Source organism: Corynebacterium sp. NML180780 (assembly GCF_007786415.1).
Classification (GTDB): Bacteria; Actinomycetota; Actinomycetes; order Mycobacteriales; family Mycobacteriaceae; genus Corynebacterium; species Corynebacterium gottingense.
This window is the reverse complement of record NZ_VNKN01000003.1, coordinates 113,516-170,736: the sequence shown is the minus strand read 5'-3', so window position 1 is coordinate 170,736 and position 57,221 is coordinate 113,516. Positions and strand designations below refer to the sequence as shown.

General features: G+C 66.9%; 50 protein-coding genes (2 of these 50 running past the window's edge). 28 read left to right on the top strand and 22 right to left on the bottom strand.

Annotated features, from left to right (window positions below; translation table 11 throughout):
- The 4 genes from FPP74_RS03015 to FPP74_RS03000 all read left to right on the top strand — a co-directional run.
- A protein-coding gene (locus FPP74_RS03015) for a glucosyl-3-phosphoglycerate synthase (protein ID WP_255456043.1) crosses the window boundary here: on the top strand, positions 1-408 show its 3' portion. Its footprint begins 348 nt before the window's first position; the window shows 408 of its 756 coding nt (coding positions 349-756); its start codon lies off the left edge, out of view; its stop codon occupies positions 406-408.
- Between the two features lie 10 nt (positions 409-418).
- Positions 419-838 (top strand): cell division protein DivIVA, encoded by a 420-nt coding sequence (locus tag FPP74_RS12150; RefSeq protein WP_186439367.1) that lies wholly within the window; start codon positions 419-421, stop codon positions 836-838.
- Between the two features lie 94 nt (positions 839-932).
- Positions 933-1,103, top strand: a complete 171-nt coding sequence (locus FPP74_RS03005; protein ID WP_095275850.1) for a DUF3117 domain-containing protein — start codon at positions 933-935, stop codon at positions 1,101-1,103.
- A 65-nt stretch (positions 1,104-1,168) separates the two neighbouring features.
- A complete protein-coding gene (locus FPP74_RS03000; RefSeq protein WP_144717110.1) occupies positions 1,169-2,065 on the top strand; it encodes a methyltransferase domain-containing protein in 897 nt (298 codons plus the stop codon).
- Positions 2,066-2,079: 14 nt separating this feature from the next.
- On the opposite strand, the gene FPP74_RS02995 is transcribed toward FPP74_RS03000, so the two are convergent.
- On the bottom strand, positions 2,080-3,510 hold the full coding sequence (locus FPP74_RS02995; RefSeq protein ID WP_144717109.1) for a GH32 C-terminal domain-containing protein: 1,431 nt from the start codon (positions 3,508-3,510) through the stop codon (positions 2,080-2,082).
- 17 nt (positions 3,511-3,527) lie between these two features.
- The gene (glgA, locus tag FPP74_RS02990) at positions 3,528-4,682 is read right to left on the bottom strand and encodes a glycogen synthase (protein WP_222428210.1); all 1,155 of its coding nucleotides are present in this window, start codon (positions 4,680-4,682) and stop codon (positions 3,528-3,530) included.
- A 132-nt stretch (positions 4,683-4,814) separates the two neighbouring features.
- Here glgA and glgC point away from each other — a divergent pair, with 132 nt between their 5' ends.
- Positions 4,815-6,032: a glucose-1-phosphate adenylyltransferase gene (gene glgC, locus FPP74_RS02985; protein WP_369825006.1), complete on the top strand. Its 1,218-nt coding sequence runs from the start codon at positions 4,815-4,817 to the stop codon at positions 6,030-6,032.
- Here the strand turns inward: glgC and FPP74_RS02980 are convergent.
- Positions 6,029-6,706 (bottom strand): O-methyltransferase, encoded by a 678-nt coding sequence (locus FPP74_RS02980; RefSeq protein WP_186439366.1) that lies wholly within the window; start codon positions 6,704-6,706, stop codon positions 6,029-6,031. The two genes, glgC and FPP74_RS02980, sit on opposite strands and share 4 nt — an antisense overlap.
- Positions 6,707-6,815: 109 nt before the next feature.
- On the opposite strand from FPP74_RS02980, the gene sigE reads away from it, so the two are divergent.
- From sigE to tatB, 3 genes are all read left to right on the top strand, one after another.
- Complete coding sequence (gene sigE / locus FPP74_RS02975; protein WP_144717108.1) at positions 6,816-7,430, top strand: RNA polymerase sigma factor SigE; 615 nt, start codon at positions 6,816-6,818, stop codon at positions 7,428-7,430.
- Between the two features lie 141 nt (positions 7,431-7,571).
- The gene (locus tag FPP74_RS12480; protein ID WP_144717107.1) at positions 7,572-7,955 is read left to right on the top strand and encodes an anti-sigma factor; all 384 of its coding nucleotides are present in this window, start codon (positions 7,572-7,574) and stop codon (positions 7,953-7,955) included.
- A gap of 12 nt (positions 7,956-7,967) precedes the next feature.
- On the top strand, positions 7,968-8,432 hold the full coding sequence (tatB, locus tag FPP74_RS02965; RefSeq protein ID WP_095275863.1) for a Sec-independent protein translocase protein TatB: 465 nt from the start codon (positions 7,968-7,970) through the stop codon (positions 8,430-8,432).
- A 19-nt stretch (positions 8,433-8,451) separates the two neighbouring features.
- On the opposite strand, the gene FPP74_RS02960 is transcribed toward tatB, so the two are convergent.
- The gene (locus tag FPP74_RS02960) at positions 8,452-9,588 is read right to left on the bottom strand and encodes an Mrp/NBP35 family ATP-binding protein (RefSeq protein WP_144717106.1); all 1,137 of its coding nucleotides are present in this window, start codon (positions 9,586-9,588) and stop codon (positions 8,452-8,454) included.
- Positions 9,589-9,667: 79 nt separating this feature from the next.
- On the opposite strand from FPP74_RS02960, the gene FPP74_RS02955 reads away from it, so the two are divergent.
- Entirely contained in the window at positions 9,668-10,240 is a 573-nt protein-coding gene (locus FPP74_RS02955) for a general stress protein (protein WP_205691174.1), read from the top strand.
- 51 nt (positions 10,241-10,291) lie between these two features.
- Positions 10,292-11,077 carry a hypothetical protein gene (locus FPP74_RS02950; RefSeq protein ID WP_095553135.1) on the top strand — a complete coding sequence of 262 codons (786 nt, stop codon included), beginning with the start codon at positions 10,292-10,294 and terminating at the stop codon, positions 11,075-11,077.
- Between the two features lie 91 nt (positions 11,078-11,168).
- On the opposite strand, the gene FPP74_RS02945 is transcribed toward FPP74_RS02950, so the two are convergent.
- From FPP74_RS02945 to FPP74_RS02935, 3 genes are all read right to left on the bottom strand, one after another.
- Entirely contained in the window at positions 11,169-14,948 is a 3,780-nt protein-coding gene (locus FPP74_RS02945) for a multifunctional oxoglutarate decarboxylase/oxoglutarate dehydrogenase thiamine pyrophosphate-binding subunit/dihydrolipoyllysine-residue succinyltransferase subunit (protein ID WP_144717105.1), read from the bottom strand.
- 115 nt (positions 14,949-15,063) lie between these two features.
- Positions 15,064-18,780, bottom strand: a complete 3,717-nt coding sequence (locus FPP74_RS02940) for an ABC transporter ATP-binding protein (protein ID WP_144717104.1) — start codon at positions 18,778-18,780, stop codon at positions 15,064-15,066.
- A gap of 4 nt (positions 18,781-18,784) precedes the next feature.
- Positions 18,785-19,702, bottom strand: coding sequence for a hypothetical protein (locus FPP74_RS02935; RefSeq protein ID WP_095535106.1), 918 nt, complete (start codon positions 19,700-19,702; stop codon positions 18,785-18,787).
- Between the two features lie 202 nt (positions 19,703-19,904).
- Here FPP74_RS02935 and FPP74_RS02930 point away from each other — a divergent pair, with 202 nt between their 5' ends.
- Together FPP74_RS02930 and FPP74_RS12145 are read left to right on the top strand one after the other, a co-directional pair.
- Complete coding sequence (locus FPP74_RS02930; RefSeq protein WP_095535105.1) at positions 19,905-21,476, top strand: carboxylesterase/lipase family protein; 1,572 nt, start codon at positions 19,905-19,907, stop codon at positions 21,474-21,476.
- A gap of 146 nt (positions 21,477-21,622) precedes the next feature.
- A complete protein-coding gene (locus FPP74_RS12145; RefSeq protein ID WP_095275881.1) occupies positions 21,623-22,429 on the top strand; it encodes a hypothetical protein in 807 nt (268 codons plus the stop codon).
- A gap of 10 nt (positions 22,430-22,439) precedes the next feature.
- On the opposite strand, the gene FPP74_RS02920 is transcribed toward FPP74_RS12145, so the two are convergent.
- Positions 22,440-22,958 (bottom strand): hypothetical protein, encoded by a 519-nt coding sequence (locus FPP74_RS02920; protein WP_144717103.1) that lies wholly within the window; start codon positions 22,956-22,958, stop codon positions 22,440-22,442.
- Positions 22,959-23,075: 117 nt separating this feature from the next.
- Between FPP74_RS02920 and FPP74_RS02915 the strand changes: the two genes are divergently transcribed.
- The 5 genes from FPP74_RS02915 to FPP74_RS02895 all read left to right on the top strand — a co-directional run bounded on the left by FPP74_RS02915 (position 23,076) and on the right by FPP74_RS02895 (position 28,034).
- Positions 23,076-24,290 (top strand): MFS transporter, encoded by a 1,215-nt coding sequence (locus FPP74_RS02915; protein WP_144717102.1) that lies wholly within the window; start codon positions 23,076-23,078, stop codon positions 24,288-24,290.
- 1 nt (position 24,291) lies between these two features.
- Complete coding sequence (locus tag FPP74_RS02910) at positions 24,292-25,287, top strand: nucleoside hydrolase (RefSeq protein ID WP_144717101.1); 996 nt, start codon at positions 24,292-24,294, stop codon at positions 25,285-25,287.
- Positions 25,288-25,457: 170 nt separating this feature from the next.
- Complete coding sequence (locus FPP74_RS02905; RefSeq protein WP_095537063.1) at positions 25,458-26,234, top strand: glycosyl transferase family 9; 777 nt, start codon at positions 25,458-25,460, stop codon at positions 26,232-26,234.
- Entirely contained in the window at positions 26,227-26,907 is a 681-nt protein-coding gene (locus tag FPP74_RS02900) for an energy-coupling factor transporter transmembrane component T (protein WP_255456042.1), read from the top strand. Before FPP74_RS02905 ends, FPP74_RS02900 begins: the two co-directional genes overlap by 8 nt.
- Positions 26,898-28,034 carry an ATP-binding cassette domain-containing protein gene (locus FPP74_RS02895; RefSeq protein WP_144717100.1) on the top strand — a complete coding sequence of 379 codons (1,137 nt, stop codon included), beginning with the start codon at positions 26,898-26,900 and terminating at the stop codon, positions 28,032-28,034. The genes FPP74_RS02900 and FPP74_RS02895 overlap by 10 nt, the downstream gene beginning before the upstream one ends.
- A gap of 493 nt (positions 28,035-28,527) precedes the next feature.
- On the opposite strand, the gene FPP74_RS02890 is transcribed toward FPP74_RS02895, so the two are convergent.
- The 5 genes from FPP74_RS02890 to FPP74_RS02870 form a co-directional block, all read right to left on the bottom strand.
- A complete protein-coding gene (locus FPP74_RS02890) occupies positions 28,528-29,781 on the bottom strand; it encodes an ATP-binding protein (protein WP_122086358.1) in 1,254 nt (417 codons plus the stop codon).
- Between the two features lie 477 nt (positions 29,782-30,258).
- Positions 30,259-31,251: an L-lactate dehydrogenase gene (locus FPP74_RS02885; protein ID WP_240510656.1), complete on the bottom strand. Its 993-nt coding sequence runs from the start codon at positions 31,249-31,251 to the stop codon at positions 30,259-30,261.
- 168 nt (positions 31,252-31,419) lie between these two features.
- Entirely contained in the window at positions 31,420-32,823 is a 1,404-nt protein-coding gene (locus tag FPP74_RS02880; RefSeq protein WP_144717099.1) for an amino acid permease, read from the bottom strand.
- Positions 32,824-32,914: 91 nt separating this feature from the next.
- Positions 32,915-33,814, bottom strand: a complete 900-nt coding sequence (locus tag FPP74_RS02875; protein ID WP_144717098.1) for a trypsin-like serine protease — start codon at positions 33,812-33,814, stop codon at positions 32,915-32,917.
- Between the two features lie 2 nt (positions 33,815-33,816).
- Positions 33,817-34,758: a DUF418 domain-containing protein gene (locus FPP74_RS02870; RefSeq protein ID WP_144717097.1), complete on the bottom strand. Its 942-nt coding sequence runs from the start codon at positions 34,756-34,758 to the stop codon at positions 33,817-33,819.
- Between the two features lie 81 nt (positions 34,759-34,839).
- On the opposite strand from FPP74_RS02870, the gene FPP74_RS02865 reads away from it, so the two are divergent.
- Together FPP74_RS02865 and FPP74_RS02860 are read left to right on the top strand one after the other, a co-directional pair.
- Positions 34,840-35,508 carry a response regulator transcription factor gene (locus FPP74_RS02865; RefSeq protein WP_095536984.1) on the top strand — a complete coding sequence of 223 codons (669 nt, stop codon included), beginning with the start codon at positions 34,840-34,842 and terminating at the stop codon, positions 35,506-35,508.
- Positions 35,505-36,575 (top strand): HAMP domain-containing sensor histidine kinase, encoded by a 1,071-nt coding sequence (locus FPP74_RS02860; RefSeq protein ID WP_144717096.1) that lies wholly within the window; start codon positions 35,505-35,507, stop codon positions 36,573-36,575. The genes FPP74_RS02865 and FPP74_RS02860 overlap by 4 nt, the downstream gene beginning before the upstream one ends.
- Here FPP74_RS02860 and FPP74_RS02855 read toward each other — a convergent pair.
- From FPP74_RS02855 to FPP74_RS02835, 5 genes are read right to left on the bottom strand one after another with little or no spacing between them, the layout of a single operon-like run.
- Complete coding sequence (locus tag FPP74_RS02855; protein WP_144717095.1) at positions 36,572-37,621, bottom strand: hypothetical protein; 1,050 nt, start codon at positions 37,619-37,621, stop codon at positions 36,572-36,574. The two genes, FPP74_RS02860 and FPP74_RS02855, sit on opposite strands and share 4 nt — an antisense overlap.
- A 57-nt stretch (positions 37,622-37,678) precedes the next feature.
- Entirely contained in the window at positions 37,679-37,909 is a 231-nt protein-coding gene (locus FPP74_RS02850) for a hypothetical protein (protein WP_144717094.1), read from the bottom strand.
- Between the two features lie 16 nt (positions 37,910-37,925).
- Positions 37,926-38,576 carry a hypothetical protein gene (locus tag FPP74_RS02845; RefSeq protein WP_144717093.1) on the bottom strand — a complete coding sequence of 217 codons (651 nt, stop codon included), beginning with the start codon at positions 38,574-38,576 and terminating at the stop codon, positions 37,926-37,928.
- A gap of 42 nt (positions 38,577-38,618) precedes the next feature.
- Positions 38,619-39,290: a hypothetical protein gene (locus FPP74_RS02840; RefSeq protein WP_133063998.1), complete on the bottom strand. Its 672-nt coding sequence runs from the start codon at positions 39,288-39,290 to the stop codon at positions 38,619-38,621.
- 54 nt (positions 39,291-39,344) lie between these two features.
- Positions 39,345-40,700: a CitMHS family transporter gene (locus FPP74_RS02835; RefSeq protein WP_144717092.1), complete on the bottom strand. Its 1,356-nt coding sequence runs from the start codon at positions 40,698-40,700 to the stop codon at positions 39,345-39,347.
- A 152-nt stretch (positions 40,701-40,852) separates the two neighbouring features.
- Between FPP74_RS02835 and FPP74_RS02830 the strand changes: the two genes are divergently transcribed.
- From FPP74_RS02830 to FPP74_RS02820, 3 genes are all read left to right on the top strand, one after another.
- Positions 40,853-42,901: a DEAD/DEAH box helicase gene (locus tag FPP74_RS02830; RefSeq protein ID WP_144717091.1), complete on the top strand. Its 2,049-nt coding sequence runs from the start codon at positions 40,853-40,855 to the stop codon at positions 42,899-42,901.
- Positions 42,902-43,103: 202 nt separating this feature from the next.
- Positions 43,104-43,916 (top strand): hypothetical protein, encoded by an 813-nt coding sequence (locus tag FPP74_RS02825; protein ID WP_095548410.1) that lies wholly within the window; start codon positions 43,104-43,106, stop codon positions 43,914-43,916.
- Between the two features lie 58 nt (positions 43,917-43,974).
- Positions 43,975-44,892 carry a trypsin-like serine protease gene (locus tag FPP74_RS02820; protein WP_144717090.1) on the top strand — a complete coding sequence of 306 codons (918 nt, stop codon included), beginning with the start codon at positions 43,975-43,977 and terminating at the stop codon, positions 44,890-44,892.
- A 61-nt stretch (positions 44,893-44,953) separates the two neighbouring features.
- Here FPP74_RS02820 and FPP74_RS02815 read toward each other — a convergent pair whose 3' ends face one another.
- Genes FPP74_RS02815 through putP form a run of 3 tightly spaced genes read right to left on the bottom strand, consistent with a single transcriptional unit; the run spans position 44,954 to position 47,747 of the window.
- Positions 44,954-45,436 carry a DUF2269 domain-containing protein gene (locus FPP74_RS02815; RefSeq protein ID WP_144717089.1) on the bottom strand — a complete coding sequence of 161 codons (483 nt, stop codon included), beginning with the start codon at positions 45,434-45,436 and terminating at the stop codon, positions 44,954-44,956.
- 33 nt (positions 45,437-45,469) lie between these two features.
- A complete protein-coding gene (locus tag FPP74_RS02810; protein WP_144717088.1) occupies positions 45,470-46,129 on the bottom strand; it encodes a DUF1524 domain-containing protein in 660 nt (219 codons plus the stop codon).
- Positions 46,130-46,178: 49 nt separating this feature from the next.
- Positions 46,179-47,747, bottom strand: a complete 1,569-nt coding sequence (gene putP / locus FPP74_RS02805; RefSeq protein WP_144717087.1) for a sodium/proline symporter PutP — start codon at positions 47,745-47,747, stop codon at positions 46,179-46,181.
- 149 nt (positions 47,748-47,896) lie between these two features.
- On the opposite strand from putP, the gene FPP74_RS02800 reads away from it, so the two are divergent.
- From FPP74_RS02800 to FPP74_RS02775, 6 genes are all read left to right on the top strand, one after another.
- Positions 47,897-51,010, top strand: coding sequence for a DEAD/DEAH box helicase (locus FPP74_RS02800; protein ID WP_144717086.1), 3,114 nt, complete (start codon positions 47,897-47,899; stop codon positions 51,008-51,010).
- Positions 51,011-51,832: a hypothetical protein gene (locus FPP74_RS02795; RefSeq protein WP_095553112.1), complete on the top strand. Its 822-nt coding sequence runs from the start codon at positions 51,011-51,013 to the stop codon at positions 51,830-51,832. It begins immediately after the preceding gene.
- Positions 51,833-51,916: 84 nt separating this feature from the next.
- Positions 51,917-53,104, top strand: a complete 1,188-nt coding sequence (locus FPP74_RS02790; protein ID WP_144717085.1) for an exonuclease SbcCD subunit D — start codon at positions 51,917-51,919, stop codon at positions 53,102-53,104.
- 4 nt (positions 53,105-53,108) lie between these two features.
- A complete protein-coding gene (locus FPP74_RS02785; RefSeq protein WP_144717084.1) occupies positions 53,109-55,778 on the top strand; it encodes an AAA family ATPase in 2,670 nt (889 codons plus the stop codon).
- 79 nt (positions 55,779-55,857) lie between these two features.
- Complete coding sequence (locus FPP74_RS02780) at positions 55,858-56,382, top strand: MarR family winged helix-turn-helix transcriptional regulator (protein WP_095275937.1); 525 nt, start codon at positions 55,858-55,860, stop codon at positions 56,380-56,382.
- Between the two features lie 106 nt (positions 56,383-56,488).
- Positions 56,489-56,707 (top strand): PspC domain-containing protein, encoded by a 219-nt coding sequence (locus FPP74_RS02775; protein WP_095275938.1) that lies wholly within the window; start codon positions 56,489-56,491, stop codon positions 56,705-56,707.
- Between the two features lie 83 nt (positions 56,708-56,790).
- Here the strand turns inward: FPP74_RS02775 and FPP74_RS02770 are convergent, their stop codons facing one another.
- Positions 56,791-57,221, bottom strand: partial view of a hypothetical protein gene (locus FPP74_RS02770; RefSeq protein WP_255456041.1) — the final stretch only. It continues 433 nt past the right edge of the window; only the last 431 of its 864 coding nucleotides appear in the window; its start codon lies beyond the right edge, outside the window; it ends in the stop codon at positions 56,791-56,793.

The following is a 57,221-nucleotide window of genomic DNA, read 5'->3' as shown; positions in this document are numbered from 1 at the left end:
GCGATCCACCTGGTCAAGGCCGCCTACACCCGCGAGCTCAACGGCGGCCCCGGCGGCGGCCGCGTCACCGAGCTCACGGCGAAGCCGCTGCTGCGCGCGCTGTTCCCCGAGCTCGGCCACATCTCCCAGCCACTCGCCGGAGAGTACGCCATCCGTCGCAGCACCGCGCTGAGCCTGCCATTTGTCGCCGGCTACGGGGTCGAGGTGGGCTTGCTCCTCGACGTCGCGTCCTCCCACACGCCCGCCGCCGTCACCGAAGTGCAGCTCAGCGCGCGGCGACACCGGAACCGTCCGCTGGAGGAGCTCGCGCCGATGGCGGATGTGATCGTGGCGACGATTCTGGATCGGGCCGCGGGGCGCGGCGCGCTGGGCGAGGTACAGCAGCGCGCTGCGTGGGGCGGGAAGTAGAATAGCGCCCATGCTCTCTTGGATTATCCTGATTCTTGTCTTGGCGCTGTTCAGCGTGCTGGGGACGCTGCTGGCGTCGTCGATTTTTGGGCGCGGTGAGACGCAGCCGCCGATGCCCGATACGGAAAATGTGAAGGCGGCGAATCGCCGCGCGGTTGAGGACGGCAACTTTGACGACATTCAGCTTGAGGTCGTCCACCGCGGGTACCGGATGGACCAGGTCGATGCACTCATCGCGCAGCTGACCGGCCAGGACACCGCGGAGTGGCGCGACGACGAGACCGCTGAGGCTCGTCCGGCGCAGCCCCGTAACCCGCAGAAGGTGGACTCGCACTCGCTCACCGAGGGCGTGAGCGCGGCGGAGTTTGAGGCGCCCGCGACGCTGGAGCCGGCACCGAAAGCTGGGGAAAATCCGTACGGAAAGGCATAGTTAGCTACCGAAATGCTGCTGGGACCGGATGGTTGGGCCCATACAGGCGTATCATTGACTCCATACGTCATTGAGTTCAAAGGAGAGAATACGCATGGCAGCAATGAAGCCGCGCACTGGTAGCGGCCCGATGGAAGCTGTAGAAGAGAGCCGAAAGATTGTGATGCGCATTCCATCCGACGGCGGCGGGCGGCTCGTTGTGGAGATGAGCAAGGAAGAGGCAGCCGAGCTGGGCCAGCTGCTTATCGACGCCGCGGGGCAGTAACCCACGCCGTCACCGCATTCACCCTGCACCGCTTGGCCCGGCCGGCGGTGCGGTAAGCTTTCCACATGCTCAAAGACATCGTGGACGTGCTTGCAGACCCGGCAGATCTTTCCCCGTTGCGGGGCGAGGACAACTTTTCGCGCCTCGTCTCCGAGACGGGGCATTCTTATGACGTGGCCAAGCAGGGCTACGTTACGCTGGCCAGCGGAAAGGGCCTGAACCACGAGGGCGACTCGATCGAGATGATCCACGCCCGCGAAGCCTTCCTCTCGCAGGGGCACTTCGCGCCGTTCGTCGAGGCCGTGACGCAGCAGGTGCAGGACGTGCTGGAGCACAGCGCGCCCGAGCCGGGCGACCCGTCAGCGGAGGAGGCCCACGGCGTGGCCGAACCTGCCGTGCTGGAGGTGGGGGCCGGCACCGGCTACTACCTGGCGCACACGCTGGACAGTGTCGGCGGCGCGCGCGGCATTGGGCTGGATATTTCTGTGCCCGCCGCGAAGCACCTGGCAAAGTCCCACCCGCGCGTCGGCGCCGTGGTGGCCGACGTGTGGAGCCAGCTGCCGGTTCGCGACGGCAGCGTTCACGCCATCATGGATGTCTTCGCGCCCCGCAACCCGGCGGAATTTGCCCGCGTTCTTGCGCCCGGCGGTGAGGTCGTTGCGCTTATCGCGCACCAGGGCCATCTGGACGAGCTGCGCGACCCGCTGGGCATCCTCGGCGTTGAGGCGGGCAAACTCGAGCGCATGGTGGAGCAGGCCAAGGGCCACCTGGAGCTGGCTGCGGAGCCGCAGCTCATCGAGTACACGATGCGCCTGGAGCGCGACGCGATTGCCGCGCAGGTAGGGATGAGCCCGTCGGCGCGCCACGTGGCGCCGGACGTGCTGCAGGAGCGTCTCGCGGCGCTGCCGGAGCACATGGACGTGACGGCGCGCGGCCAGCTAGTCCGGCTGCGCAAGGCGTAGGCCGGAGCGGGCGCCTACCGGGCGCTGGGGAACCCCCGGCGCCACTCGTTGTAGATCTCGGCGTCGCCCGCCGCGCGGGAGCGGATTCCGCTGTAGCCGGTGGAGGACCAGATGCGGGATGCGGTGACGACGCTGCCGCCGCCCGCATAGACCTCGAGGGTGGAGCCGTCGACGATGACGGTGATGTTGTCCTCATCGTCGTCGTGGATCTCCGCGACAGCGGGGTTGCCGTCGAGACGGTCGACGTTGAGGGTCTCCCCGTTGTGGGTGATCACAGCCACCGGCTCGCCGTTGCCGTCCAGCACCTCGGCCTCCACGGACGAGCCCGCGGGGATGTCGCACAGCGCCGTCCACATCAGTGCGTGGCGCGACGACTGCACCGCCTCCGGCAGCCCGCCGGCGGGGACCTGGTAGAGCTGCCCGTGCTGCAGGGTCGCGCGGCGCGGCAGCGTCAGCGTGTTCGCCCAGCCCTCGGACTCCCAGTTCGGTTCCTTCGTGGGGTCGCCGTGGCGGCCGGAGTCCGTCATGAAACCGAACAGGTAGGTCCGCTCGTAGCGGTCCTCGGCGTTCGACGGCTCCAGGGTATAGGCGGAGTTACGGGGACGGGTGAAGTCGTGGCCGTAATCCAGCGGCTTCGCCTGGGAGGTCACGGTGAAGACGCTGCCCTTGAGCACGCCGACGAGGTACACGGTGCGGTCCTTGCCGTCGATCTCGGCGGTGAGGAAGAGGACGTCGTAGATCTCGCCGTCCACTTCGTCGCGCAGGCGGGAGATGCGCGGGGCGACGAGCGGCTTGGTTACATCGAGGCCGGGGTCGCCGTCGAAGGTCAGCGCGCCGTCGACAAGCCAGCTCTGGCCGTCGTGCGAGGAAAGGACGACGGGCACAGGTGCCTCGAGCGAGCCGGTGACCGCGAGCATGAGCCAGCCGTCGTGGCCGCGCTCGCGGTTGTCGTCTTCCTCCCAGTCAGGGACGACGCAGGGGGAGCGGAAGTTGGTGTAGACCTGGCCGTCGACCTCCGTGTCCTGGACCACCGCACCGAGGCGCTTGACGCCGACGGAGGGGAGCAGTTCGCCGGTTTCGGACTCCTCCAGCTCCTCGCAGAGCGCGGCCAGGTCGTCGGCGTGCGCGCGCTGCACGGTGTCGCCCGCAGAGGTGTTGGAGGTGAAGTATAGGTCCGCGCCGTCATCGGTGGCGACAACCGCACCGGCGCGGACGTTGAGCTCACCGCCGATGGCGACGAGGGCGTCGTTGCACTCGAGCCAGCTGAACGGGTCCTGCTCGCTCATGTCGTGCCCCCACGCGCTCGGGGCGTCTGGGGTGAGCTTGTACTGGTAGAACATGTGCCACACGCGCTCGCCGCGCTCGCCGGCGCGAATGACACCTGCGGGGCCCTCGAGGATGCCGCGCTCGGCGGTCACGTGCAGTTCGGGTCTGTAAACGCTCATACTTAGTTCTGTTTCCTCTACAGCAGCTTCTTGTATACGTCCACGGTTTCCTGCGCGATAGTAGACCAGGAGAACGTGTCGCGGGCGCGCGCCAGGCCCACGGCACCCATGCGCTTCGCCGTCTCCGGGTCCCCGGCCAGCGCGTTGACTGCCTCGGCGAGGGCGTGCTCAAAGGCCTCCGGATCGTGCTCGTCGTAATCAACGAGGGTGCCGGTCTCGCCGTCAACCACGACCTCCGGGATGCCGCCGACTCGCGACGCCACCACGGCGGTCTCGCACGCCATGGCCTCCAGGTTGACGATGCCCAGCGGCTCGTAGATCGACGGGCAGACGAACACGTCCGACGAAGCGTAGACCTCGCGGATCTTCTCCGGCGGCAGCATGTCCTGCACCCAGAAGATGCCGTCGCGCTGCGCGCGCAGCTTCTCGACGAGCCCCTGCGTCTCCGCCGCAATCTCCGGGGTGTCCGGGGCGCCGGCGCAGAGGATCAGTTGCACATCCTCGTCGAACTGCTGCGCCGCCTTGAGCAGGTGGGGCACACCCTTCTGGCGGGTGATTCGGCCGACGAACGAGACGACCGGCTTCGCCGGGTCCACCCCGAGCTCCTCTAGAATCGTCGCCTGGCCGGGGTACCAGTTATCGGTGTCGATCCCGTTGAGCACCACGTGGACCTTGTCCGGCTCAATGCGCGGGTACGCCCGCAGGATCGCGTCCTTCATGCCGGAGGACACCGCGATGACCGCGTCGGCATACTCCATGGCATTCCGCTCGCTCCAGGAGGAGACGTTGTAGCCTCCGCCGAGCTGCTCGCGCTTCCACGGGCGGTCCGGCTCCAGCGAGTGCGCGGTGACCACGTGCGGGATTTCGTGGAGCTGGGATGCCAGGTGGCCGCCCAGGCCCGCGTACCAGGTGTGGGAGTGCACCAGGTCCAGCCCGCTCGCCGCGTTGGCCATGCGCAGGCCAGTGGACAGCGTCTTGATCGCGCCGTTCGCGTCGGCGAGCTCCGGGTCTACGCCGTGGACGTAGACGTTGTCCATCTCGCGCGGCTTCCCCATGCAGTGCACGTCGACGTCGATAAGCTCGCGCATAAAGCGCGTCAGCTCAGTGACGTGCACGCCGGCACCACCGTAGATCTCCGGTGGGTACTCTCTGGTCATCATTCCGACTCTCATGAGCCCCAACAGTAGTGAGGAATGCGCGGCGCTGCAGGAACCCGAACGGGAGGTGTGGTGTGTACCCCTAAAGTGGTGAAAATGTGTACATAGCCACTGCGGGAGACGTTGCTTTTCAATACTCTGGTGGGCGTGAAAAGCCAGCCAAGAGTCCTCGCCATCGTCCTCGCGGGCGGCGAAGGGAAGCGACTGTTCCCCCTGACCGCCGACCGCGCCAAGCCTGCAGTCCCGTTTGGCGGTAACTACCGCCTCATCGACTTCGTCCTGTCCAACCTGGTCAACGCGGGGTACATGCGCATCGCCGTGTTGACGCAGTACAAGTCCCACTCGCTCGACCGCCACGTCGCCACCGCGTGGAACGTGTCCGGCCCAACCCCGCAGTACATCGCGTCCGTGCCCGCGCAGCAGCGCCGCGGCAAGCGCTGGTACAACGGCTCGGCGGACGCGATCGTGCAGTCGCTCAACCTCATTTATGACGACAAACCGGACTACGTCCTCGTCTTCGGCGCGGACCACGTCTACCGCATGGACCCGTCGCAGATGGTGGAAAACCACATCGCCTCGGGTAAGTCAGCCACCGTCGCCGGCATCCGCGTGCCGCGTGCGGAGGCCACCGCGTTCGGCTGCATTCAGTCCGACGAAAACGGCACGATCACGGAGTTCCTGGAAAAGCCGGCCAACCCGCCGGGCACCCCGGATGACCCGAACGTGACGTTCGCGTCCATGGGCAACTACGTCTTTTCCACCGAGGCGCTCGTGCAGGCCTTGCTGGAGGATGAGCAGAACGAGGACTCCGCCCACGACATGGGCGGGGACATCATCCCGTACTTTGTGAACCAGGGCGAGGCGAACGTCTACGACTTCTCCGAGAACCACGTGCCGGGCGCGACCGAGCGCGACAAGGGGTACTGGCGCGACGTCGGCACCATCGACTCGTTCTACGAGGCGCACATGGACCTGATCTCCTCGCACCCGATCTTCAACCTCTACAACAACGCGTGGCCGATCCACTCCACCGAGGACGGCAACCTCCCGCCCGCCAAGTTCGTCATGGGCGGCATCGCACAGGAGTCCATCGTGGCCTCCGGTTCCATCATCTCCGGCGCGACGGTGCGCAATTCCGTCCTGTCCACGGACGTGCGCGTGGAAGAGGGCGCGACCGTGGAGGGGTCCGTGCTCATGCCGGGCGTGCGCGTGGGCAAGGGGGCAGTGGTGCGCCACTGCATTCTGGACAAAAACGTCTACGTGTCCGATGGTGAGATCATCGGCGTGGACCCGCAGCGCGATCGCGAGCGCTACAAGGTCTCCGACAACGGCGTGGTCGCCGTTGGCAAGAACGAAGTGATCTAGCGCTTCGTCACAAGCGTTAGGCCCCCGTCGAGGGGCAGACGCGTGACGACGCCACCGTGCTCCGCTGCGAACGTCTCCGCGTAGTCGTCCGCTTCGCGGGCGGCCGCGGTCTCGCGGTCGCGGCGGGTGGCGTCGGCGACCGTGCCGTCCAGCAGTGAGCCGGCGAGCACGAGGGTGCCGCCGGGGGTGAGGAGGGGCCACGCGGCGTCGATGATCGCCCCGAGCTCAACGGGCGAGACGTCCGCGTAGATGACCTGGTAGGCGTCATTGGCCAGGCGGCCCATCACATCGAGCGGACGGGCGGTGAGGAAGCGGACCCGCGAGGGCGCGTACCCCGCGGCGCGCACTGCGGCCTTCGTGCCGGATTGCAGCGCGGCCTCGGGCTCGATGCAGGTCAGGGTGGACTTTTCCGGCAGGCCGCGCAGCAGGTGCAGGCCCACGGTGCCCGCGGCCGGGGTGACGGCGACGGCGCCCTGCGCGGCGTCTGCGCGCGCGCCCGCCGCGGCGAGGGTTGTCAGCAGCGTGCCCACGGTCGGGGAGGGCAGGCTCACGCCGTTCTCCTCGGCCTCAACGCGGGCGACCTCGAGCCCGTGGCTGAACGGGTCCGCGTCCGCCGCGCCCTTCGCGCGCTGGTCGATGTAGGCGATCATTTGGGAAAAAGCTGTCTCACTCACACCGCACATCATAGCGAGCTGCGGATCGTGAGCGGATTGTTACCCGCCACCAGGCAAAGTGCCGGGCAAAGTGTTGCCCAGGCTTAGTTATCTCTGCCACAATAGAGCAATGACTTCACCGCGCGAGCAGCCCACCCCGAACGCCGACACGCTGACGGGCACTGCGGCGTTTGACGCTGGCCAGGGCGGGATGCCCACCTGGGCCGAGTTGGTTGCGGAGCACGCGGACAGCGTCTACCGCCTTGCGTTCCGCCTCTCCGGCAACCAACAGGACGCGGAGGACCTCACACAGGAGACGTTCATGCGCGTCTTCCGCAACCTGAAGAGCTACAAGCCCGGCACATTCGAGGGCTGGCTGCACCGCATCACCACCAATTTGTTCCTGGACATGGTGCGCCACCGCGCCACGATCCGGATGGAGGCGCTGCCGGAGGACTACGAGCGCGTCCCCGGCACCGACATGACGCCGGAGCAGGCGTACACGGTGGCCAACCTCGATCCCGCGCTCCAGCACGCGCTGGACGAGCTCGGCCCGGACTTCCGTGTCGCCGTGGTGCTTTGTGACGTCGTCGGGATGACCTACGAGGAGATCGCCGACACCCTCGGCGTGAAGATGGGTACGGTCCGCTCGCGCATCCACCGTGGCCGACAGCAGCTGCGCGCGTCGCTGGAGGCGCAGGCACAGCACGATCAAGCGGCGAGGGACCTGATCCGGGCGCGGTAGTTTGGACCTGCTGCGCGGGGCGGTGAGCGCATTCGGCGCCGGACGGGCGTACGCTAGGTGCAAATTGGGCCAGTGGCCTGAACATGCGATCGAGCGAGCACGAGGAGTAAAGGAGCGCACTGAGTGGGCGAGGTGAGCAGGGTGAGCAAGAAGATGCCGTCGGCCGCGTCATCCGGCGCACCCCGGCGCAAGCAGTTTTCCTCCACCGAGCACCTCAGCCCCGAGGCCATCGCCGCATTCACCGACAACGAGCTCAGCGCTACGGCGGCGCGTCGCGCCCGTTCGCACCTGATGCAGTGCGCGGAATGCTTCGCTGAGGTGCAGGCGCAGCGAAGCACCTCCCAACGGGTGCGCCGTTGCAACGACGACGACCTGCACGCCCCGGACTCGCTGGTCGAGCGGCTGGCGCAATTGTGCAGCGACGACGTCGCCGACCGTCCGTGGGCGGATCCCTCCGCGCAGTCTCACGGCAGCATGCTGGACAAGATGGAAGTAGTGTTCCGCACGCTGAGGCGCCGCGGGTAGAGGGAGCAGGCAGTGTTTTCCAACATCGGCTGGGGCGAGATTTTCTTCATCCTCATCATCGGCCTCATCGTCATCGGTCCCGAGCGCCTGCCGGGCGTGATTCAGGACGTCCGCGCCGCCATTTACGCGGCTCGCAAAGCCATCAACAATGCAAAGGCGGAGTTGAACGGCGAATTCGAGGAGTTTGAAGAGTTCCGCGCGCCCATGCAGAAGGTAAGCAAGTACGCCGCCATGGGCCCTAAGCGTGCGATGGCGCAGATGCTTTTCGACGATGACGTTAAGGACGCGAACGCCCCCGGACACACCGACCCGCGCGCGGCGCTTCGCGACGACCCGCAGGCCCGGACCCCCAAGCCGCCCGTCAACCCGGGCGAGCCGGGCGGGGGCTCCACCCGCCAGGTGGCGCGGCGCGACGCCCAAGGAAAGCGCAAGCCGGACACCTCCGGCGGCGGATTCTCCTGGGCCGACATCACCTAGGCGCAGGCAACACCAGGGGTTACTTCACGCCGAGGTTCAAGCTCTTGCGCGCCAGCGAGGTGCGGCGGATCTTTAGTTTGTTTGCAACCTCCGTGATGGCCTTGGCGGCGGGGGAGTCGGGCTCATCGAGCACGACCGGCGTGCCCGTGTCCCCGTGCTCGCGCAGCTTCGGGTCCAGCGGGATCGACCCGAGCAGCGGGACCTCATTATCCGTCAGCGCGGTGAGGCGCTCGGCGACCTGCTCGCCGCCGCCCTCGCCGAAGATGTGCATGGTGGAGCCGTCCGGCATGACCATGCCCGCCATGTTCTCAATCACGCCCGCGATCGGCTGATCCGTCTGCTGCGAAATAGTGCCCGCGCGCTCCGCCACCTCCGCGGCCGCGGCCTGCGGGGTGGTGACGATGAGCAGCTCGGCGTTGGGCACCAGCTGCGCCACGGTGATGGCCACGTCGCCGGTCCCCGGCGGCAGGTCCATGAACAGGACGTCGAGGTCGCCCCAGTACACGTCCGCGAGGAACTGCTGGATGGCGCGGGTGAGCATCGGGCCGCGCCACACGATCGGGGCGTTGCCCTCCACGAACTGGCCGACGGAGATGTGGCGGACGCCGTGCGCGATCGGCGGCATGAGCATCTCGTCCACCACAGTCGGGCCCTGCCCCGCGGAGCCCATGAGGCCGGGGATGGAATGGCCGTAGATGTCGGCGTCGATAATGCCCACGGAAAGCCCCTGCTTGGCCAGCGACGTGGCGAGGTTGACGGTCATGGAGCTCTTGCCCACGCCACCCTTGCCCGAAGCGACCGCGAAGACGCGAGTCCGCGAGTTCGGGTCGGCGAACGGGATCGCGGGGCCGCTCTGCTGGCCGCGGAGGGACTGTGCGAGCTCGCGCCGCTGCTCGTCGCTCATCGTGTGCAAGGTGACCGAGACTTCGCCTATGCCCTCGAGGTCCTCGAGCACCGCGCGCGTGTTGGACTCGATGGTGTCTCGCATCGGGCAGCCGGCGATGGTCAGGTACACGCCCACGGCGACATCGTTGCCGTCAATGGACACGGACTCGACCATGTTGAGCTGCGTGATCGGCTTGCCAATCTCGGGGTCCTCAACGCGCGAGAGGGCCTCGTAGACGGCGTCTTTAGTAATCGGGGAAGTGTCAGTCATAACGCCTACCAAGTATAGGGTGGCGCGCGACGTGGCAGAAACGGCGTAGCGCGGTCCAGCCATGAGCGCGGGCGGTAAGATGTGGACGTTGCACGCGCAGGCCGCTGACTCCCCGGAAAGGACACCGACCATGACTTCTCCCTCGCTCCGAAGCCCGCAGAACCGCGAGATCCCAACCGGCTGGCCGGTGGGTAGCTTTGGCACCTACCAGGACGCGCAATCGGCCGTGGACAACCTGTCCGACAACGAGTTCCCGGTGGAAAAGCTCACGATCGTCGGCGTCGACCTGATGCAGGTGGAAAACATCACGGGGCGGCTCACCTGGCCGCGCGTGCTCGGCGGCGGTGCGCTCTCCGGCATGTGGTTCGGGCTGTTCATCGGCCTCATTATGGGGATGTTCGCGTCCGAGGGCAGCACTTGGCTGCTGGTGTCTATGTGCGTCATCGGCGGTGCTGTGTTTGGGCTCATTTCCGCGGCGTTTGCGTACGGGTTCACCGGCGGCAAGCGCGACTTCGCCTCCGCGACCACGATCGTGGCGGGCCGCTACGACGTGCTCGCGGAGCAGGACGTGGCCACTCGCGCCCGCGACATGATCGCCGCGATGGGGCAGCCGCAGCGCCCGTTACCGGGGGCCGACGGCGACGAGCGTTAGGATCAAGAGGACCAAACGGCCGAACGTACTGACCGAGAGGACGGGATCTGTGTGGGCAAGGTGAATCAGCGGTGGCGACGCGTCGCCACCGCGGCGATAGTGACAGCGAGCGCGCTGTCCCTCGCGTCCTGCACGCCGTTTGAGCGGCCGGAGATTGCCACCGTACTCAACGTCGGAGCAGAGGGGACGCTCGCTATCGCCGTCGACCCGGCGTCGCCGGAGCAGCTGGTCATCGGAGAGATCTACAACCAGGTCCTCGCCGCGTACGGCCGCCCGGTCGGCCTCGCGGCGAACTCGTCGTTTGCGTCGCGCAGCCCGTTGGACATCCTGAAGGAGGACAACGTCGACATCGTGGTCGGCTGCACGGGCCAGGTCCTCACGCAGCTGGATCCGCAGACCGCGGCAAGCTTCACGCAGCCGAGCGACGAGGCGGCCGGAGCCGCGGACGAGAACACGACGAGTAGCGCGTCCGAGGCCGAGCGCCAAGATGAGGTGTATGCCGCCATGGTCGCCACGTTCCCCGCAAACGTTCGCTCGGTGGATCCCTCGCCCGCGCAGGCCTGCCAGGACAGCGAGGCCGCGAAGCAGGGGCTGCCGGAGAACATCGTCCCCATCATCAAAGACGGCAGGCTCACCCGCACCGAGTCGACCCGATTGAACTTTATTACGCGCGTGATGTCCACCAAGGACATCGAGGAGATGACGGAGCGCGTGGAAGAGGGGGAGACTGTGCGTTCTGCGGTGGCAGAATGGTTGATGGAGTACGCGAGCATCAACATCAACGCCCCGAAAACCAAGGACGAGGACGAGAAGGACGGGACGCAGCGCGCGGCGTAGCGGGAGGCGTCGAGAAGCGCGCGCCCTAGGTGCGACCAAGAAGAAAGGCCCCCAGGACGTTGCGTCCCGAGGGCCGATGTGCTGCGAGGCGTTACTTGGCGAATGCCTCCTCGAGCAGCGCCTTCTCCTCCTGCTGGTGCACCTTGGCCACACCGGTGGCGGTGGTGGACTGTGCACGGCGGGAGACGCGAACCATCTTCGGCATGTCCGGGATCAGCTCGCGCAGGTGCTCGTTGTAGAACGGCCAAGCGCCCTGGTTGGCGGGCTCGTCCTGGACCCAGCGGATCTCCTTCGCATTCGGGTAGTTGGCAAACGCGTCGCGGAGGCGGTTGAACGGGATCGGGTGGAGCATCTCCACACGGATGATCGCGATGTCGTCGCGGCCGTCCTTCTCGCGCTTCTTCTCCAGCTCCCAATAGATCTTGCCGGAGCAGAGCATGATAGTGGTGACCTTGTCCGTGTCGGCGATCTTCTTGTTGCCGCGCTGGACAAAGTTCGGGTCGTCGATGACGGACTGGAAGCGGTTGACCTCGATGAAGTCAGCCGGCTGGGACACCGCCGCCTTGTTACGCAGCATCGACTTCGGGCTGAAGACGATGAGCGGACGCTTCATCTCACCCATCGCCTGGCGGCGCAGGAGGTGGAAGTGGTTTGCCGGGGTGGACGGCTGCGCGATGGTCATGGAGCCCTCCGCGACGAGCTGCAGGTAGCGCTCGATGCGGGCGGAGGAGTGGTCCGGGCCCTGGCCCTCGTAGCCGTGCGGGAGCAGCAGGGTGAGCGACGACAGCTGGCCCCACTTGGTCTCGCTGGAGGAGACGTACTCGTCGATGATGGTCTGCGCGCCGTTGGCAAAGTCGCCGAACTGCGCCTCCCACGCGACCATGGCGTCCTGGTTGCCCAGGGTGTAGCCGTACTCGAAGCCCATGCCCGCGAACTCGGTGAGGGCGGAGTTGAAGACCTCGAAGCGGCCGCCGTTACCGGACTCGATCGCGTTGTGGTCGAGCGGGTTGTAGGCCTCGCCGTTCTCCGGGTTGTACAGGACCGCGTGGCGCTGGGTGAAGGTGCCGCGCTGGGAGTCCTCGCCCGCCAGGCGGATGAACTTGCCTTCCTCGGCCAGGGAGCCGAAGGCGAGCAGCTCGCCCCAGCCCCAGTCGATGTTGCCGTCCTCAAAGGAGCCGCCGCGCTTCTTCATCACGGACTTCAGGCGCTTGTTGGAGGTGAAGTCCTCTGGCAGGTCCACAAACGCGCCAGCGAGGCGCTTGAAGGTCGCCTCGTCGATGGAGGTATCCAGGCCGTGGGTGAGCTCCTGGGAATCGGTGATGCCGGTCTGCTCGCTCGGGTGGCCCTCGTGCTCCTTGACGTCGGCGAACACGGAGTCCAGCTGATCGTGGAAGTCCTGGGCCGCCTTCTCAGCCTCGTCGGCGTTGATGTCGCCGCGGCCGACGAGGTCCTTGGTGTAGCGGGTACGGACCGAATCGTGGCTGTGGATGCGGTCGTACATCACCGGCTGGGTCACGGTCGGGTCGTCGGCCTCATTGTGGCCACGCAGGCGGTAGCAGATGAGGTCAATGAAGACGTCCTTGCCAAACTCGCGGCGGTACTCGGTAGCCAGCTGGGCAACCCAGGCTGCCGCCTCCGGGTCGTCGCCGTTGACGTGGAAGACCGGGCAGTCGAAGCCCTTGGCCAGGTCGGTGGCGTAGAAGGAGGAACGTCCAGAGTCCGGGGTGGTGGTGAAGCCGATCTGGTTGTTCACCACGATGTGGACGGTGCCGCCGACGGTGTAGCCGGGCAGGCGGGACAGGTTCAGGGTTTCCTGGACCACGCCCAGGCCGGTGAAGGAGGCGTCGCCGTGCAGCATGATGGGCACGACCGGGTGGTCCTCGCGTACGCCGGCTTCCTTGAGGATGTCGGCCTTCGCGCGGGCCATGCCGACGAGGACCGGGTCGACGGCCTCGAGGTGCGACGGGTTAGCGGCCAGGGAGACCTTGATCTCGCCGTCGCCGAACATCTGGATGTGCTCGCCCTGGAAGCCGAGGTGGTACTTCACGTCGCCGGAGCCGCCCTGCTGTGCGGACTGGACGTTGCCCTCAAACTCGTTGAAGATGGTGGCAACCGGCTTGCCCACGATGTTGAACAGCACGTTGAGGCGGCCGCGGTGCGGCATGCCGATGACGACCTCGTCCAGGCCCTGGCCAGCGGCGGTGTCAATGACCGCGTCCATGAGCGGGATAAGGGTCTCGGCGCCCTCGAGCGAGAAGCGCTTCTGGCCGAGGTACTTGGTCTGCAGGAAGTTCTCAAAGGCCTCTGCGGCGTTGAGCTTCTGCAGGATGTACTTCTGCTCGGCGTTGGTGGGCTTCGGCATACCGACCTCGAGGCGGTCGCGCAGCCACTCGCGCTCGTCGCGGTCCATGATGTGGGTGAACTCCGCGCCGATGTGCAGGGTGTAGGCCGCGCGCAGGCGAGACATGACCTCACGCAGCGTCATGGTCTCCTTGCCGCCGAACCCGCCGACGTGGAAGGTGCGGTCCAGGTCCCAGATGGTCAGGCCGTGGGACTCCATGAGCAGGTCGCGGGAGTCCGGCATGGGCAGGCCCGGCTGGTGCCAGCGCAGTGGGTTGGTATCCGCGATGAGGTGGCCGCGGGAGCGGTACGCCTGAATCAGCTGCATCACGCGGGTGTCCTTGTTCACACCGGTGTTGGGCTGGTCCTGTGCCCAGCGCATCGGGGAGAACGGAATTTCCAGGGCGGTAAAGATGTCGTCCCAGAACTTGTCGTCGATAAGCAGCTGCGAGATGTCGCGGAGGAACTCGCCGGATTCCGCGCCCTGGATAACGCGGTGGTCGTAGGTGGAGGTCAGAGTGACCAGCTTGCCCACGCCGAGCTCGGCGAGGCGGTCCTCGGACGCCCCGGCAAACTCAGCCGGGTAGTCCATGGCGCCGACACCGACGATGGTGCCCTGGCCCTTGGTCAGGCGCGGGATGGAGTGGCGGGTGCCAATGCCGCCCGGGTTGGTCAGCTGGATGGTCACACCGGAGAAGTCGTCCATGGTCAGCTTGCCGTCGCGGGCGCGCTTGACGATGTCCTCGTACGCGTCGATGAACTCGTTGAACGCGAGCTTCTCGGTCTCCTTGATGGCGGCGACGACGAGGGAGCGGGAGCCATCCTTGCCCGGCAAGTCGATCGCGAGGCCGAGGTTGATGTGCTCCGGCTGGACGGCGAAGAACTTGTTGCCGTCCTCCTTGTAGTTCTTGTTCATGTCCGGGTGCAGCTTGGCTGCCTGGACGATGGCGTAGCCGATGATGTGGGTGAAGGAGATCTTGCCACCGCGGGTGCGCTTGAGGTGATCGTTCACTAGCGCGCGGTTCTCAAACATGAGCTTGACCGGCATGTCTCGCACGGTCGTCGCCGTCGGGACCTCGAGGGACTCGTTCATGTTCTTAGCAATCGCCTTGAACGCACCCTTGAGCTGGAACTCGCCGGGCTCAACCTCAATGTTGTTGATGTTGTCCAGCGGGGACTTCTTCGGCTTCGGCAACGTTGCCTTCTCCTTGGACGCGGTGGCCTTCGCGGCGGTGGCGGCGCGGTCGATCTGGGTCTCGCGGCCGTCCTGGCTCGGCGCGGCGGTGGAGGAGGAAACCTTCGGGTCGGTCTTCGCCGTCTCCTGCTTCGCAGCCGGCGCAGCGGAGGCCTTGGCGGCCTTGGGCGCCTGCTGAGCCTTCGACGCCTGCTGAGCCTTCGGTGCCTTGGGAGCACCCTCTGCATCGAAGAGCTTGCGCCATTCCGGATCAACGGAATCCGGGTTCTCCTGGTACTGCTGGAACATCTCGTCAACCAGCCAGCTGTTCTGGCCGAACGTGTTATCGCTGCTCACGGCAGGTCCTCGCCTCTTTCTGTCGGGTCTTTACTCGAACTAAATCTTGACTGTAATTCGCTTGATAGCCAGAGCGTTAAAACTCTCTCGCATTCTTCCACGACGCCACCATGGCCTACCCCCGATTTCGGTTGACTGCCCACATCCGGGCATATTTTCCGTCCGATTTCAGGAGGGTCTCGTGGGAACCATCTTCTATGATACGTCCTCCTTCAACGACAACTATGCGGTCGGCCCGTTGCGCGGTGAGCAAACGGTGCGCGACGATGATGGAGGTTCTCCCAGCAGTGGTACGACCAGCAGCGTTGAGGACGGCGTGCTCGGTGGCCGGGTCAAGCGTTGCGGTCGCCTCGTCCAGCAACACCACATCTGGGTGGAGCAGTTCCGCCCGCGCCAGCGCAATAATTTGCCGTTGCCCCGAGCTGAGCCCGCGGCCGCGCTCGCCGACCGAGGCGCAGAACCCGCCGGAGATCGCCGCGATGACGCCGAGGGCGCCGAGCCGGCGCACCGCGTCTTCGATCTCAGCCCGCGAGGCGCCCGGCGCGCCGTACGCGATGTTGTCGGCCACGGTGCCGGGGAAAAGATAGGACTCCTGGGGCACCTGCGCGAGCGCGCGCCGCCATGCCGGCAGCGGGAACTCGGCGATGTCCGTGCCTGAGGCGGTGATCCGCCCGGCGGTCGGGTCGTAGAAGCGAGCCAGCAGCTTGACCACGGTCGACTTGCCCGCGCCCGTCGGCCCCACCAGGGCAACGGTCTCGCCGGGCCGTAGGTCGAGGTCCAGGTCTTTCACCACCAGGGTTGGGGTGTCGCGCTTGTCGACGCCCCCGTAGCCGAAGCTCACGCCCTCGAGGGCAAGCGGACCGCGGGCGGCGTCGGCGGCGCGCGGGTTGGTGCCGGTATCGGGCACGGTTGTGCGCTCCGCCAGAAGCTCCGTGATGCGGTCGAAGCTGACGGTTGCCTGCTGCCAGGAGTCAAAGATCTGGCCCAGTTGCTGAATCGGCCCGTAGAGCTGGCCGAGGTACATGGTGAAAGCGACGAGTACGCCGACGGAGAGGTCGCCCTCGGACACGCGCGTCGCGCCCACGCCGACGACGGCGGCGGTCATGATCTGCGAGATGGCCTGCATGCCCGGGAAGTAGGCGGCGAGGAGCGTCACGGAGCGCATACGGAGGCGTCGATAGGCGAGCGAAGCGTCTGTGAACGCCGCCTCGGCGCGGCGCTCCGCGGTGTACATCTGCGTGACGCGGATGCCGCCGATGAGCTCGGCGAAATCGCCGTTGACCACCGAGATCTGGGCGCGGGCGGCCGTGAAGTAGCGTCGCGAGAGGCGGCGGAAGATGAGCGTGGCGACGACGATGACGGGCACCGCGCTCATCGCGGTGAGCGTGAGCTGGCCGTCCGTGGCAAGCAGCATGGCGGAGACGCCGACGAGGCTGCCCACCGCCACGATCGCTTGCGCCAGCCCGGTCTGGAGGAAGCTAGAGAGGGTGTCAATGTCCGTGGTCAGGCGGGTGATGATGCGCCCGGACAGGTGCCGCTCGAAAAAGCTCAGCCCCAGCTGCTGCAGGTGCGCGTAGGTGCGCAGGCGCAGGCCGTAGAGGAGCCGCTCGCCGGAGCGGGAGGACAGGACGGTCAGGCACGCGTCGGCGGCCCAGCCGATGAGGACGACGGCGAGCGTCGCGCCCGCGATGGCACAGAGCGCGCGGAAGTCGTTCGGTGCGATGCCGCGGTCGATCGAGGCGCGGATGAGCGTGGGAAACGCGAGGTCGGCGAGCACGCCGACGATGAGGAGCGCGACGCTGCCTGCGATCAGCCAGCGCACCGCGCGGAAGAGCTGCGAAACCTTGAACTCGTTGCCGCTGCCCGTCGGGGTGCGCAGCCGCGCAAGCGTCGCCTCGTTGAGGTTCGGCTGCTCTCGCGCGGGCGGGAGCTTTGCGACGTCAGCCAGCAACCCAGCATCAGCCATGATGGTATGCCGACCGCCCCCGCTGCTGGTCGCGCGGGCGGCGGATGCCGCGGCCAGGTCGGGGTTCGCGGATGTGGAGTGCTCGTCCGGCCAGAGCAGGTGCTCGGGCGCCTCCGCGCTCGCGGGGGCCTGCGTCGCCTCGGGGGTCATGAGTGCGCGGTAGGCGGGTGTGGCGACGACGTCCGCGCGGGGGCCGTGCTCGGTGACGCGGCCGGCGTCGAGGATGAGGACGGTGTCGGCATGATCGACCGTGGATTGGCGGTGGGCCACTGTGAGGACGGCGACGTCGCCGAGCTCGGTGCGAAGGTTGTGCAGGATCTCGGCTTCGGTGATGGCGTCGATGGCGCTGGTGGCGTCGTCAAGCACGAGCACCCGCGGCTGCGAGAGGAGCGCGCGGGCGAGGGCGACGCGCTGGCGCTGCCCGCCGGACAGGGTGAGCCCGCGCTCGCCGACGAGCGTGTCGTAGCCGTCGTCGAGGCGCTCGATGAACTCGTCCGCGCGAGCCAGCCGGGCCGCGCGGTGCACCGCCTCCGTGAGCGCCTCGCCCGATAGCGCCGCGGGCGCGCCGAGGGCGATGTTGTCAAAGACGGAGAAGGAGAAGAGGAAGGCGTCGTCGAAGACGCAGGTCACCCGGTCGCGGAGGTCCTCCTGCGCAAGGTCGGAGTAGGGGGTCGTGGCCAGGGAGGCGTCGACAAGCGCGCACTGCCCGGAATCGGGGGTGTAAAAGCCGCCGGCAAGTTGCACGGCCATGGTCTTGCCGGCACCGGGTGGGCCGACGACGGCGAGGGTTTCGCCCGGGGAGACGGTGAAGCTGACGTCGTTAAGCACTGTGGTCCCGCCGTTGGAGAAACGCACGCGGTCGAACGCGAGCCCGACGGGGCCTTCCGGGACGCTGCTGCCCGCGGGCTCCGGTGAGTGCGGGGCGAGGGCGAGGACCTCGTCGAGGCGGTCGAAGCTGCTCATACCCATCTGCAGGCGCACGTACTGGTTGGTCAGCATGGACATCGACGAGGTCAGTGACGTCAAATACGTGGTGAACGCCACGAACGCGCCGATGGTGATGCCGCCGCGCATCACAATCAGCCCCGCCGCGACGATCGTGATGACCAGCGCAATCTTGGGAAGCTGCGACAACAGCGGCTGGAAGCGGGCAGTCAGTTTCGCCGCGCGCATCTTCACCGCGTACAGCTCGCGGCCAAGCGCATCAAGCTTATCGACGCTCCTTCGCTCCCCGCCGAACGCCTTGACCACCCGCACCCCGGAGACGGTCTCTTCCACGTGCTCCGCCAAATCCGCCGTGGCCTGCTGGTTCACCCACGTGGCGGCGTAGAGCGCCTTCCGGGAGCGGTTCGCCTCCCACAAAATCAGCGGCAGCAGGCACAGCGCCATCGCCGTCAGCGACAGATTCATACCCACCATGACGACGAGCGTGCCGACCAGCTGCATTGCGCGGGTGAAGAACATGGGCGTTTGGCCCAGGACCATGGCGTACTGGTTGAGGTCCGAAATCGAGCGGGCCACGATCTGGCCGGTGACAATCGCGTCCTGCCCGTTGCCATCCAGCCGGTGCATCGTGCGCAGCAGTTCCACGCGAAGCCAGTGCTGGGAGGTGGCGGAGAGCCGGCCCGACGCCCAGCGGCGCACCGCGCCCAGCGCATACGTGACCAGCGCGACGCCAACCATCGTCCACGCGGTACGCGAGACCGAGCCGGTGGCGTTGCCCGTGGCGATGTCCACCGCGCGCCCCGTCAGCGCGGGGAGGAGGACCTGCAACACCGCTGCGGCCGCAGCGGTGGAAAACGCGAGCGCCGCCGTGACCGGGGTGGCGGTCAGCGAGCGGCGGAACAGGGGGAAGCCGTGGGGCACGGCGCTACTTGGTTGCTTCGATGGCGGCGTCGACCTGCGCGCGCTCCTCCGCGTCGTTTTTGCCGCGGCCGAAAATGTTGAGGATCCACTGCGCGAAGCGCTTCGGGTCGACGCTCAGGCCCTGAGAGTCCTGCCCGTCGTCCTTCTTCGGCGGGAGCGGGGTAGCGAACGCGTCCGGCACCGGGTCGAGCGACTGGCCGACGCGCTTGATCACCTCATCCGCAAGCTTGCGGTTTGCCGTGGTGCCAGCGACCGCGCCGAGACCCAGCGGGAGGAGTTTGCCAATCCAGGCGCGGCGCATCTTCTTTCGCACCTGCTTCAGTGCGGCCTTGGTGAGCATGTTGTTTGCCTCAGCCAGGCCCGGGCCGGAGAAGCGTGCGAGCGTGGACTTGGACGGCAGGCGCGAGGCGTTCTCGCCGACGAACGTGTCCACGATTGCGAGGCCCTCGGTGCACACCAGGGTGGTGAGCACCATTGCGCGGCGCTGCTCAGGGTCGGCCGGATCGTCGCCACGCAGGTACGCGGACGCGACGGTGTAGAAGGCGGCCAGGTCCAGGAACAGGACGGACTCGCCGGCTACTGCCGCGCTGCCGGAGATCAGGCCGACGCCCGGGACCGCGGCGGCGGCACCGACGCCAGCGCCGGTAGCGGAGACGGTGTTGCGGAAGTGCGCGTCCATGCGTTTCTGCACGTCCTGCGGGGTTGCGTCCGTGTCCTGGCGACGCAGCCAGTCCACGTACGCGCGGATGGTGCCGGTCTGGAGCGAGACGGCCTTGTCCACGGAGCTGATGAAGGCGCGGGCGATCGGGCCGGCGCCTTCGGCCAGCTGCGCACCGTTGGCGGCAGTGACGTCGCTGGTATCGCTGGCATTGCCTTCGCGGTTCGTGCTGTCCTTGTCGTTGTTGCGGCCAAACAGTCCCATGCTTTCCTCCTCCGGGGCGAGCCCGATTGTGTGATGTTGCAAACCTATTGTGCACGTTTCGGCCGAACGCTCGGTGATTGCTCGTGCTCACCTGGGCGGTCGGACCGAGTTCCGCACGGTATAGCGTTGCGCGTGCGGTTTCCATTCCCGGCGCCGTTGAGCGTCGCTGTGCGCGACCGCGTTCGCGTCTAGGGTGGGGGCTATGTCGAGCGCTGATCAACCGGTGGTGACCACAAGTGCCGGTCGCGTGCGCGGAATTGTCGACCCGGACACGGGGGTCCGCACCTGGCGCGGCGTGCCGTACGGCGCGACCACCGAGGGCGCGGGGCGATTCCGTGCGCCCCGCCCGGTTGAGTCGTGGACCGGGGTGCGCGACGCGAGCGCCTTTTCGCCCCCGGCCATGCAGGGGTTCTTCGGCTGGACGGACAACGTCATCGGCACGGAGGACTGCCTCACGTTGGACATCGTGCGCCCCGACAACGACGAGGAGTTGCCGGTGGTGGTGTACTTCCACGGCGGAACCTTTGTCACGGGGTCGAGCCACGAGAAGGTTCTCCAGGGGCACTACCTGACGAAGACGACGGACATCGTCTACATCTCGGTCAACTTTCGCCTGGGCGTGTTCGGGTACTTGGACTACCGCACGCTCGGCGAGGACTGCGTGGCCAACCCGGCGCTCTTGGACCAGATCCTCGCCCTGCGCTGGGTCCACGACAACGCGGCCGGGTTCGGCGGCGACCCCGGCCGCGTCACCGTCATGGGCGAGTCCGCGGGTGGCGCGGCGGTGATCCACCTGATGTGCGCCCCGGCTGCGCGGGGGCTGTTCCACCGCGCGATTGCACAGTCGCCGCCCGTTGCCAGCGTGCACTCCCGCGTGCAGGCGGCGATGTGGGTGCGCAAGCTGATCAAGGATATGGGCTTGCCCAGCCAGACCACGTTGGAGGCGCTGCGCGAGGCTGACGCCGAGGCACTGGTGCGGGTCGGGCAATCGATGCTGCTCAACCGCAAAGAGCTCGTCCAGTTCAACACCAGCTTCATGCCCACCGTGGATACGCACACGCTTCCCGCGCACCCGATCGACGTGTTCCAATCCGGTGCCCAGGCGCCGGTCCCGCTGATCATCGGCACGAACGCGGACGAGGCCAGTTTTGCCAAGGCGCTGTACCAGACGAACAAGTCGCGCCTGCGCGCGGCGCGCCGGGCGCTGAGCGTCTACGACCCCGACAACGCCGAGGCAGTGCTGGAGACCTACGACTTTGTGGACGATCGCCGGAAGTTTGCCGCCCTCATCGCGGACGCGGTCTTCTGGGCGCCGTCGGTGATGCTGGCAACCGAGCATCGTCGCACGGCCCCGACCTGGATGTACCGCTTTGACTACGCGTCGACCACGATGCGCCGGATCGGGCTCGGCGCCATGCACACCTCGGACCTGGCGGCGGTGTTCGGCGATGCGAAGGCAACCCGCGCTTCCAAGTTCGACCCGTTCCAGCCGCGCGAGGAATTCGACGAGGTCAGCGCCGCCATGCAGTTCCACTGGGGCTCCTTCTTCCACAACGCGCATCCGGGCGAGAAGTGGCCGGTCTACGGTTTCCGCAGCGACACGGAGCCCGGCCGCGCGACCGCGATCTTCGCGGCGAAGTCCTCCGTGGAGTACGACCCCAAGGCGGCGCAGCGCCGCGCGTGGGAGGGCTTTGACATGCGCGAATGGGGCATGCACAGGCAGGACCTGGTGGAAACGCTCACCGATTCCATCGCCGACGAGGGCAACGCTTAGCGACGCCACCGCCACCCCCTCTACACACCTCCCAGCAATTTCCACCGCGCGTGCACCCGTGCTTTGTGCGCGTCGGCCGACGGCGCGGCGAATTCCTGGCTAGGCTGGGGCAGGCCTGGACTGGAGAGTGGAAGGAAACCGCCGCCATGAGCTTTTTCGAGGACATTGCAGCCAGCCTTGACCGTGAAGGGATTGAATCCCGGGTACACGACGACACCATGTTCGTGCCCATCACGTCCGAGGTGGAAATCCAGTTTGTAGAAATCGACCCGCTCCTGCCCGCAGCCAATGTGTACATTGCCGCCGCGGACGTGGACGAGGACGATGAAGAATTTGAGGCCGCGCTCGTCGCCGTCGTCTTCTCCGTGGAAAGCGCCGTGGAGACCGTGGCAGAGCACATGGCCACCGACCAGGTGATTACCGTGCTGCGCGACCTCCTCGAGGCTACGGACGAGCGCATCGAGGACCTGGAGTTCTTCCCGGATCGCGTCAACAGCCAGCTGGTGCGCGCCGAGGTCGGCGAAAGCGCCGAGCTGCAGGTCCAGGTCGAGGTGGTGCAGGGGACCGCCACCGCGACGGTCGAGTTCATCGCGCTGTCGGACAACTACGACGACCTCATGGACGACGCGATCGGCGAACTCTGGGAGTCCGACGGCGACGCAGAGCTGACCGAGGAGGATCGACTGCGCCTGTTCGAGACCATCCACAGCGAAGCGGTGTCCGAGGCGGAAATGCTCAGCCTCGGCACGTTCACCGACTTCGACCGGCTCTTCGACGTCCTGTCGCTTGCCGCTGACCAGGCGGAGGAGTGGGAAGGCCAGCTCCTCCCGCTGGAAGACGACGAGGACGAGCCCGACATCTACGACATCTTCGGCCACGACGACGTCGAAGATGATGAAGACGACGACTTCGATGAGGAAGACGACGAGGACGACGGAGACGACGAGGACTAGCCCGGGCGGGCTACGCCGCCGCGAGACCCTCAAACATGGAGGACGGTGACAGTACCGGGACGAAGTCGCCGTCGGTGAGCCAGACGTAGCTGGCCGCGCGGGGTGACGGAAGCTCGTGGACGGCGCCCGCGGCGTCGATAGGCAAAAGCGCGCGCACCCACCCTTCGGCGACGCGGCGGTCCGTGGGGAGTCCGGAGGGGTCGGTGACGCGTACCTCGATGAGAAACGCGGGCACTCGGTCCTCGCCGTACCCGCGGACTCTTGCCTGCGCGCGTGGGCCGACGCGGCGCCGCGAGATGGCGATGGTGAGGTCGGTGGTGTGACCGAGGCGGGGGAGCCGTTTTGTCGGTGGGCGCCACCGCGCAGTGGGCCGCGCGAGCGAGCGCGGGTGGTGGATCATCGCCGTGAGCTGCTGGAGCGTGTGCGTTTCGCGCTCGCGGATGTGCGCGGCGTACTCAGTGGGCAGCGGGGCGCAGTAGTCGGAAGGCTGGGCGGGGGCGGTGTGCGTTTTGCTTGTGAAGTTCAACATGCCTGGCACTCTAAAAGGAGAGATGAACACGGCACCGCACAAATTAGAACACAGTGGCGAACGTGTGGTTGTTCTTGCAGTTTGCTCGCTTGGCGCGTGGGTTTAGGCTGTTTCCCGATGACCCCTACGCCCGAACCTCAGCAGCAGCCGCACACACCGCCACGGCCGGCCATCCCGCGCACCATCTGGGTGCTCGTGGGGGCGGCCTTCCTCATTGCTCTCGGGTACGGATTTATCGCCCCGATCCTGCCGCAGTTCACCGCGAGCTTCGGCGTGTCCATGGCCGCGGCCGGCGCGGTCGTCTCCGTGTTTGCTGCTGCGAGGCTCATCGGCGCGCCCGGTGCGGGCATGCTCGTGGACAAGCTCGGCTCGCGGCCGGTCTACATCACGGGCGTGAGTGTGGTGGCGGCTGCGACGTTTTTCGTGGCGTTTGCCACCGCGTACTGGCAGATCTTTGTGCTGCGCTTCATCGCGGGGTTCGGCTCAACCATGTTTACGTTGTCGGCGCAGGCGCTCATTGTGCGGGTGACGCACCCCTCGATACGCGGCCGCGCCAACGCGATCTATTCGTCAGCGTTCCTGTTGGGCAACATCATCGGCCCCATCATCGGTGCAGCCCTGTCTTTCCTTGGCTTCCGCATCCCGTTCGCGGTCTACGGGCTGATGGTGGGCGTTGCCGCGCTGTTCGTGTGGGTGGCTACGCACAACCCGCAGGGGAGGGCGCAGTTGCCGCCGCCGCTGCCGCCGATGCAGCTGTCCAGCGCGCTGCGCATGCCCACGTACCAGAGCCTGCTGTCCTCGGCATTTGCGCACGGCTGGGTCAACTTTGGCACCCGCGTGTCCATCCTGCCGTTGTTCGCCGCAGCGGTGTTTGCCAACGGTGGGGCGGCCGCAGGGTTTGCGCTCACCGCGTTTGCGTTCGGCACCGCGGTTACGCTGCAGTTCTCCGGCAGGCTCGCGGATAAGCACGGGCGCAAGCCACTTATCGTTGCCGGCTTGATCACTACCGCCGTGTTTACCGGCTCGATGGGGCTGGCCACCGGCGTCGTGCCGCTGCTCGTCCTGTCCGCGCTTGCGGGTGTGGGCAGCGGGTTGATCGGCCCGGCGCAGCAGGCGTCGCTCGCGGACATCATTGGGAATCACCGCTCCGGCGGCAAGGTGCTCTCCACGTTCCAGATGGCGCAGGACGCGGGCCAGATCTTCGCGCCGATTGTGGTGGGGCTGCTCGCCCAGGCCTTTGGGTTTGGCGTAGCGTTTGTGGCCTGCGCGGGGATTGCGGTGGCGTCGATAGGCGTCTGGCTCACGCGCGGAACTGAGACGAAGGAGACTTAGGATGAGAGTGCTGCTGGACTGCGACCCCGGCATCGACGACACGTTCGCGCTGACCTACCTCACCGCCGCGCACCACGCCGGCGAGCTGGAGCTGGACTGCGTGACCACGACCGCGGGCAACGTTGAGGCCGAGCAATGCGCGCAGAATGCCGCGTGGGTGCTTGCGCAGTGCAACCTGCCAGCGATCCCCGTGGCCGCAGGCGAGCCGCAGCCACTCGAGCTTGCGCTGACCACCACCCCGGAAACCCACGGCGAGACGGGCTTGGGCTACGCGCACGCGCCCGCGCGCCACGTGGCGACAGATTGGGACATGCTCTGGTGCGACGCCATCGAGCGCGGCACCGAGGACCTCCACCTCATCGTCACCGGCCCCATGACCAACCTCGCCGTGTTTGCGCGCCGCCACCCGCGCCACTTCGCGCAGCTGCGTCACATCACGGTGATGGGCGGCAGTGTGAACTATCCCGGGAACACCACTCCGACCGCCGAGTGGAACTTCTGGGTCGACCCGCACGCCGCGCAGGAGGTCTTCGCTCGCACCCCGGTGCCCATCACGCTGTGCTCGCTGGGCGTGACCGAGCAGATGCTGCTGGACCCGCCGCGCCTCGATCGGCTCGTCGAAGCGCTGGGGGAGACGCCGATCGCGTCCGCGCTGCCGGAGATTACGCGTTTCTACTTCGAGTTCCACGAGGACGTCGGCGAGGGCTACCGCGCCCAGCTCCACGACCTGCTCACCGTGCTCATCGCGCTCGGTCGCGTCGACACCGCCGCCGCCGAGGCCACCATCGACGTCGAATCCGCAAGCGAGCTCATGCGCGGCACCGTCGCCGCCGACCTGCGCGGCATGTGGGAGCGCGAGCCCAACGCGCGCGTGGTCACCTCGGCGGACATTCCCAGCGCTTGGGCGCTTGTCGACGCCGCGTACTCCCTCCACGCACGCTTCACCGCAGGAGACGAGCAGCTCAAGGCGGGGTATCACCTCAAGGCGGAGGAATAGCTGGTATACTTTCGCCGTCTGCTTCGCCGAGGTGACATAGGCGAAACCCTGTCGACCACAGGACCAGTTTCCCCTTTCCCACGTATTTACCCCTGGAGAACCCCATGTCGCACGATACCGATGACCGCCTGCCGTTTCCGCCCAAAGGGCCGGTGAAGCCCCCGACCGACATGGCGCTTGGAGACTGGACCCTGCCACAGCGCCTCCTCGTCATCGCTGGCGCCCTGTGCATCGCCGCGACCTGGGCGTACCTCGTGCTGGTCCGCCCGAGCAGCTGGGACAGCGTCGGTGGATCCACCGAAGCGATCATCACCCTGTGCGGTTACGGGCTGGGCACCGTCCTGCTGCTCGCGGCGACGCTGCCCATGCTTCCGGCGCGCACGCTGGGCCTGATCCCGCTGGCCATCCTCATCAACTCCGTCGTGGGGCAGATCGTCGGCTCGATCGGGCTGCCGCTTTACCTGGACACGATCGGCACCGTGCTCGTCGCCGCGCTCGCCGGGCCGATCGCCGGCCTGACCACCGGCGCGCTCAACAACGTCGTCTGGGGGCTGCTCAACCCGGTGGCGCTCCCGTTCGCGGCGGGTTCCGCGCTCGTCGGGTACCTCGCGGGCGTGTTCATCCACCGGTTGCACGCGCTGCACTCGATATTCACGGTGGTTGGCTACGGCATGCTGCTGGGCCTGGTCGGCGGCGCCGTCGCCGCGCCGGTGGCCGCGTTCGTGTTCGGTGGCACCGCGGGCGTAGGCACCGGTGCGCTCGTGTCGCTCTTCCGCGAGATGGGCGGATCGCTCATCGCGTCGGTGACCACGCAGGCGTTCCTCTCGGACCCGCTGGACAAGGTGATCGTCCTCGCGATCGCCTACGTGACGGTGCGGGCGTTGCCGCGGAAGACAGTTCAGGCGTTCGCGCCGCGTCGAAAAGCGCACTCCGCGCAGCGTGATTAATCCTCTCACGGCGCTGGCGGCGGGGGCGTGCGGGTGGATCCTGGTCCTCGGACTGAATTCGCCCGTGGTGTCGCTGGCCATGACGGCTGTCGCGTGCGTGCTCGGGGTGTGGCGCACGCGCAACGCCTCGGTGCCGGCGACGACGGTGGCACTCGCCGTGCCCGTCGGGCTGTCCATGCTGCTCATCCACGCGCCGTACGGCAGCGAGCGCATCGCCCCACTGCTCACCGCGGACGGCCTGGCGGTGGGCGCGGCGCTGGCGGCGCGATTCTGCGCGTTGATGGCGTGCATGCTCGCCGCCGTCGCGTACGTCCGCATCCCCGAGCTGGTCAAGGCGCTGCAGGTGCTGCCCGGCGGAAACAAGCTGGCGTACATCGCGGGTGCGACGCTGCAGCTCGTCCCGCACGGCAGCGCGCAGGTGAAGGTGGTGCGCGACGCGCAGGCGCTCAAGCGCGCGCCGGTGCACGCGCGAAACGTGGTGACGCGCCTGATCATGCCGGTGCTCACCGCGCTGCTCAGCCAGGGCGCGAGCCGCGGCGCGGCGTTGGAAACCGCCGGCTATGACTTGCAGGGGAAGCGCACGGTGCTACGGCCGGTGCCGGACTCCGCGGTGCAGAAGGCGCTGCGGATCGTCGCCCCGATCGCGTGCGTGGTGGTGGTCGTATGGATCTGACGCTGCTGCAGCGCGCGCTGAGCACGCACGACCGCGTGCAGGTCATCGGCGCGTCCGGCTCCGGGATGTCGCAGCTGGCAAACCAGCTGCACGAGGAGTGGCCGAACGTCGGCGTCGTGGGCCAGGACGCCGCGGCGCACGTGACGTACCTGCGCGAGACGGTGATCGAGGAAGTCGCGATCAGCCTGGAGCAGCGCGGTATAGCCCGCGAGGAGATGCAGGCACGCTGCGAGCGAATCCTTGCGCGGACCGGGCTTTCGCACCTGTCTGAGCGTCACCCGGCGACGTTGTCTGGTGGCGAGACTCGCCGCCTCGCGATCGCGTGCGTCGCGGTGCTTGAGCCGGAGCTACTTGTGCTGGATTGCCCGTTCGCGGGCCTCGATGCGGAATCCGCCCGCCTGATTGAACAGCTCGTCGCCTCCTCCCGCGCGCTGGTGCTTGGCTATCAACCACGCGAGATTGGTGGCGCGCAGCTCGGCATTATCGACGCCACACTCACCCCGAATCCGCACCTCACCCCAGTTTCGCTTCCCAGTCCCGTCGAACCGCAGCCTGACCGAATCGACCTCGGTGCCGTAACCGCGGGCCGCCAGGCACCGCAGCGCAAGTGGTGGCATTTTCGTGAGAAACGCGGCGAGCAGTTCCAGGTCGGTCCGGTCGAGCTCGCGCCACGCCGCGGTGGGGTGGTGTGGCTGCGCGGCCACAATGGGTCGGGCAAGACGACGTTGTTGCGCGCGCTTGCCGGCCTTGACGGAAATCCTCCCCAGCCGGTCGGCGTCTCGCTTGCGCTGCAGCGCGTGGCTGAGCAGGTCGTGGAGACCACGCTCGCGGAGTTCGCCGGCGGCGACGATGCAACGCACCCGCTTGACCTTCCGCAGGCGCAGCTACGGGTCGCCCAATTGCGCCAGGTCTTCGCCCAAGGCCGGGAGCTCGTGCTTATCGACGAACCCGATACCTCACTCGACGCCACCGGCCGCACCCAGGCGCACCACGTCATCGCGGACGGCCTGCGCGCAGGCCAAGCGGTGATCCTCACCTGCCACGACGAGAGCTTTGTCGACGAGGTCGCAGCCTACGCGGAGGTGGAACCGGTCGTGCTCAAGGCACAAGGGCATAAGTCTTATTAGACGTGTGTTTTGGATGCGCTTTTTGGGTTGACCGCTGCGGTTTCGAGTTCGTTCTCGCAGCAGCAGGACCCGAGCGTGTTCAGTTGCCGGCGACCGAGCCGAGCACTCCGCGCGTGGGGGTGACTCATCATGGGATGGGTATGCCACCGTGCGGTTGCCTGGGCCGGCTGCGGATGTGCAGGCGTATTTGATGCGGCGAAAAATGATGTGGTTGGATGACACGGTGATAGGTGCCTGAAGGCGCAGTACCTGGTGTGGGGGCTCTGCGCGGCCTGGGCTTTTGAAAAACCCGCTCGCCCGGCGCCTTCGCTCATCATTTCGAGGATTATTACAATCCGCGTACTACAGTTTGAAACTTCGGGGTCCGCGCCGCTGGTTTAGGCGCTCAGCAGGGCGATGGATGCGTTCCTGGTGTTGCGTAATCCTGCAGTGCACGGAGTTTATACATGCTTTTGCAATTCCGGGAGAATGGTTTGACTCGTTTCTGTGACCGCTAAGCGGTGAGGGTGCCCAAAGGAATCACGTGTACTCCGCTAGGAAGCGTGTATGCATACTCCGTAGCGGTGATAATGGCTAAGTATGCAGGCGACCCGACCCTGTTGGTGTCGACACGTTCGTCACGGAGTTTGATGAGGTTTGCTTCGGCTTGTGGGATCTGCGACGCCCCGAGTTTGACTTCGCAGGCACCCCATTTTCCGTCCTCGGGGTATTCGATGATGGCGTCAACTTCAAGGCCCGTGTTGTCGCGGTAGTGGTAGACGTGACCGTGCTGGAGGGCGGATGCAGCACGCAGGTCTCGGATGACCATGGACTCGAAGATCTGGCCGAAAAACTCTGGGTCCTTCGCGAGACGGTCAACGCCGATACCTAAGGCGGCGCAGGCCAGGCTGGGGTCAGCGAGGTGGAGCTTCGGTGAGGTGCGCAGCCGTGATTTGGATCGGAGCGCGACGCTCCAAGGCTGCAATTCGTCGAGGATGAATATTCGGGTAAGTGCCTGGAGGTAAGTGGAGACCGTTTTCGGATCGACTGTTGTGGCATCGGAAGACACGTCTGCAGCGAGTGTTTTCAACGTTGCTTCGCCAGAAATGTTCCGAGCGATGGATTCCAAGGTCCGACGAATGTTTAGCTGGTTGTGACGTGTGCCAACGCTTTCTGGTACTTCCACGTCGAAGACATTGTCCAGGTACGAGCGATTAAACATGACCGCCTGCTGGGTGTTGGTGCCGAGTAGGCCTGGCCATCCGCCACGTACGGCTTGTTCGGCCATGCCCTTATAGGTGAGCTTGGAAACTCCGCTCACACCAACGCCCGGTTGTAGCTCTGCGAGGCTTACCTGGTTTGTCGACGCCCCACTCTCCGCGAGCGACATTGGACGCATCCTCAATCTTGCAAAGCGTCCCGCACCTGAGTGACGCGTGGTGTCATCGGCTGGTGCCGCTGATCCTGAAAGGATGAACTCCCCGCGTCCTTGGCGATCGTCAATCTCATGGCGGATCGTGTTCCATATGGAAGGTGCGAGTTGCCACTCATCAATGAGGCGAGGCGTTGGGCCGTTGAGTAAAATTGCGGGGTTCAATTCGGCGAGCGTGATCAGCTCGGGGGATCGGTCGAGGCGTACAGAACTTGCAGCCTTTTGGAGGGCAGTAGAGGTTTTCCCGCAAGCGCGTGGCCCTTCAAGGAGGACACCTCCCATGAGCTGGAGGGAGTCCTCCAAAACCTGATCTGCAAAGCGGGAAAAGTACTGCACACCAGCATTGTACCCAATTATGCAACGATTTTATACCCGCTTTTGCAACAGTTTTATACCCGATCCTGCAACGATTTTATACCCGCTTTTGCAATTTGTGGATGATGGGAGGCTTCGCTCCTCTGCTACGTGTTACATGAATATGCGGGCTGTGGACGGACGGTCGTATTGGGGTGCGTGTAGGGTACGAAGCCTACGAGCGTTCACCCAGTGCTTAGTGCATACCGAGTAATCGGGTTCGGGGTGGACGCAGCCTGTCGCGCGGTGCGATGCGCATCATATGATCGAGCATCGCCATGGTGGGGAGACTGTGCCGCATAATCTTGGGTGGTCGTGTCAGTATCACAATTCGCAGGCTGCGCGTGGGACTCGTGGGCATACCGAGCGTCGGCACGGGGGGGGGGGGTATGTCTCCCCGCATGGGAAAGGCACCGCAGAACTGCGGTGCCTTTTTACGAGTCGAGCGTGAGCGCTGGCTTAGACCAGGCCAGCGTCCTCCATGACCTTGCGCAGGGTGGTTGCGGAGTGGTCGAACTTCTCCTTCTCCTCATCGTTGAGGCGGAGTTCGACGGCCTCGCGCACACCGTTGCGGTTCACCACGGCCGGGGTGCCGATGTAGATGTCGTTGTGGCCGTACTGGCCGTCCAGCTTGGCCGAGATCGGCAGGACGACGTCCTCGTTGGCGAAGATGGCGCGGGTGATGCGGGCGAGGCAGCTGCCGATGCCAAAGTCGGTCGAGCCCTTTGCCTGGATGATGTGGTACGCGGCGTCGCGAGTTGCTACGAACATCTCGTCGACCTCCTTGTACACGTCCGGGTTGCTCTCGGCTTCCTCGGCGAGGCGGTTGCGCAGCGCGATACCTGCGATGGAGCCGGTGGAGATGACCGGGAGCTCGGTGTCGCCGTGCTCGCCGATGATGTAGGAGTGCACCGACGATGCAGACACGTTGTACTTCTGGGACAGGTTGTAGCGCCAGCGGGCGGTGTCCAGGACGGTGCCGGAGCCGAGCACCTGGGAGGCGGGCAGGCCGGTCTGCTTCTGGGTGGCGTAGGTCAGAATGTCGACCGGGTTGGTGGCGACCAGGTAGATGCCGTTGAAGCCGTTTGCCATGACCTCCTTGTTAATGGACTCGAAGATCTTCACGTTGCGGCCCACCAGGTCCAGGCGGGTTTCGCCTTCGCGCTGAGCGACGCCCGCGCAGTTGACCACCAGTGCCGCGTCGCGGCAGTCCTCGTAGGTGCCGAAGGTGACCTTGGTGTTGTGGCCGGAGTAGGGGACAGCGTGGTTCAGGTCCTCGACCTCGCCGCGAGTCTTTTCCTCAGCGAGGTCGATGATGGCGAGCTGGTCACACAGGCCCTGGTTGATCAGGGCGTAGGCGTAGGCGACACCAACGGCGCCGGCGCCGATGAGCACGACCTTGTTGCCGGGGGTGATGTTGTTCTTCGGGGTGGACGGGTTCGTGATGCTCACTGTGGTTCTCCTCTTTCCGATACCGTGACCGGTAGACGTTGTTTCCGGCATCCATCATTGCACAACGTTGGGGACGGTGCCGCGGAGCCGGTCAGAAAACAACGGAATTTCCCGTAAAGTCGGACGTATTCGGGCGAAAGCGGGCACGGTGGCGTCGATAAGCCAGCCCTACTTGAAGTCTTCCTCCGTGTGCGCCGCAGCGATCGCCTTCGGGCGGCCGGTGACGAAGTACATGCCCGTCATGACGACGAGGAAGACGACGCCGGCGGCGAGGGCGACGTGGTACTGCGGCAGCCACACCATGATGCCGAACGTGAACAGGATGAACGCCACGGCGAACCACTGGCCGTAAGGCCAGAACGGGACCGGGAAGTGCAGCGCGCGCTGCTCGGCGGCCGTCATGCGGCGGCGCGAGGCGAGGTGGGCGATGAGGATCATCAGCCAGACGAAGACGGTGGCGAAGGTGGCGAGCGCGGCGATCGTCTCGAAGACGTTGGGGAACTGCGCGTTGAGGACAACGCCCACGACCAGGACGATGAGCAGGGTCACGGTGGTCATGACGGGGATGTCGCGAACCGTGCGCGCCATCACGCGGGGCGCGAGTCCCTCGCGAGCCAGGCCGGTGAGCACGCGCCCGGTGCCGAAGAGGTCCGCGTTGATGGCGGAAAGTGCTGCGGTGATGACCACCAGGTTCAGCAGGCCCGCCGCCCAGTTCACACCGAGGGTGGAGAAGATCTGCACGAACGGGGACTCGTCGCCGGTGATGGTGCGCCACGGGTTGAGCATGAGGATGACCAGGATGGCCAGCACATAGAACAACAGGATGCGCACCGGCACGGTGTTCACGGCCTTGGGGATGGAACGGTCCGGGTCGTCGGCCTCGGTGCCGGCCACGCCGATGATCTCAGTGCCGCCGAACGCGAAGAGGACGAGTATGAACGCGGCGATCATGCCCTCGGGACCGTTGGGGAAGAAGCCGCCGTCGTTCCACAGGTTGGCAAGCCCCGTGGTTTCGGGGTGCGTGCCCAGCCCGAAGGCGAGGACGGCCGCGCCGCCGACGATCATGGCCACCACGGCGACGACCTTGATCAGCGTGAACGCGAACTCCAGCTCGCCGAACCACCGCACGCTGGCCAGGTTGGCGGCGCCGATGACCAACAGGGTCGCGGTGATCCACACCCAGGCGGGCGAGCCGGGGAACCAGAACTTCATGTAGATGCCGATGGCGGTGAGGTCCGCCAGGCACACGATGATCATCTCGAAGGCGAACATCCAGCCGGTGATGTAGCCGCCCAGCCCGCCGAGGTGCTCTCGCGCGTACACGGCGAAGGAGCCGCGGACGGGGTGGCGCACGCTCATCTCGCCGAGCGCGCGGAGCATGAAGTACACCACCGCGCCGCCGAGCAGGTACACCAGCAGGACGGACGGCCCAGCGGCCTGGATCGCGCCGGCCGAGCCGTAGAACAAGCCGGTGCCGATGGCGGAGCCGAGCGCGATGAAGTGGATGTGTCGGTGGCTGAGGCCTCGAGCTTTGCGTGCGGTCTTCGCAGGTGTTGGGGAGCTCGTGGACATCGGCGCTGAGCCACCTTCCATAAAATTGTCCGAAACAATGGGCTTTTACAGCATATTGCCACATTGAGCCTCGCCAAATGTGGGGTTCGGCCTATTGCTTATCGACGCCTCCGTGCCCCCTCCGCCGCGCAACCACCGACGCACCGGCCGCCACGGCGAGCAGCACCGCGATGGCGATGAGGTACGGTGTCGCGTTCGCCTCGCCGGCGCCGGGGTCCGCCGCGGCATCAGCGTCGCGCAGGTCGTCGGCGATTGCGTCGTTGATCCATGCAGCGGCGTCGCCGAGCGGGGCAGCGGAGGCGGCCGCGTTGGTGTCCATGGCGACTTCCTCCGGGTCGTCCGGGTTCACGAACAGTCCGGCGCTGAGCACGCCGGTGAGCTTGCCGTCGCGGAAGACGGGGCCGCCGGAGTCGCCGCCCTGGATGCCGGCTCCCTGGGCGAGCGCGACGGTGAGGGCTTGGTGGGCGTCGAAAAGCGCCATGGGGCTTGCGCCCTCGACGGTCGCGTCGGTGACGGGCAGGCGGGTCGTGGCGCCCGAGCCGTCGGAGGACCAGCCATAGACGCGGGCGGCGGTGTCGGGGCCGGGGACCTCGGTGTCCACGGTGGCGTAGCGGTCCAGGCCGAGGTCATCGGCGGTGTGCAGCAGCGCGATGTCGCCCTGGGGCGCGGTGAGCCACCGATCCACGGCCACCGTCCGCTGCGCGTTACCCTCGCCGGTCCGCACCGACCCGCCGGCGGTGGGCAGGTGGTCCATGCAGTGGCGGGCGGTGACCACCCAGTGCGGCGCGACTGCGGTGCCAGTGCACACGCCGTCGGCAGGGTCGTCGTTGGCGGTGCGCACGGAAACGACGCTCGCGCCCTCGGACGCGGTGTCGGGGGAATCGACTGCGAACGTGTCGGATTCGAGCGCTCCGGCGGGCGTGGCGGCCAGCGCCGTGAGCGCTGCGACGAGCGCAGCGGCGGCGGGGATCGTGGAGGTGGAGATTCGCATGGTTATGCTCCTTTGGTAAGTGTGGTGGGAAGTGGTCGCGGGGGTAGGTCCTGGCGCGAGAGCGACCGGGTGAACGCGCGCAGGGCTTCTTCGAGCGGGCCGCGCGGGAAGCGCAGCAGCCACACCGACGCAAGCGCGCACGCGGCGGCGATGCTCACGGCCGCGGATGCCGCGCCGGGCGGCACAAGGTCCGCAGTGGTCACGTGCAGGCAGTACACCGTCAGCGGCATCCGGCCCAGGGCCTGCAGCGGGTACGGGCAGAAGCGCCGGAACACGATGAGGCAGACGGTGAGGACGCCCAGGGAGCAGCCGACCTCGCTGAGGATGGCGATGAGGCCGCCGGTGTGGCCATTGGGGTTGAGGAAGGGGTGGAGGTGGGCGTCGATAAGCGAGCGGGCCCACACGCCGCCGACGGCGAGCGCGAAGCCGAGCGCTGCGAGCCACACGCGCGGGCGCAGGCGCGCCGCGATCAGGCCGGCGACCATGAGCGCGGCCCACTCGAACAGCGGGTACGGCGGGGCGGTGACCGCGAGCGGGAGGCGCAGCGCCGAGGCGAGCGTGAGCGCGGCGAACAGGGCCGCGAGCGTGCGCGTGCGCCAGCGCGGCGCCGGTGCGAGTGCGAGGTAGCAGGCGCCGAACGCGCCGAGAACCACCTCGATCGTGCCGGTCAGCGGGGTGAGCACGACGTGCAGGGCGAGCAGGGCCGCGCCACGCAGCATCGCCTGGTGGCGCTGACGCGCCAGCGCCACCCCGCCCGTGGCGCGCGACGAGACCTGCATCGACACGCCAGCGAGCACCGCGAACAGCGCCGACGGGAAGCCGTAGAGCCACGGCGAGGTCGAATCGGTCAGGTGCGCGCACATCATCGCGGCAAGTGCGACGGCGCGGGCGGCGTCGAGACCCGCGATGCGCGTGGGCGGGGGAAGTCTGGAAGCAGTCGTCATGGCACACACGCTAAAAACTGCCGTGTTGCGAGAGCGTTAACGCGCGCTTCGCCCGCGCCCACCGGCGTTAGACTGACCCGCATGTCCAACGTGTTAGTTGTGGAAGACGAGGCCTACCTCGCCGATGCCATCGCCGCCGCCTGCGCCGCGCACGGCCTGCAGACCCAGGTTGCTTACGACGGCGCGCAGGCGCTCGAGATGCTCGAATCCGCCGACGTGGTGGTCCTCGACCGGGACCTCCCGCGCGTTCACGGCGACGAGGTCTGCGCCCGCATCCGCGCCGACTACCCGCACATCCGCGTGCTCATGCTCACCGCGGCCAGCGCGCTGGACGAGCGGCTTGGCGGCTTCGCGCTTGGCGCCGACGACTACCTCACCAAACCCTTCGAGGTGCCCGAGCTGCTCGCGCGCGTGGACGCGCTCATGCGCCGCCACACCCCGCCGCAGGCCGACGTGCTGCGCTGCGCGGACGTGCGCATGGACACCGCGCGCCGCACCGTGACCCGCGCGGGCGCGCCGATCGCGCTGAGTCCGAAGGAATTCGCGGTGCTGGAGACGTTGCTCGCCGCCGACGGCGCGGTCCTGTCCGCCGAGGCGCTGCTCGAGGAGGCGTGGGACGCGTTCGCCGACCCATTTACCAACTCGCCGCGCGTGACCATCTCGCACCTGCGCCGCAAGCTGGGCCAGCCCTGGATCATCCACACCCAGCCCGGCGCGGGATACTACGCCGCGGAGGAGGCGCGCCCGTGACGCTGCGCCTGCGCCTGACCCTTGTGTTCGTCGCCACCGTCTTTTCCGCCGGCGCGGCGCTCACCGCCCTCGTGTGCGCATACCTCGCGCTCACACCGGTGCCGCTGCACGTCTCTCTGCCAGGGCCGGAGGGAGTGCTTATCGACGCCGCCATGCCCATCCCCGCCGACATCATCACCGTCGTGCTCGTCACCATGCTGATCGCGCTTGCCCTGCTCACCGCGCTTGCGGGGGCGGTGGGCTGGTTTGTCGCTGGGTACGTGCTCACGCCCGTGCGCCGGCTCGCCACGGTGGCGCGCCGGGTCTCCGACGGCGAGGTCAGCCAGCGCATGCACTACGAGGGGCCTGCCGATGACGTCGGCGACCTGGCCCGCGCCTTCGACCAGATGCTGGACTCGCTGGAAGCCTCGCTCGACGCGCAGCGCCGCTTCGCCGCCAACGCTTCGCACGAGCTGAAAACCCCGATCGCCACGATCCAGACCGTTGCGGACGTCGCGCTCATGCAGGGGAATCAGGGTGGCACCGCGCTGCGCCGGATTCGCGAGGTCAACGCGCGCGCCGGGGAAACGGTCGAGCGGTTGCTTGCGTTCGCGCGCGCCGAGGCGGCGCAGCCCGGCAGCGTGCGCGGCGAGCAGGTGGACGTGGCCGCGCTGTGCGAGGAGGTGTGCGCGCAGTACGGCGTCGCGCTGCGCGTCGATCCCGCCGCGGCGACGGTTGCCGGCGACGCGGTGCTGCTGCGCCAGGCCCTGGGTAACCTCGTCGCCAACGCGGTCGAGCACGGCGCGCCGGGCACCGCCACGGTGGTGGTGAGGGGTGCGGATGGGGGCGTTGAGGTGGGCGTCGATAATGACGGCCCCGAGCTGGGCGAACGCGAGGTTGAGCGGCTCAAAGAGCCGTTCGTGAGGGGAGCCGGGCGCGTCGCGGGTTCGCACGGGTTGGGGCTTTCGCTTGCCGACGCCATCGCGCGCGCCCACGGCGGACACCTCGACCTCAAGCCGCGTTCCGGCTGTGGGCTGGCCGCGCGGCTGAAGCTTGAGCGGTGGCGTCGAGAAGCGACACAGCGCTAGAGCATCTCGGTACCGGCGATGACGAAGACGCCGCCGCCTTCATTCCGGCACAGCGGGGCCGCGTTGAGCACGTCGGTGTGCGTGCCCGGCAGCATATAGTCCATGCTGCACGACCAGCCGTCGGGCGAGGACCACTCCATCGTCGGCGGCTGCACCTCGCCGGCCTGCAAGGCAGTGATGAAACGCTGGGCCACATCAAACGTGGTGGTGCAGTCCGTGTTGTCGGCGTGCGCGATGAGGGAGAAGTGGTGGGTCTCGCCAGTTTCGGTGTCCGAGGCGCTGACCACGTTGCACGGCGTGCCCTCGGGCGCGGCGGTGTTGGCGAGGTCGAACAAGTCCGGGTTCGGCTCGCCGTGCTGCACGCTTTCCGCCGGCGGGCTGTGCACCGCGGTGTTGCCGTTGGAAATGGTGAGGCTGTGCACGCCACGCTGGATAACGACGGTGTCTTCTGCCGGGCGGGCGAGCGTAAACCCGCTCAGCGCAACCTTCTGCCCGACCTGCAGCTCCGGGTAATCCTTCGTGTACTCGTCTTTGTGGATCGGCTCCTGGCTGCTGAAGGTGTAAAAGCCGACCGTCGGCTCGTACTGCATGGACAGTGCGCGCTCGCCGGATTCCGGCGGGGTGTCGTATTCGCGCGCCGGGTTTGCGGGGTCTTCGATGCCGATGTCGCAGTTGAATTGGAACATCTCGTCCTTGCCCTGCGTGTAGCTGGGCGCCATGCGCTCGGTGGGGACCATGCAGCCCTTGGTCCCGACCCCAGGGAAGCCGACGGCGAAGGTCACTGGCGTGGCCTTGAACGTGTCCGCGGGGACCTCAGTGAGGCCGGCGAGCTCCTCGGGCGAGACCTCGCGGACCTCCGTCGTGGTGGGTTTGGTGCTGGTCGTGGATTCGGGTGGACGTGAGTCGGTGGTCTCGCTGGACGCGGTGGTTTCTGTGGTGGTGGTTTCGGTCTCGGGAGCGTCGTCTGGCGCAGCGCTACACGACGCCAACGTCAACGCCGCCGCGGCACCGAGGGGAAGGACCTTGCGTGTCAGTGAGTGTGTCACGGCTCTCAGTGTAACTGTGGCCTGGGTAACACGCACGAGATTTCTGGGGCGGGCCGGCTAGAAGCGGGCGACGTCGTCAGGCCGCAGCGCGACCACCGCGCCGGATCCCTCCTGGGCGGGGTTGCCGGCGCGGTCCGACGCGCTGCACGTGTTCTTGGCATTGGCGCGGATCTGCTCGTCGCCGGGGAGGAACCACCCGTTCGCGCAGCCCCAGCCGTTCGGCGCGGTCCAGAACCCGGCTTGGCCCTCGACCTCGCCGTTTCTGTAGGCGTCGACGTAGCCGCGCATCGCCGCAAGGGCGCTCTCACAGGTCGTGCCGTCCTCCAAGGCGATGATTTGGTACGAGCCACCCATCGAACTCTCGACGGTGCCGCAGACATTGCCGGTAGCCGCCGCCGTGGAGGTGGGTGACGGTGAGGCCGTCGACCGTCACCTGCTCGCCCTCCCTGAGGCGCTGGGTGCCGGGGTGGAGCTCGGCGCCGGGGGAATACGCCGTGCTGAAACGCCCGCCGTCCTCGTCCCAGTTGATCACGTTCGGAGCCGGCGGATTGGGAACGCCGTAGTCCTCCTCGGTCGGGGGCACGGGGTCGGCGAAGTCCGCGTGGCAATAGGTCCCCGAATCAGATTCGGAGTTGAGCTCCGCTGTCTTGATGAAGCAGTCGTGGAACCAGCGGTCGCCGTCGCCGCCGATGACGTATGCGGTACCGAGCAGGAACCGCTCCGGGTCGACGACGGTGTAGAGGTCGGCCTGCTCCGCCTCCGCGGCACTCGTGTCTGGTGCCTCGGACTCCGCGCTGGGTGCATCGCTGGTCACGGCTTCCGTGCTCGCCGCGGTCGCAGAGGTCGCAGAGGTCGTGCCGTCGGCGCCAGGTTCCCCGCCGCCCCCTCCGCAGGCGGCGAGTGCGAGGGAAGCGGACACCAGGAGAACGGTCGTGGCCCAACGACGTGCGTGCATACGAAAAACTATAAAGCGGGCTGTGTGTTCCCGCGGCGTTTTTTAGCGCGGAATCTCGTCGACGGCCTCGGTGGCCTCCTGCGGGTACATGGCCACGACCTGGTGGCGCGGCTCGCCGAAGCGCGCCGCGTTGCCGCGCGTCGAGGTCTCGTCGGTGTTGTCTGGGTCGTCGGACGGGTCGAGCAGGTCGGCGTCCTGGCAGGTCATGCGGCCCTGCGAGTGCGTGTCCAGCTCGCGGGGGAGCAGCCAGTCCATGGAGCAGTGCCAGCCCTCTTCGGAGGTCCAGTTGTGGAAGCGGTCCGCGTCCGCGCCGTAATCGTCGGCCTTGTATTCCTCCATGACGTGCTGGCCAGCGCTACAGGACGTCCCGTCCTTCACCACGATCACCTCGAGGCGCTCGCCGTACGCGTTGACAATCTCGCCGCACTTGGTGCCGATCGGCTGGGGGTCGTCAGTGGCAATCGCCTTGTAGGTCGTCGGCTCGGTCTTGGCAGCGGCAGAGGAGGAGGCGGCCGCGGCGGAGGACGCGGACTTCGCAGCGCTTGACGACGATCGCGCCGCCTGCGACGCGGCGATCACCTCTTCATCGGACCGGGAACTCGTGGTGCTCGACGCATCCTGGGATGCGTTGCTGTCGCTGTCGCCGCTGCCGCAGGCGGACAGCGGGAGGGCGAGCAGAAGGACTGAAGCTAGCAGGGAAGAAGTTTTACGCATGCGCACATAGTACGGCAATGTTCCTGTTTTGCGGCGGGTGATCGGAAGGGCCTATTACGCCATCATCCCGGTCGCAAACGCGCCGAGCACGAGGACGACCGAGAAGCCCCAGCACAGCGGGAACGCGACGCGGATGTACTTGCCCATGTTGGCACCGGCCAGCCCGAGGCCCAGCCACAGGGCGGGGGAGAACGGGCTGACAAACGTGCCGATGACGTTGCCGACGATCATGGCGGTGGCCGCGCCCATGCCGGAGACGCCGAACGCCGCGGAGGTTTCCTGCACGATGGGCAGGACCGAGAAGTAGTAGGCGTCCGTGGAGGTGGCCAGGTCGAGGGGCACGCCCAGCAGGCCGACGATGACGTGGATGTAGGCGCCGACGGACGCGGGCAGGACCGAGATAAGCGAGAGCGCGATCTGCTCGAGCATCCCGGTGCCGTCGAGCACACCAAGGAACATCGCGGCGGCGAGGATCACGCCGGCCATGGATAGCGCGGTCGGGGCGTGGCGGCGCAGCACGTCGTTCTGGTCGTCCAGGGTGGCGAAGTTGGTGATGAGCAGCAGCGCCGTGCCCACCAAAAACGCCGGCCCGGGCGAGGTGATGCCGGAGACGAGGACGCCGATCAGCGCGAGGGTGACGATGACGTTGATCGCGGTGACCCAGGTGCCGGTGCGCGGGGTGAGGTTGAATTTGGCGCGCTCCTCCGCCTGGGAGCGGCGGAACTCTTCGGCGATGGCGTTGACGTCGACGGTGGCGGTGGCGTCGTGAAGCGATCGCTTCGAGATACGGCGCTTCTCGGATAGGCCGAAGCCTGCGGCGACAAGAAAGACGAGGACGATGGCGATGCCCTGGGCGGGGAGGAGGTGGGCCCAGATCTCGTTGGGGGTGGCCTCGATGACGCTGGCGGCGCGGCCGACGGGGCCGCCCCACGGGATCATGTTCATCACGGACGCGGACAGCGCGACGAGGGTGAGCAGCACGTATCTGGACATCCGCATCGCCTTGTACAGGGGGAGGAGCGCCGGGATGGTTAGCAGGAAGGTGGTCGAGCCGGAGCCGTCGAGGTGCGCGACGATCGCGATCGCGGCGGTGCCGAGGGTGACCAGCACGACCTGGCCACGGGTGGCGCGGATGAGCGCGGTGATGACGGGGTCAAAGAGGCCGACATCGGAAAGGATGCCGAAGAAGATGATCGCGAAGATAAACATCACAACCACCCCCATGACCCGCTCGAGGCCTTCGCCGTAGAAGTCGGTGATGTCACCGATGCCGAAGCCGGTGATGAGCGCGCCGATGATCGGGATGAGGGTCATGGCGATAATCGGGTGCATTTTGCCTTTGAGGAGCACGCCGACGGTGACGAGGATGATGTCCAACCCGACCAGGGTCAGCGCGAGCGGTGAAGTCATGCGGGAAACACTACTGCGCTATTGCGGGACATGTCACATTGGGTGGGTGTAGTGAGTTGCAGCCAAACGGGGGTGGAAACGCCAGCGCCGGGTGCGGATGGCCAACTTGCGGAATAGTCCTGGGGCTCCATGTGGCGTACGCTGGTGAAGCAATGAGCAATTCCGAAAACGCGACCGGCAGCGAAAATGGGCCGGATATGAACTTGTCGGAAACTCAGAACACCCCGCAGGATGTCGCAGCGGACGCAGTTGAGCCTGCCGCTGCAGAAGACACCAGGGATGCGGGTTCCTCTGAGCACACCGGCGCTTCTGTGCAGAAGACTGCAGAAGCCACCGAGAACGTAAATACTGAAGCAACCGAAGCAACGACGCCGAACGAGTCCAGCGAGGAGAATGCAGAGCCGGAAAACGGCTTCACCACGCTGAGCCTGCCGGACAACGTGATCGCGGCAGTGAAGAAGGTCGGCTTTGAAAAGCCGTCCGCAATCCAGGCGGAGACGATTCCGCTGCTGATGCAGGGCCGCGACGTCGTCGGCCTGGCGCAGACCGGTACGGGCAAGACCGCAGCGTTTGCGCTGCCGATCCTGAGCCGCATCGACACGAGCAAGCGGTACCCGCAGGCACTCATCCTCGCGCCGACGCGCGAGTTGGCGCTGCAGGTGTCCGATTCCTTCCAGTCCTTCGCTGACCACCTGGGCGGCGTGCACATCCTGCCGATTTACGGCGGGCAGGCGTACGGCATCCAGCTGTCTGGCCTGCGCCGCGGCGCGCAGATCATCGTGGGCACCCCGGGCCGCGTCATCGACCACCTGGAGAAGGGCTCGCTGGACATCTCCAGCCTGCGCTTCCTGGTGCTGGACGAGGCCGACGAGATGCTCAACATGGGCTTCCAGGAGGACGTCGAGCGCATCCTGGAGGACACGCCGGACGAGAAACAGGTGGCCCTGTTCTCCGCGACAATGCCGAAGGCGATCCGCCGGATTTCCCGCGACTACCTCAACGACCCCGAAGAGGTCACCGTCAAGTCGGAGACCCGAACGAACACCAACATCACGCAGCGCTACCTGTTCACGGCGCACCGCAACAAGCTCGACGCGATCACCCGCATCCTTGAGGTGACCGAGTTTGAGGCGATGATCGTCTTCGTCCGCACGAAGAACGAGACCGAGGAGCTGGCCGAGAAGCTGCGCGCCCGCGGATTCTCCGCCGCCGCCATCAACGGCGACATTGCGCAGCAGCAGCGCGAGCGCACGGTGGATCAACTGCGCGACGGCCGTCTGGACATCCTTGTGGCCACCGACGTCGCCGCCCGCGGCCTCGACGTCGAGCGCATCTCGCACGTGCTCAACTTTGACATCCCGAACGATACCGAGTCGTACGTCCACCGCATCGGCCGCACCGGCCGCGCGGGTCGGTCCGGCGAGGCGATCCTCTTTGTCACCCCGCGCGAGCGTCGCATGCTGCGCTCCATCGAGCGCGTGACCAACGCGAAGATCGAAGAGATGGACCTGCCCACCGTGGACGAGGTCAACGAGAGCCGCAAGGCGAAGTTCATGGACTCCATCACCGAATCCCTCGAGGCGTCCGACCTGCAGATCTTCAAATCCATGGTGCGCGAGTACTCGGCGGCGAACAACGTGCCGATGGATGACATCGCCGCAGCGCTCGCCACGCAGGCGCTTGCGGGCGACGAGTTCCTCATGAAGGAGCCGCCGAAGGACAAGCGCGACCGGCGCGATCGCGACCGTTGGGATCGCGACGACCGTGGTGGGCGCGGCCGTCGCGGACGTGACGACCGTGACGATCGGGGCCGTGGCAAGCGCCGCCACAACGACAGCGACAACTTTGACACCTACCGCCTGGATGTGGGCAAGCGCCAGCACGTCCGGCCGGGTGCCATCGTCGGCGCGCTGGCGAACGAGGGTGGCCTCAATTCCAAGGACTTCGGCCGCATCACCATCGGTGGAGACTTCACCCTGGTGGAGCTGCCGAAGCAGCTGGACAAGAAGGTCCTGGACCGGCTCTCCGACACCCGGATTTCCGGTCAGCTGATTAACATCCAGCGCGATCACGGCGCACCCCCGCGCGACCGAGGCGGTCGCGGGCGCCGCGGTGGCTTCGGCGACCACAAGGATCGCCGGGACAAGTTCCGCGGCGATCGCCGCGACAGGGGCGGGCGCGGTAAGCGTCACTGGGACTAGGCCCTTGCTGCGGAAACGGGGCCGGTGAGCACAGCGCTCGCCGGCCCCGTTGCGCTTTCCGGGGTGGTTCCAATGCAGACCACACCCGCACAGTAGAGTGAGATGGACTTCACTGCCTCCACTGCGAAAGGGTGCCATGTTCGGACTTCACCGGGGAACGCATCGCGCGCTGACAGGACTGTCAGCGCCGTCAGGAAGCCGGGTGGCGCGAGCCGTTGTGGGGTGCGTGCTCGGGGCGATGGCGGTGGCGTCGATAAGCGTGCAGCCCGCCGCTGCCCAGCCGGTGGTGGCGCAGGGCTCCGTGGTGGTCGTTGAGGGCGGGGGAAAGTGCACGGTGGGCTTCAGCGATCCCGCGCACCAACGCAGCCTGATCGCGGCGCACTGCGGGCGCGAGGGCGGCAGGGTGGCCATCGTGGACCCCGCGACCGGCGCGTCGAGCGGCCCCGTCGGAACGTTCTTCCGCTCGAAGGCGTTCGACTCGCGCCTGGGCAATGACTGGGCGGCGATCCAGTGGGACCCGGGCGTGGCGATCGGGGGAAATGGGTACTCGGGTAACGGCTGGGTGCACCCGAACGACATCGCGCTCGGCGAGCCGGTGTGCTACCACGGCAACACCAGCCACGGCGGCGGGGGCGAGACCTGCGGAAAGTTCGCGGGTTCGGTGGGGAACACGTTCTTTGTGGATGCCCCGCTCACCCGCGCCGGCGACTCCGGCGGGCCCGTGTGGGTGCCGGGGCGCGGCTTCGTCGGCGTGATTTCCAGCCAGTGGGCGGCTCGCCAGCTCCCCGTGGTCGGTGGCGCCAACTTCGTCGTTGGCGTTGTGCCAAGCGACGGCCCGGCGGTGTCGCAAACGCAGCTGATGGGGCTGTACATGGAGAACCTGGCTGCCCCGGTGTCGCGCGGCGGGTCCTCGGTCGGTCCGGCGGGGGAGCTGCTCCGCCGGGCGGTCAGTACTGTGTTTGGGGTATTTTCCCGCTTCGGCCTGCCGGAACCGGCCTCTGTGCACTACACTTAGGAGATATTCGGGCGAATTGCAGTTCGCTTCCAGTTTTCTCCAATGCTAGGTGGACCCCATGTCTTCTTCCCGTTCCCTGCTCGCCGCCGCGCTCCTCACCTCAACCCTGCTCGTGCCCGCCCCGGCAGGGGCCGCGCAGCTCGACTCGCCCGTTCAGGGCATGGCCATCGGGACGAGCATCGGGTGGTGCACCCTGGGCTGCAACGACAAGGACCAGCGCATCAGCTACACCGCCGCGCACTGCGGCAAGGAGGGTGACCGCGTCCACCTCGTGGACCGCGCCACCGGGAAGCAGTCCAAGGACATGGGCACGTTCCGGCCGTCGACCAAGTACGACGGGGCCTTCTCTAACGACTGGGGCTATATCGAGTGGGACCGCGACGTGCGCTTGGGCGACAACGTCTACTCAGGGGATACGATCGTGGCTCCGTCCGCGGTAAAGCGCGGGGCGAAGGTGTGCTACCACGGCGAAACGTCCCACCTGGGCACCGATGAAATCAGCTGCGGCACCTTCTACCGCGCGGTGAACGAGAGTTTCACGCTGCGCGGATCCACGTGGAAGCAGGGCGATTCCGGTGGCCCGATCTGGGTGGAGGGCCAGGGCTTCTTGGGCGTGACATCGGTCGGCCCGGCGGACCCGAACAGCGTCGGCGAGGCCTGGCTTGGCCCGGTGCACGTGAAGGGGAAGCCGATGGGATGGGGAGCAGCGCCTCGCGACGGCCGCGCGATCACCTCCGAGCAGGCCAGCCGAGAGTTCTTCGCCGCCGCCGGCCTGGACGAGGCCGGGCTGTACGACGGCGTCATTGATAAGAGCACTGCCGGTTCGTCCGGATCCTCGGAGAACGGGTCTAGTGCTGAGTCCGGCGCTGCGTCCAGCTCGGAGAAGTCGCCGGGCGAGATCCTGGCCATCGTGGTGCCCATCCTCGCTGTCGTGGTGCCGCTGCTCGCCCAGCTTGCCCAGGCCTTTATGAAGTAGCCGCGCGTTCAGGGGCACGAAAAAGCCCCGCGCGAGGCGGGGCAGATGCGTTCCGGGTGGGTTAGACCGGCGCCGGCAGGAACATCAGCACGAAGGTGAGCAGCCAGAGCAGGTTGAAGATGCCGGAGCCAGCGGTGGCAGTGGCCTTGGCCTTCTCAGAGTTCGGCGCAACGTCCGAGGCGTCGCCTTCCGCAGGGGAGAGCGCGCCGAGCGAGCCCATCATCTTGCGCTGCTGCGGGATGACCAGGAAGAACAGCAGGCCCCACGCGATCACGGACAGGATGATCGCGGTGTGCAGGAAGTAGTTGGTCTTGTAGGTGCCCCAGTCGGAGGCCATGACGACCGCGCCGAGCAGCGGGACCAGGACGGAGAGCATGCCGTAGGTGGTCGTCACCTTGTGCAGGACGGATGCGCGGCCGGTTGCTTCCTCGCCGCCGTTGCGCGATTCTGCGGCTTGCTTGGGGAACATGGACGTAGACACAACGACGGGGCCGAGCAGAATGATCGCGGCCACGACGTGCAGGGCGGTGAAAAAGGTAACCATGGTGACTTACTGTAATGGACACGTGCACGATCGTCACAGTTCGCGGCCAGCGTTTTGCACATGGACTTGGGAGCCATTCAGCGAGCGGGCGCCGGTGAGGCCGGAAAACCCTGCACATGAGCGTCGCATAGCGCGCACATCCTCGGCGGGAAGCGCGAGGTGATACGCCTGCGCCACGTCCGCGAGCCGGTGCGAGTACGCGCACCGCTTCCTCCGTGCGGGCGGCATCCACTCGCTGGGCAGCTGGTCCGACTTCTCCTGGTTCGCCGCGGCGGACACGACGACGAGGTTGCGCGGGTCGTTGGCAAAGGCGATGCGTGTGCGACGCGGCCACGCGTGCGCGCCGAGATCCCACGCGGCGGACAGCGGGATGAGGTGGTCGAGCTCGACGTCCGCGGGAGTGATCGCGGTGCCCGTGTAGGGGTCGTCGATCGGCGCGGCGCCCCAGCTCGTGTGCGGGGTCGAGCAGCTTATCGACGCCACACCATCCCCGCCGAACGCCACCGCCAACGCCTCCGTGCGGGTGGTGCACCCGTTGCCGGTGTCCGCCCAGCCCTGCCCGAACTCCTCGCGCGAGTAGCCGAGCACGGTGGCCCGCGGCGGCCCGGCGCTTGCCACAATGTGCGAGCGCGGGGTGGGAAACGGGGCGATGAACAGTGTGGCAACGGTGAGGAGGGCAAGGTAATAGCGCATACCTTGTTAGACGCGCGCGGGGCGGCACCGGTTCCCACCGCCGCGGAAATTATTTCGCGCGCTGCGTGGCGCCGAGCGCGTCCTCGAACGTGGCCTCGGGGTGGCGCACGGCGTACTCGGTGACGGCGATGGCCTGGTCGAACTCAGACTCCACGCCCGGCTTCGGCTTCGTGGCCAGCGAGACGATCACCATCGCTGCGGTGGCGAGGATGACGCCCGGGACGATCTCGTAGATGGTGTCGGCGAGCACCTCAGTCGAGCCCCACACGAACACGGTGACGGCGCCGACGATCATGCCGGCGATCGCGCCGGGCGCGGTGAGGCGGCGCCAGTAGAGAGACGCGAAAACAACCGGCCCGAAGGCCGCACCGAACCCGGCCCACGCGAATCCGACGAGGCCGAGGATGGTGTCGGAGGGGCGGGCGGCCATGATCATGGCGACGATGGCAATGAGGACGACCATGGTGCGAGACGCGACGAGCAGCGTGGTGTGGCTGGGATCCTTGCGGAAGATGCGGAACAGGTCTTCCACCAGCGCCGACGAAGTGATGAGCAGCTGCGAGGACATGGTGGACATGATGGCGGCCAGCACGGCCGTGAGCACCAAGCCGGCGAGCAGCGGGTGGAAAAGGATGCGGGCGAGGTCCAAGAAGACGGTCTCGTAGCCGGACTGGTCCGTCACCGAGTGCGTGGTTTGGGAGAAGAACATGGTGCCCACCATTGCGGTGAAGACCGCGCCGGCGTAGCAGATGGCCACCCAGATCATGCCTGTGCGGCGCGCCGACGTCGCCTGCGCGGGGGACTTCAACGCCATGAATCGGGTGACAATATGGGGCTGGCCGAAGTAGCCGAGGCCCCAAGCGATGTTGCCGATGATGGTCGCGGCGGACACCCCGGCGACCAGGTTGAAGTAGTTGAGGTTGCCCTCCGGCCACGGGCCGTAGGCGTGGTCCGTGGCGTAGGAGAAGATCTCGCCCGGGTTGTCCACGGCGACCAGCGCCATAATGGGCACGGCCAGCAGGGCGAGGAACATGAGTCCGCCCTGGACCACGTCGGTGTAGGAAACCGCAAGGAACCCGCCGATGAAGGTGTAGAGGACCGTGATCGAGCCGACGATGAGCATGCCGACCAGGTAGTTGCCGCCGAAGGTGGACTCGTAGTAGCGCCCGCCCGAGACCATGCCGGAGGAGACGTAGAAGGTGAAAAAGAAGATGATGATCACGGCCGCGACGATGCGCAGGACGCGCGAGGTGTCGCGGGTGCGATTTTCAAAGAAGCTGGGCAGCGTGATCGAGTTGTTGGATACTTCGGAGTAGGCGCGCAGGCGCGGCGCGACCCACTTCCAGTTGGCCCACGATCCCAGGAACAGGCCGATGACAATCCAGAGCTCGCTCATGCCGGAGACAAAGAGCGCGCCGGGAAGTCCCATGAGCAGCCAGCCGGACATGTCTGATGCGCCAGCCGAAAGGCCGGCAACGAAGGGGTTGAGTCCGCGGTCGCCGAGGACATAATCGTCGTACTTCTGCGTCTGGAGCCACGAGTAGAACCCGATTGCTACCATGACACCGAAGTAGATCACAATGGCCATGACGAGCCAGAAACTCTCAGTCACGTGCATCTCCTTGGGGGTAACTAGGTAATGAGTTGGAAAAAGCGTAACGCAGCACAGATGTGCAATGTGGGGGATTGGACGAAACGTGTGGTCGTCCGCGCCGGCGAGCGAACCTGCGAGCCCGGAAAATTCCTCGGAGTGGTATAAGGGTGGGTATGCCTGAATACCTGCTCCACGGACTTTGGCTGCCGGAGTCCGGGCTCAATATTTGGATTGAGCAGGTCTCTGGCCACAGAGTTGTCACGATTGATGCCGTCCGCGACGGGACATTCCCGTCACACGTGCAATCGTTGCTGAGCAAGAACCACTTTCGCGGCCGCCAGCGGTTGCAGCTGCAAACGCCGAAGGGCAAAGAGGCGATTCTGCGCGCACCGACGGCGACGTTTTCCCCGAGCACCGCAATCGAGTTCCTCGCCGCGCTGGCGCATCTGGACGAAAGCTCGATGCTCAGCACCGGGGCGCAGCGCGAGACGATCGCCCCGGACCTGCGCTGGCTGGTCCGCGCGTACTTGGGGCTGAGCCAATTCGTGCGCGCGGGCCGGGTGACCATCCACGTGCCCCGGCGCGACGGGAACTGGTATGCGCAGTGGCAGCTGGGTACCGGGGTGCAGGAGCGCGGCTGGTTGGCGGAGATGATCGCCGCCGCCCCCGGCGTGCTGTCGCTGAACAACCCCAACCTGAGCGAGGATCTCGCGCAGACCCTGACGCACTGGATCGCCACAGCGCGGCTGCAGTCGGTGGGCGTGCCGTCGAGAGTCCGGCCCTACCCGTGGCACGACTTCGTGGCGTCGCTGGTCTTTGGCACCCCGCTGCGCCGCGGGAACGCGTCGCTGGTGCAGCAGATCAACGAGTGGGGCGGCTCCATTACCGCGGTGAACCTGCAGCTGGTGTTCCTCGTGGAGGCCCCCGAGGACGAGCCGGAGGACGCCGACGCCGCAGAGGAAGCGGAGGACCTGCAGTGGCCCGTGCGTGTGCAGGTGCGCGCCGGGACGGACGCCCCGCGGCCCGCGCGCCTGTCCGACTTCGATGCCCAGACCGCGCAGACACTGCGCGAGTCCATCGAGGCGGCGATTGACGTCACGGAGTTGGTGGACTCCCGCCGGCACCCGCGCCAGGGGTCGGCGATCCGAGACCGGAATCGGGGGGACTGGGATAGCTTCCTCTCCACCGAGGAGATTGTCCGGTTCGTGGAGACAGAGGCGTCGAAGCTGCGCCAGGCCGGGTTTGCCGTCATGCTGCCCAAGGCGTGGTCCACGGCGGAGACCTCGGCGAAGCTGCACGTGACCCGCCCGGAGAACCCGTACGATTCCTCCACCGTGACCATGATGGGCTTTGACACGCTCGTCTCATACGACTGGCGCGTCTCCCTCGGCGATATGGAGCTGACCGACGAGGAGATGGAAAAGCTGGTTCGCTCCAAGTCCGGCCTGGTCAAGCTGCGCGGCGAGTGGGTGCTTGCAGACGGCAAGGACCTGTCGCGCACCAAGCAGTACATGAAGCGGCTGCAGCGCAGCTCGGCCGACAAGGCGCGCCTGGAGGCGGAGGCCGCTGAGACGCGCGCCAAGCTGGCCGAGGCCGCCGGTTCGGACGACGCCGCGGAACTGCGCAAGCTGGCGGACGAGGCCCGCTCGCGCTACGAGGAGTACGCCGACGACGAGACCAAGGGTCAGGTGTCCGCCGCCGAGCTGCGCCAACTCGCGCTCGAGACCGCGACGGAATCGCCCGTGGAGTTCTCCGGCTCGACGTGGTTTACCTCGCTCGTCGGCGGCCAGGACCGGCCCGCCCCGGAGCGCGTGGACATCCCCGAGGCAGTGCACGCGGAGCTGCGCGAATACCAGCGTCGCGGCGTGGACTGGCTCTACTACATGTCGCGCAACAACCTCGGGGCAGTGCTTGCCGACGACATGGGGCTGGGCAAGACGCTGCAGCTCCTCGCCCTGCTCGCGGTAGAGGAGGCGGCGGGCCGCCGCACCGGGCCGACGCTGGTGGTTGCCCCGACCTCGGTCGTGGGCAACTGGGCGCGCGAGGCCGCCCGCTTCGTCCCGGGGATGAAGGTGGTGGTCCACCACGGCGCGAACCGGTCCAAGGGCGACGAGCTGTTTGCCAAGGCAGACGAGGCGGATCTGGTGATTACCTCCTACGGCGTGGTCGGGCGAGACTTCACGGATTTGGCCCGGGTGCAGTGGGATCACGTGGTGTGCGATGAGGCCCAGGCGATTAAGAATTCGGGGACGCAGGCGTCGAAAAGCGTGCGGGCGATCCCCGCGCGACACCGCATTGCGCTGACGGGTACCCCGATTGAAAATAAGCTGTCCGAGCTGCGCAGCCTGCTGGACTTTGTGAACCCGGGGATGCTGGGCTCGCAGGCGTTTTTCCGCAACCACTTTGCCAAGGCGATCGAGTCCCGGCGCGACGAAGGCCTGGCCGATGAGATGGGCGAGCGGCTGCAGCGGCTCACGGCGCCGTTTATCCTCCGGCGCGTGAAGACGGACGCCGCGATTATCGACGACCTGCCGGAAAAGAGCGAGCACGTCGTCGCCGTGGAGATGACGCAGGAGCAAGCGGCCCTGTACACGGCGCTGGTGAACGAGATGAAGCAGCAGCTCGAGCAGCGCAAAGGGATGGCGCGCCGCGGGCTGGTGCTGGCCACGATCACGCGCATCAAGCAGATCTGCAACCACCCGGCCCACTTTCTCGGCGATGGCTCGCCGGTGACCATCCGGGGCGCACACCGCTCGGGCAAGGTAACCAAGCTCATGGAGCTCCTGCACCAAGCGGTGGAGCGCGACGAGCGCGTCCTGATCTTCACCCAATACAAGGCGTTCGGCGACTTGCTGCAGCCGTACCTGTCGGACCAGCTGGGCGAACAGGTGCCGTTCCTGCACGGCGGGGTGGGCAAGAGCGCCCGCGACGCGATGGTGGAGCAGTTCCAGCGCGACGACGGGCCGCGGGCGATGCTGCTCAGCCTGAAGGCCGGAGGTACCGGGCTGAATCTCACCGCCGCCTCCGTGGTGATTCACATGGACAGGTGGTGGAACCCGGCGGTGGAGAACCAGGCGACAGACCGCGCGTTCCGCATCGGGCAGCGCCGGGACGTGACGGTGTACAAAATGATCACCAAGGGCACGATGGAGGAGTCCATTCAGGACGTCTTGGACGGCAAAATGCACCTGGCCGGCGCGGTGGTCGGTGAGGGCGAGGGGTGGATCACGGAGCTGGACACCGAGGATCTGGCCCGCCTGATCAGCTTCCGAGGGAGGACCGAGTAAGTGGCAGGGAAGAAGCGTCCGAGCGAGGACAACGTCATCTACGCCAACTTTGGCGAGCGCCGCCGCGTCTCGTCCGCGGAGGAGACCGGCGAGAAGGTGCTGTCCGCGCGCGCTGTATCGACGATGTCGGCGCCCGCGCAGCGCGTGGTCAACGCGGCGCTGCGCAAGACGGACCTGGGCCGGGCGAACCGCGGGCGCGACTACGCTTCCAAGGGCCACGTGGTGAACCTGGAGTTCAACAACGCGCGGATCAACGCCTCCGTGGTAGGCAGCCAAAACTACCCGTTCGAAGTCTCGATGATGCTGCCGTTCCGCGCGCCGCGCGAGGTGCGCGTTGCGGTCGGCGAGCTGGCGCGCAACCCGGGAGCGCTCGAGCGCGCGATGCAAGGCGACTTCCCGGACACAGTGCTCGACGTGATGCTTTTCTCCAGCCCAAACGAGGTGTATTTCTCCTGCACGTGCCCGGACAGCGCGTCCGTGTGCAAGCACGCGGTGGCGCTGGCCCAGGTGGCGGCGTCGCGCGTGCACACCACGCCGTCGCTGGTGTTTACGCTGCGCGACCTGAGCATGGCGTCGGTGGAGCAGGCGGTGCGCGAGGAGGCGACGTCCATCGCGCGGGAGAACACCGAGCCGGGATCCAAGTACTTCTGGGCTGGGCGGGACCTGCCGCCGCTGCCGCACCCGAAGGTGGCCCCGATGATTGATGATTCGGACACGGGGCTGCTGCACCGGGCGATGCAGACGGTGTCTTTTACCAACATCGATCAGCTGCGCGCGGTCTCTGACATCACCGAGCTGTACGATGACCTCACCACCGATTAAACTGCCTGCTCAGCATGGTGTTTTGGAATGTATATTCTATGCTGGTAGGGCGGGTGTCCGGTCGGCCTGGTAGTTGTGTAAAGCATGACGCACACAACATTTATCCATAGCTCCGATTTGCAGATCGGTATGACCCGAAAGTTCTTAAGCCCCGAGGCCCAGGCTCGTTTTGACGAATCTCGGGAGCGCTCCATCGACGCGCTGGGGAACCTGGCGAGCGATCGCGGCGCGGAGTTTATTGTGATTGCCGGCGATGTCTTCGAACATAATTCGCTGGAGGAACGCACGCTTGGCCGCGCGCTCGAGGCGCTGCGCCGCCTGCCGGTCCCGGTCTTCTTACTCCCTGGCAACCACGATCCGCTCGTTGCGGATTCAATTTTTAGCCGCACGGAGGACATCGACAACGTCACCGTCCTTTCATCCTCGGAGCCGGTAGAGGCGGTCGACGGGGTCGACATTGTCGGCGCGCCGCTGCTGACCAAATACCCCTCGGACGACCTGTGCGCGCAGGCGGTCCGCGCCCTCGAGCCTTCGGACCGGGTCCGCATCCTCGTCGGCCATGGCCAGGTGGAGGGCTTTGGCACGGATGATGACGAAGCCTTGATCCACCTCGACCCCCTCGAAGATGCTCTCTCGCGCGGAGTGATTGATTACGTCGCCCTGGGTGACTCGCACTCGACGGCCTCGCTGGGCTCCTCCGGCAAGGTGTGGTTCTCCGGAGCCCCGGAAACCACAGACTACGCGGAGCGCTCGGGCACTTCGGGCCCCGCGGGCTCCTCGGGCTTCTCGGGCGCTGTGGCTGGCGGCGAATCCGACTCCGGCAACGCCCTGGTGGTCACGGTGACCAAGGACGGCGGTGCCTCCGAGGTGTCCGTGGACAAGGTACGCACCGGGATTTGGACGTTCGACGCGCTCGGCTGGGAGGTGACCGACGCCGACGACGTCGCCGAGGTCATCGACCAGCTGCGGGCGTACCCCGACAAGGACCGCACGGTGATTAAGTACGCGCTCACCGGAACGTTGGGGCTCGAAGCGACCCGCACGTTGGCGCGCGAACTGGCAGCGCTCGAGCCGGTGTTCGCCGCGTTGTACGAGCGGGACCGGCTTATGGACTTGCACCTTGAGCCGGGGGAGGAAGAGCTGGACAACCTCCCGCTGACCGGCTACGCCAGCCAGGCGATGCACCAGCTCGTCGGCGAGGCCGCGCAGGGCGATCCGACCGCGCGCGACGCCGTCAACCTGCTGTTCCGATTCTCCCAGGAGGCGAAGTAGCCAAATGCGAATCCACTCCCTGACAATCAAGAACTTCCGCGCCATCGACCACCTAAAGCTGGAGAACTTGCCCGATACGGGCGTGGTGATCGTCCACGGGCCGAACGAGGCGGGCAAGTCGACCATCCTGGACGCGCTCGACCTGGTGCTGCGCGAGCGCTATACCGCCGGCGGCAACAAGGTGGAAAAGTACGCGCCCGTGGGCAAGGACGTGGGGCCCGAGGTCTGGCTCGACGCCACCGTGGGCGAAGTGTCCTTTGTGGTGCACAAGCGCTGGGTGAAGTCGAAGAAGGCGGAGTTGACCGTCCGCGCGCCGCGCCGGGAAAACTTCTCCGGCAGGAAGGCCGACGACGAGCTGTTCCGAATCCTGGACGAGCACCTGGACCGCTCGCTTATGGACACGCTCTTCCTCCGCCAGGGAGACCTGGACCCAGCCGTTGCGGCCGCGGGCGTGCCCTCGATCACCAGGGCGCTCGACGGCAGCGGCGAGCAGGGCGACTCCGCCACCGAGGACACGAAGCTCATGCAGGCCGTGGAGGAGGAGTACGCCAAGTACTGGTCCAACAGCACGCCGCCGAAGCCGAAGAAGGCGGTGAAGCAGCTGGAAAAGGACGTGGAGGCCGCTGCGGAATCGCGCGATGCGTGCGTCGCCGAAGTGGAGCGCCTCAGCGCGTTTGTGGACGAGGTGTCGCGCCGCGAGGAGGAGATCGCCCAGGTCGACGCGGAGCTCCCGGGGGCGCAGGCCGACCTGGCCGAGCGCGAAGAGGACGCGACCAAGGCGAAGGAACTCGCCGAAAAGGTGGCGGACGCGCAGAAGAAGTACACGCAGGCGGCAATTGAGGTGCAGCGCGCCGAGAAGGACCTGGCCGGGCGTGCCGCGCTGGCCGAGCGCGTCGATACCCTGCGCACGGAGCACGCCGAGCTGGAACGATCCCTCGAGCCGGCACGAACCGCGAGCGAGGAGGAAGCCGCCAAGCTGGAGCAGCTTCGCACCGCCTCCGCGTCGGCCCGCGAAGCGCTCGTCGGCGCCCGGGCCGCGGTGAAGGAGGCGGAGCAGCGCCGCGACGTCGCTCGCGCGACGCACCGCCTCGAGACGCTCAAGGCGCACCTCGCGCGCGTTGACGAAGCGGAGCAGGCCTACAAGGAGCTGCTGGAGCAGGCGCCGAGCAAGGAGATCACGGAGAAGGCGGTGCGCGCCGCGGAGGCGGCAGAAAACGAGGTGGCGCTGCAGCGGAAGCTCCGCGACGCGGCGTCGGCAAAGCTTGCCATCGCGGGCAAGCAGGGCACCATCGACGTTGATGGGCGGGAGGTGCGCGTTGACGAGGGCACCGAGGTGCAGCTTTTCGACGGCACACAGCTGGCCATCGGCGGCTACGACCTCACCTACCGCGCAGCCCAGGGGGCGAAGGACCCCCGCGAGGCGGTCCGGGACGCGGAGGAGGCGCTCGCCGGCCTGCTGGAAGACGCCGGGTGTGAGTCCGTCGACGCGATGCGCGACGCGCGCGACGCGTACAAGGCGCACGAGTCCAAGGTGGAGGCCGCGCGCCGACGGCGCGAGGACGTGCTTGCGGGCACGGACCGCGATACTCTCGTCGCGGAGCGCGACCGCCTCGTGACGGTACTGGAAGAACTGGCCGACGCGGCAGACAGCGCGAGGAGTGAGATCAGCGAGCCCGACGCGGAGGCGGCTGTGAAGGAGGCCAGCGCCGCGCTGGCGAAGGCCGAGCAGGAAGCGGACCACGCCGAGGCAGCGCTGAAGCCCTACGCGGAACAGAAGGCGGCAAAGGAACTCGCGGTGCTTGAAGCCCGCCTCGAGGCGAAGGCGAACGAGATGGCCAACGCCGACAAGGAGTTCCGGGCGGCAGAAACCGCACAGACGCAGCAGGCGCTCGACGAGGCGCTCGCGGCAGCGACCGCGGCGCTGCAATCGGCAAAGCAGGACGCCGACGAGCTCGCCGCCGCCGCGGCCGAGGCGGACGTGGAGCTCACCCAGACGTTGCTTGAGGGCGAGCAGTCCAGGGTTGCCAATATGCAGAAACGGAAGCACGAGGCCACCATTCGCATCACCGAGCTGCGCGGCCGGATCGAACAGGCGGCGGGCGCCGCGGAGAAGGCGGACAAGGCCGAAGCCGTGCTGGACAAGGCGGAGACCGCGCTTGCCAAGGCGACCCGTCGCGCGGACGCGATCCGCCTGTTGCGGGAGACGCTGCACGCGCACCGCGACGCGGCGCGCGCCAAGTACACCAAGCCTTTCAGCGACGCGGTGCGCAAACGGGCCAGCATCATCTACGGCAAGGACGTTGCGTTCAACTTCGGCGACGACCTGCAGATTACGGACCGCTCCATCGGCGAGCAGACCGTGCCGCTGAGCTCCCTGTCTGGCGGCGCGAAGGAACAGCTGGCGCTGCTGACACGGTTTGCCATTGCGGACCTCGTGTCCACCGAGGGGGATTCCGCGCCGGTGCCGGTCGTGGTGGACGATGCACTCGGTGCGACCGACCCGGAGCGCCTGGCCCTGATGAACACGCTGTTTTCTCAGGTGGGGAGGACCGCGCAGGTGCTCGTGCTCACGTGCTTCCCGCAGCGCTTCGACCGCGTCGCCGCTGCGCGGACCGTCCACATCGACGAGCTCAAACAGGCCGGGAGCGCATTCGCGGGCGGGGAAGCGGACTAGCGGAAAGGAGAGGAGCGGGAGCGCCCGAACTGAATTCACTTATTTTGTTAGGGCAGTCACATCCGCTATGGTGCAGAGTATGAAACACGATGCCCGCTGGCTGAACGACGAAGAGCAGGAACTCTGGCGCCTCATGCTCGCTGCGTCGCGAAAGGTCACCCGCGTGCTGGACGACACGTTGCAGGCGGAGTCCGACCTTTCCTCGTCCGAGTTTTCGGTGCTGGTCACACTCTCGGAGGCGGAAAACCAGGCGCTCCGTTTGCGGGACCTATGCAGCGAGCTGGAGTGGGACCGCTCCAGGACCTCCCACCAGGTCACGCGGATGGCAAAGCGTGGTTTGGTGACCAAGGAGAAGAGCCCCGGAGATGCCAGGGGAGTGCTGGTGTGCCTGACATCGGAGGGCATGAGCCGCCTCGAGTCGGCCGCCCCCGAGCACGTGGAAAGTGTCCGCCGAGTGGTGTTTGACCACATGGACCCCAGCACCGTTGGCGCGCTGAAGCAGTTCTTCCAAGGAATCATGGACGTCACCAACGTCCCAGGCTACGCCGACTACCGCGGTGCGCAGCCGATGACGGAGCGCGCTCGCCCGTACAACACCCCCTAGGGGTCAAAGATCGGGGTGTATCTCCGGGGAAACCCCGTTGTCGGCCGCCTCCCAGGCACGTTTAATGGGTGGTGTACCGACAAGGATTTGAGAGAAAGGACCGATCATGACCTACCAGAGCTACAACCCCAACCAGGCCCCGAAGCGCCTGACCCGCTCCATGACCAACAAGATGATCGGTGGCGTGTGCGGCGGATTCGCCGACTACTTCGACATGGACGCCACCGTCATCCGTGTGTTGGCCGTCATCCTGCTCCTGTTCGGCATTTTCCCGATGTTCCTGGCCTACCTCGCCGCCTGGATCATCATGCCGGCTGAGTTCTAGCGGCAGCTTATCGGCGCCCCGCGTCCTCGACGTATACGATCCGGCACGGCCGCCCCGGACCCCCGCCGGTCTCCCGGGGGGCGCTATCCGTAGTTCTCGACAATGTCGACGTAGTTGCTCATCCGGTCTGGGAGTTCGGGGGTGAACCAAGCGCTCACGGTCCGGTCTTCGGGTTTTTCGCAGGTCACCGTTGCCCAGTCGCTGCCCAGACGGCAGTCAAGGTTGTACGTCTCCTTGGTGACGGGGCTTGCGACCGTGACCGCTGCATGCGGCACCTGGGTAACCTCTGAGGACGCCACGTGGGTAACAGTGAATGTGGCTTGCAGTGCGGCATCGAACATCGCGGCGGCGAATTCGCACGAGGTCGCCGAGCCTGCCTTGATCGGAATTCCGGAATCGGTTGTTCCGCAATCGCCGCCGACCTGGCCGACATTGATGTTGTGATTCCCCGCCGGAGGTGCCGGCGCAGCCTCGGGCGCGGGCTGCTCCGGCTGGGCTTCCGGGGCCGCCTCCT

What these genes read in the sequence shown, in the direction of transcription:
- FPP74_RS12150 (WP_186439367.1), top strand. Translation starts at nt 419, where the DNA reads ATGCTCTCTTGGATTATCCTGATTCTTGTCTTGGCGCTGTTCAGCGTG.
- FPP74_RS03005 (WP_095275850.1), top strand. Translation starts at nt 933, where the DNA reads ATGGCAGCAATGAAGCCGCGCACTGGTAGCGGCCCGATGGAAGCTGTA.
- FPP74_RS03000 (WP_144717110.1), top strand. Translation starts at nt 1,169, where the DNA reads ATGCTCAAAGACATCGTGGACGTGCTTGCAGACCCGGCAGATCTTTCC.
- FPP74_RS02995 (WP_144717109.1), bottom strand. Translation starts at nt 3,510, where the DNA reads ATGAGCGTTTACAGACCCGAACTGCACGTGACCGCCGAGCGCGGCATC.
- glgA (WP_222428210.1), bottom strand. Translation starts at nt 4,682, where the DNA reads ATGAGAGTCGGAATGATGACCAGAGAGTACCCACCGGAGATCTACGGT.
- sigE (WP_144717108.1), top strand. Translation starts at nt 6,816, where the DNA reads ATGACTTCACCGCGCGAGCAGCCCACCCCGAACGCCGACACGCTGACG.
- FPP74_RS02960 (WP_144717106.1), bottom strand. Translation starts at nt 9,588, where the DNA reads ATGACTGACACTTCCCCGATTACTAAAGACGCCGTCTACGAGGCCCTC.
- FPP74_RS02955 (WP_205691174.1), top strand. Translation starts at nt 9,668, where the DNA reads ATGTGGACGTTGCACGCGCAGGCCGCTGACTCCCCGGAAAGGACACCG.
- FPP74_RS02935 (WP_095535106.1), bottom strand. Translation starts at nt 19,702, where the DNA reads ATGGGACTGTTTGGCCGCAACAACGACAAGGACAGCACGAACCGCGAA.
- FPP74_RS02930 (WP_095535105.1), top strand. Translation starts at nt 19,905, where the DNA reads ATGTCGAGCGCTGATCAACCGGTGGTGACCACAAGTGCCGGTCGCGTG.
- FPP74_RS12145 (WP_095275881.1), top strand. Translation starts at nt 21,623, where the DNA reads ATGAGCTTTTTCGAGGACATTGCAGCCAGCCTTGACCGTGAAGGGATT.
- FPP74_RS02920 (WP_144717103.1), bottom strand. Translation starts at nt 22,958, where the DNA reads ATGTTGAACTTCACAAGCAAAACGCACACCGCCCCCGCCCAGCCTTCC.
- FPP74_RS02915 (WP_144717102.1), top strand. Translation starts at nt 23,076, where the DNA reads ATGACCCCTACGCCCGAACCTCAGCAGCAGCCGCACACACCGCCACGG.
- FPP74_RS02910 (WP_144717101.1), top strand. Translation starts at nt 24,292, where the DNA reads ATGAGAGTGCTGCTGGACTGCGACCCCGGCATCGACGACACGTTCGCG.
- FPP74_RS02905 (WP_095537063.1), top strand. Translation starts at nt 25,458, where the DNA reads ATGGCGCTTGGAGACTGGACCCTGCCACAGCGCCTCCTCGTCATCGCT.
- FPP74_RS02895 (WP_144717100.1), top strand. Translation starts at nt 26,898, where the DNA reads ATGGATCTGACGCTGCTGCAGCGCGCGCTGAGCACGCACGACCGCGTG.
- FPP74_RS02880 (WP_144717099.1), bottom strand. Translation starts at nt 32,823, where the DNA reads ATGTCCACGAGCTCCCCAACACCTGCGAAGACCGCACGCAAAGCTCGA.
- FPP74_RS02875 (WP_144717098.1), bottom strand. Translation starts at nt 33,814, where the DNA reads ATGCGAATCTCCACCTCCACGATCCCCGCCGCCGCTGCGCTCGTCGCA.
- FPP74_RS02870 (WP_144717097.1), bottom strand. Translation starts at nt 34,758, where the DNA reads ATGACGACTGCTTCCAGACTTCCCCCGCCCACGCGCATCGCGGGTCTC.
- FPP74_RS02865 (WP_095536984.1), top strand. Translation starts at nt 34,840, where the DNA reads ATGTCCAACGTGTTAGTTGTGGAAGACGAGGCCTACCTCGCCGATGCC.
- FPP74_RS02850 (WP_144717094.1), bottom strand. Translation starts at nt 37,909, where the DNA reads ATGCGCGGCTACGTCGACGCCTACAGAAACGGCGAGGTCGAGGGCCAA.
- FPP74_RS02845 (WP_144717093.1), bottom strand. Translation starts at nt 38,576, where the DNA reads ATGCACGCACGTCGTTGGGCCACGACCGTTCTCCTGGTGTCCGCTTCC.
- FPP74_RS02840 (WP_133063998.1), bottom strand. Translation starts at nt 39,290, where the DNA reads ATGCGTAAAACTTCTTCCCTGCTAGCTTCAGTCCTTCTGCTCGCCCTC.
- FPP74_RS02835 (WP_144717092.1), bottom strand. Translation starts at nt 40,700, where the DNA reads ATGACTTCACCGCTCGCGCTGACCCTGGTCGGGTTGGACATCATCCTC.
- FPP74_RS02830 (WP_144717091.1), top strand. Translation starts at nt 40,853, where the DNA reads ATGAGCAATTCCGAAAACGCGACCGGCAGCGAAAATGGGCCGGATATG.
- FPP74_RS02820 (WP_144717090.1), top strand. Translation starts at nt 43,975, where the DNA reads ATGTCTTCTTCCCGTTCCCTGCTCGCCGCCGCGCTCCTCACCTCAACC.
- FPP74_RS02815 (WP_144717089.1), bottom strand. Translation starts at nt 45,436, where the DNA reads ATGGTTACCTTTTTCACCGCCCTGCACGTCGTGGCCGCGATCATTCTG.
- FPP74_RS02810 (WP_144717088.1), bottom strand. Translation starts at nt 46,129, where the DNA reads ATGCGCTATTACCTTGCCCTCCTCACCGTTGCCACACTGTTCATCGCC.
- putP (WP_144717087.1), bottom strand. Translation starts at nt 47,747, where the DNA reads ATGCACGTGACTGAGAGTTTCTGGCTCGTCATGGCCATTGTGATCTAC.
- FPP74_RS02800 (WP_144717086.1), top strand. Translation starts at nt 47,897, where the DNA reads ATGCCTGAATACCTGCTCCACGGACTTTGGCTGCCGGAGTCCGGGCTC.
- FPP74_RS02790 (WP_144717085.1), top strand. Translation starts at nt 51,917, where the DNA reads ATGACGCACACAACATTTATCCATAGCTCCGATTTGCAGATCGGTATG.
- FPP74_RS02785 (WP_144717084.1), top strand. Translation starts at nt 53,109, where the DNA reads ATGCGAATCCACTCCCTGACAATCAAGAACTTCCGCGCCATCGACCAC.
- FPP74_RS02780 (WP_095275937.1), top strand. Translation starts at nt 55,858, where the DNA reads ATGAAACACGATGCCCGCTGGCTGAACGACGAAGAGCAGGAACTCTGG.
- FPP74_RS02775 (WP_095275938.1), top strand. Translation starts at nt 56,489, where the DNA reads ATGACCTACCAGAGCTACAACCCCAACCAGGCCCCGAAGCGCCTGACC.